Below are 54,374 nucleotides of genomic sequence, written 5' to 3'. Positions count from 1 at the left end.
AACATATTAAATTTTATATTATTTCATCCGTCAACTTGACAGGGCCTAGTACATTTAGTCGGGTGTTTTATTGATTATTCATACGTAAATCCTTCACCGAGTGCTTCGTGAACATCAATAATTGAGATAAATGCGTGCGGATCATGGTGATTGATTAACCGTTTCAGATGGGCAATCTCACTTGGGCTGACGACGCAATAGAGCATTAGTCGGTCTTGGTGGGCATAAGCGCCAGTAGCATGTAAGAAGGTGACACCACGCTCCATGTCAGTCAGAATGTCATCGGCAACTGCTTGGGCGTGATCGCTGATAACGAGTATTCCTTTGGCAGCATAGGCGCCTTCAAGTGTGAAGTTAACAATCCGCGAGAAAACGTAAGAAGCAATTAAGGTATACATCATATGTTCAATATCGAGGTAACTGAGTGACAGTGTTAAGACCACGACGTCAAAAAGAAGGAGTGAACGGCCCATCGGCATCCCTTTTTCTTTTTCGATAATGCGGGCAATGACGTCAGTTCCACCGGTTGTGCCGCCAAAGCGGTAGATAATCCCACTCCCAAAGCCGCCACATAAACCGGCTAGGATTGAAGCGATTAAAATGTCGTGGTTCAAGTCAATTGTGATGGGGACGCGCTGCCAAATCCATAAGAAAAGCGACATCATTGCGGTCCCATAAATGGTGTAAGCCAATGCGCGTTTGCCAAGGTAGCGGTAACCGAGAATAATTAACGGGATATTCAATAATACAGTCGTGTACGCCGGATCGATGTGCAACCAATAGCGTAAAATCAAGGTAATCCCGGTTAAGCCCCCTTCGGCAAGGTGATTTTGGATGTTGATCGTGACTAGGCCAAACGCATAGACTGCACAGCCCAAGGCAATCATCATCAAGTTACGGCTGGTAGTTTGCCATGTATGATGATTCGTCATTAAACCGCCCCCTTTACATAACTCAAATATAGCACGACGTAGGCTGTAAAAACAGTGCCAGCTATTTGGTGGTTGTAATGATTGTGGTATGATAAATAACATCAGAAACAGTTAATTATTAGATAAGAGGGATCATCCATGAGAGTAACGACCTTTGCGCCGGAATTTAAAGCCGCCCTACCAATCTTAAAACAAATTGAAGCAGCGGGTTTTGAAGCCTATTTTGTCGGTGGTAGTGTCCGCGATTATTTATTAGGCTTGCCAATTCACGATGTCGATATTGCAACGTCTGCGTATCCAGCAGAAGTGAAGCAGATTTTTAAACGAACGGTCGATACCGGGATTCAACACGGGACTGTAATGATTCTTGATCATGGGACTGGTTATGAAGTGACCACTTTTAGGACGGAAAGTGGCTACCAAGATTTTAGACGACCCGATTCTGTCACGTTTGTCCGATCGTTAGCCGCAGATCTACAACGGCGGGACTTTACGATTAATGCGCTTGCGATGCGCGCTGATGGTGAAATTATTGACTTATTCGATGGCCTGACCGATCTAAAAGCGCAACAAATCAGAGCGGTGGGCGAAGCTGATGAACGCTTCCACGAAGATGCACTCCGCATGATGCGTGCTGTTCGTTTTGAAAGTCAGCTCGGCTTTGCAGTCACCCCAGAAACACAGGCTGCGATTACCAAACATGCTGAATTACTAACAAAGATCGCGGTGGAACGAATCCATGTGGAATTTGTGAAGTTACTCCAAGGCATTCAGCGCCAAAATGGGTTACAAACTTTTTTAAAAACTGGGTTGTATCAATATTGTCCAGAGTTCGCGACTGAATCAGCAGGACTAGCCAAATTAGCGGCACTACCTGCGCAACAGATTCATGACGAAGATACGGATTGGCTACTAGTCAATGCATTATTGGGTAAAACTCCCGCCGCCGCTAGCAAATTATTGAAACGCTGGAAGAGTGCTAACGATGTGATCGATGCGGTTAAAGCAGGTTTGGGATTATTGCCAGCCATTCTAGACCAATCGGCCGATCAGTGGGCGCTTTATCAAGCGGGGCAACACGTATTAGACATCACGTTAGTCGTCGCCCAATTGATGACAAGCAAACCAATGGCAGTTGATCAGTGGCAAGCAAAGTATGCGGCACTGCAAATTAAGCAAAAGGCTGAACTAGCCATCAATGGACAAGTCTTAATACAAAATGGTTATCAACCCGGACCACAGCTGGGAAAGATCTTGGCGCAACTCGAAAAAACTGTGGTGTTAGACCAATTACCAAATGACCAAGCGCAATTATTGCAATGGGCTGCACAAAACTAAGCCATTCCCTCAGAAGGTGTGTTAAAATAGCCATGTAAGCACATTCAGAAAGGGTGATAATTGATGACACAACATGTTTTTAAGGAATTAAAATTTTATTTTAGAAATGGGGATGCTTGGACCGTCAACCATAAAGAATTAAATGATATTTGGATTAGCCGTGTTACCACCAGTTATGGCCGCATTAATGGCGGCCCAATGCAAGAGATTCACCCTTGCAAGAGTTTCAAAGCTGAAATTTTACCGGAAGCCGATCATGTTAAGTCCGAAGATATCAATACTGGTTCGCTTGAAATGGGGATGTTTGGGCGGGCAACAAAGTATCAAGACATCGAAAAACTCGATTTAATCTTTGAAGACGATCAAGATCGCGCACCAATGCAAATTTATTTCCCATTCAAGAACAAAGATAATAGTGGCTTAGATAATATTTATCAAAGTAGTCAAATCTCACAAAAAAATGGTCGTTTATACATCGTGATTGATGCTGAACACACAATTGCAGATATGTACCCTGAAATTTAAGTTAGCTCCTGACAATCTTAATCGTTGTCAGGAGTTTTTTTGCTTATTGACAGTTTACGATATTCTTTTTGTTATTTTGATTGTCAGTCGTCTGATTATTCGCTATGATTGATGGTAATGAAAGTAAAAAGGTGACTTATATTGCAAACATTGACAGCAACGCATTTAACAAAGACTTACGGTGAAAAAACGCTTTTTGAAGATATTTCATTTTTAATCCGCGAAGGGGACCGGATTGGCTTAGTCGGCATTAACGGGACTGGCAAAACAACGTTGCTCAACGCGATTACCGGTACGGATTCATATGACAGTGGTCAGATTGAAACGCCTAATCAATATACGATGAGTTATTTAGCGCAGAAACCAAGTTTTGATACGAATTTAAGTATTATGGCGGCCATTTTTGCCGGCGATAATCCGGTGTTCAAGACCATCCAAAATTATGAACGTGTCTTGGCGGCTTATACGCAAGATCCAACTAATCTAAAATTACAGACGCAATATGAACAGGCTGATGCGCAAATGACACAACGTGATGCTTGGTCGGTCGATACGGATATCAAAACCATATTGACACAACTACACTTAACGGATTTGGATCAACCAATCAATACATTATCGGGGGGCCAACAAAAACGGGTTGGTTTGGCACAAGCCTTAATCGAAAGCCCTGATTTATTGATTTTGGATGAACCGACCAATCATTTGGACTTTGATTCCATTGAATGGCTTGAAAAACGGTTAGCGCAATATCAAGGGGCCCTTTTAATTGTGACGCATGATCGGTACTTCTTGGATCGCGTTGCGAACCAGATTTTCGAACTCGATGGTGGGCAACTCTATTCATATGACGGTAACTATGAACAATTCTTAATTCAAAAAGCTGACCGTTTGGAACGTGAACAACAAGCTGCCCATAAGCAACAACAACGCTACAAGCAAGAATTAACGTGGATGCGGGCGGGGGCTAAGGCACGGACAACCAAACAACAAGCCCGGATCAATCGCTTCAATGATTTAAAGGCGAATTTAACCACTGGACCAGATGACTTAGAAGTCGATATTCAAATGGGGCAATCACGGTTAGGAAAAAAAGTACTCGAATTAAAGCATGCTAGTTTACGCCTTGGTGATCGGCAGATTCTGGATGATTTTAGTATTTTAGCCCAAGCTAACGATCGGATTGGGATTAGTGGCGTCAACGGTGCCGGCAAATCATCACTCTTAAACGTGCTGGCGCAACGGCTACCACTGGATAGTGGGGAGCTAATTGTCGGTGAAACCGTCAATCTTGGCTACTACACGCAACAAAATGAAGACCTCGACCCTAATAAACGAGTCATTGCCTACTTGCAAGAAGCCGGCGAAGAAGTCATTGGTAAAAATGGGGACCGGATCAGTGTCACACAATTGTTAGAACAATTCCTGTTTAGTCGTCAAATGCATGGCACATTGATTGGTAAACTTTCTGGTGGTGAGAAACGCCGCTTGTATTTGTTGAAGATTTTGATGCAACAACCAAACGTCTTATTACTGGATGAACCAACTAATGATTTAGATATTGGCACGTTGACGATTCTGGAAAATTACTTGGAAAACTTTAACGGTACAGTGATCACGGTTTCTCATGACCGTTACTTCCTCGATCAAGTCGCCGACAAGCTCTTGATTTTTGAAGGCGCGGGCAAGATTAGCACCGAAGTCGGGCTTTTCAGTGATTACTTAATGAAACAAAAAGCAACCCCAACTAAGTCAGCGCCTAAAGCAGCGACAGCAGCGGTTGAAGAGGCACCAGTCGCAAAGACCAAGCAGAAATTAACATACGCCGAACAAAAGGAATACGAACACATCGAAGCCGACATGGAACAATTGGACGAACAGATTGAAACCATCAAAGCAGAAATGAACGCAAACGGTGCCGACTATGGTAAATTAGCAGAGTGGCAGGCCCAAATGGATCAACTCAACCAACAACTAGACGAAAAAATGACCCGCTGGGAATACTTAAGTGAATACGCAAACTGAGTGCGTTCAAACTGGTTAGGTTATGAGCATTTACCTAGTTAGGCGAATTAGCGATGCAGACGATGATTTGACTAACTAGGTAAAGCGCAGGAACCTAGTTTGAAAAGCACGTTAAAGAAAAGAAATGCGTTCAAACCGGGTATGTTCTGAGGATTAGCCTAACAAGGCGAATGATTGCTGGAAGCAATCGTTTGACTTGTGGAGCTAAACGTAAGAACATGGTTTGAAAAGCACGTTAAAGAAAGGAATCCACACCCATGTCTGAGCAAACCTATTTGGATTTAGCACGTACTATTTTAGAAACAGGTCATTACAAAGAAGATCGCACCAATACAGGCACCTATAGTTTATTTGGTTATCAAATGCGGTTTGATTTAAATGAAGGGTTCCCTTTATTGACCACCAAAAAAGTGCCATTCGGTCTAATTAAAAGCGAGTTGTTGTGGTTTTTAAAGGGCGACTCCAACATTCGCTACTTACTACAACACAATAATCATATTTGGGATGAATGGGCGTTTGAACGCTACGTTCAAAGTGCCGATTATACAGGCCCGGATATGACAGATTTTGGTCATCGTGCCCAAACTGATACGGCCTTCAATACTGTTTATCGCGACCAAATGCAACAGTTTAACGAACGGATTTTAAACGATGAAGCCTTTGCCAAACAATATGGTGAACTGGGCGATATCTATGGTAAACAATGGCGTGCTTGGCAAACCCGTTCTGGGGACACAATCGATCAGATTAAAAATGTGATTGAACAAATTAAAACCAATCCCGATTCACGGCGCTTAATTGTTTCAGCTTGGAATCCAGAAGATGTGCCAAGTATGGCGTTGCCGCCTTGTCATACGATGTTCCAGTTCTACGTGAATGACGGACGGTTATCGTGCCAATTGTATCAACGTAGCGGGGACGTTTTCCTTGGAGTACCATTTAACATTGCGAGTTACGCATTGTTGACACATTTGATTGCGCATGAAACCGGCCTTGAAGTCGGTGAATTCATCCATACCTTAGGTGATGCGCATATTTATAGCAATCACGTTGAACAAGTGAAGACGCAGCTTGAACGCCCCATTCATACTGCACCACAACTATGGTTAAATCCAGATAAAACAAGCATCTTTGACTTTGATATCGCCGATATTAAACTTGAAAATTATGAAGCAGAACCCGCAATTAAAGCACCTGTCGCGGTTTAATGAGGAGGAGTGGCAATGTTAGCATTTTTATGGGCTGAAGATCAAAATGGGTTAATCGGTCAAAATGGGCATTTACCATGGTCACTACCAAACGATCTTGCCAATTTTAAACACGAAACGATTCATGAAGTGGTCGTAATGGGGCGTAAAACATATGATAGTTTACCTGCTCGCCCCTTACCGAGTCGGCAAAACGTCGTGATTACGCGGCAATCGGAACTAGCTGTGGCAGATGGCGTATTGGTGATGCACAATAAAGCGGAACTGCTTGAATATGAGCAGGTCAATCCGATGAAAAAGATTTTTATCATTGGCGGCGCCGATATTTTTGCAATGTTTGCTGATGATGTCGATTATCTGTACGTTACAAAAATTGCTGCATCGTTTGAAGGCGATATTTATATGCCAAAATTAGCGATGGATCAGTTCGAATTAATCAGTCAAACACCTGGTGTGCTGGACGAACGTAATCGCTATACGCATACATTTGAAATTTATCAAAGAATCACTAAATAAGCAGTAAAAAAGGAATGTTTACTATCATCAATTGGTAGTAAACATTCCTTTTTTAGTTATGGCAGATGAACCACTCGCGAAGGGTGGTTACAATTGTTTTGATGAGTGGGTGATCTTCGCGCAACGTTGACGAAAGATAAATAGTCCGTTCGATTGAGACACCAGCAATCTCTTTTAAGATAAAGTTGTCATTAGCTTGATAGGACCAGGAGATTTGGGGAAAAAAGGTGATGCCTAAGCCTTGATTGATAATTGAACGAAGCGTTGCGGGATCATCAGTGGTTGAGCTAATTTTAGGCTGAATGTGATTAGCTTCAAGGGCCAGATCAATGGTGTGGCGAAAAGCATTGCTGGAACTCAACATAATAATTGGTGTTTGTTGAATATCAGTCGCTTGCAAAACCGCTTTTTGGGCTAACGGGTGCGATTTAGGAACGGCAACTAAAATTGGTTCTCTAATAATCGGAACATTAACTAAATCAGGTTTTGAATCAGAAGTGATAAATAAAACGGAATCATTAATATTTTCAGGAAGCTGATGTTGGATAATCGTTAATTCAATATCAGGATGTTTTTCTGAAAATATGCGCATTAAGTTTGGTGCGGAAACAGATGCGACTTCTAAGCACAGAGTGATTGAAGTAATGATTTCCTGGTTTAAGGCATTGACCGCACGAAACCCGTCGTCAAGAATGGCTAGGGTTTTAGTAACGTAGGGATAGAAGGTGTGGGCGTATGGTGTCGCTTCAATATTACGACCTGTGTGATAAAAAAGTGTGACACCTAACTCGGATTCTAGATGTTTAATGGCGCGACTGAGTGCCGGTTGCGAAATATATAGTGCTCTAGCGGCCTGGGTTATATTGCGGGTTTCAAAGACTTTTTTGAAGTATTGTAAATAAGTTAAGTTCATTATTGACCACCTTAATTGATACCTTTTAGTTATTAATCAATCTGTTTTAAGTATTTTTTATTATAACAGAACTCCCTTAAGATTAAAGAGTAATCGGTCGTTACGAAAGGAGGAAAATCAATGAGTACAGCATTCTTATTCCCAGGACAAGGTAGTCAGGAAGTCGGAATGCTAAGGGCGGTTCCGACTCAATATATCGAGCGAATTAAAAAAATAACTGGTTATCAACTTGAAGATTTGCCCGAAAATTACGAGGACACTGTTTTTATCCAATTAGCATTATTGGTTAAAGGTTTATCTGCATTAGCTGCGGTTCAAAGAAATGAAATTAGGCCGGATTTAGTGGCTGGTCATTCATTAGGTGCTTTTTGCGCTGCAGTTGCTTGTAAAGCAATCACATTTGACGATGCAGTTAGGATTGTTTATCAACGTGCCGTTTTGATGAAGGCAGCTTATCCAACTGGCTATGCAATGGGAGTCATTGTTGGGTTAACCCGAACTGAAGTGGCGCAAGTTGTTCAAGATACTTTTGATGAGATGCACCCAGTATACCTATCAAACGAAAATTGTCCGTTGCAACACACAATATCGGGTGAGATTACGGGGCTTCAGAAAACATTGGCAGCGGCGAAATTGCGGCAAGCCCGTACGGCTAAGTTATTAAAAGTACCGGTACCATCACATTGTCGTTTAATGCAAGCGACAGTCGCAGCATTGACGCCTTTTATTAATCAAATAACGTTCCACCCAACAATTTGTCCATATCTAAAAAATACGGACGGTCGAATGACTCAAGATACTGAAGTAATTCGGCAAGATTTACTAGAAAATATTGCGCAACCTGTTCAATGGAATCAGATGATGGATGTTGCTAAAGAGATGGGAATGAATCTGACCCTTGAATTTCCACCTGGCAATACACTGACGAAGTTGATACATGCCAAGTTTGGTGAGCGGTCTATTCGCACAATTAATATTGACCAACATGGAGTTGATGACGCAACGTTTCTATATCAAAAATGGAGATGAACATTGATGGAAAAACCACAACGGAATTGGGACACAAAACGTGTTCAAAAAGCACAACGATTAGCCAAGATTAGTAATCTAATGACTGGCAAATATGTTGAAACAAATCAAATTATCACTGTATTAGAGGCACTAATTGCTCCTGGCGACAAAGTTGTTTTGGAAGGGGACAACCAAAAGCAAGCAAGTTTTTTATCACAAAGTTTAAATCTGGTTAATCCTAAAAAAGTGAATCACTTGCACATGATTATGTCGAGTATTTCGCGTCCAGAACATTTAGATATTTTTGAACGTAAAATTGCCTCAAAAATTGATTTTTCGTATGCTGGCGCCCAGAGCGTCCGTGTTTCACAAATGATTGAAGATGGCAAAATGAAATTAGGTGATATTCATACTTACCTTGAACTATATGGCCGTTTATTTATCGATTTAATCCCCAATGTCGTTTTAGTGGCCGCCGATAAAGCGGATAAAGCTGGGAACTTGTATACCGGTTTTAATACCGAAGAGACACCAACAATCGTTGAAGCAGCGGCTTTTAAAGATGGAATTGTTATCGTTCAGGTTAATGAAGTCGTTGATGAATTACCACGGATTGATATCCCCGCAGGTTGGGTTGATGTTGTGGTTCCTGCTGATAAACCTTATGAATTAGAAGCTCTTTTCACGCGAGATCCACAAAATATTACAGAACTACAAATCTTAATGGCGATGATGGCAATTAAGGGGATTTATGCTGAACATGGTGTTCAATCATTAAACCATGGGATTGGTTTTAATACCGCAGCGATTGAATTACTTTTACCAACGTATGGGGCATCATTAGGCCTTAAGGGTAAGATTGCTAGAAATTGGGTTTTGAACCCACATCCAACAATTATTCCGGCGATTGAATCGGGTTGGGTTGAAAGTATTCATAGCTTTGGCGGCGAAGTTGGTATGGAAAAATACATTGCTGCCCGTCCTGATATTTTCTTCGTAGGTCAAGATGGCACAATGCGCAGTAATCGGGTTTTGGGGCAAATTGCTGGCCAATATGCTGTTGATATGTTTATCGGTTCAACACTTCAATTAGATTATGATGGTAATTCTTCAACTGTAACGCGCGGACGGTTATCCGGGTTTGGTGGAGCACCTAATATGGGACATAATCCTGGTGGTCGGCGGCACTCAACCCCTGCTTGGCAATCATTGCGTGATCAAGATAATGCATTGGGTAAAGGCCAAAAACTAGTGGTACAAATGGTTGAAACATATGGTGCTAATAAGAAACCAATTTTTGTTGAAAATTTGGATGCTTTAGCGGTTCAAAAACAAGCGGGGCTTGCTAATGCACCGGTCATGATTTATAGCGAAGACACAACGCATATTGTTACTGAAGAAGGCATTGCTTATCTTTACAAGGCAACTAGCAAAGCCCAACGCCAAGCTGCCATTGCCGCGATTGGTGGTGTCACACCTTTAGGGATGACAAGTACTAAAGAATCATTAGATCAGTTACGGCATGCAGGGATTGTTAAGTTACCCGAAGATCTAGGGATTAAGCGGAGTGATGCTAAACGTTCATTATTAGCAGCTCAAACAATCGACGATTTAGTCGAGTGGTCAGATGGTTTATATGAACCACCAATGAAATTTAGAACTTGGTCATAGGAAAGGGAGATTTTTATGGAACAATTAGCTTATCAATATCAAACAAGTCAGCCAATTAGCAAAAGAGTCCATGTTGGCGTAGTTGGGTCCGGAGATTTAGAAATCTTAATGTTTCCAACTGATAAATCAGAATCAACTGTCAAAGTTCGTACCGGTAGTGACGGTTTTGATAAGGTATGGGGTAATGTTTTAACACGCTTTTTCGATCGTTATCCGATTTCGGCCGATATTGTAATTAATGACTTCGGGGCAACACCTGGTGTTGTTTACCTTCGATTAACCCAAGCAATGGAGGAACTAGCTGATGAAAAATAGTTTTGTAGAATTAAATGCGCGTGAACGGGTTAATGCTTTATTAGATACAGAAAATGGTCGCGAATTAGTTGGGCCATTTGATCAGATGATAGCGCCTAACCTAGTTGCTCAAGGTATCGTCCCAGAAAGTGATGATGGGATTGTCGTGTCATTAGGGACGATTGGACATAAAAAAGTGGTTGTGATTGCGATGGAAGGTAGCTTTCAAGGCGGTGGGATTGGTGAGGTCTCTGGTGCAAAGATTATTGCTGCGCTAAGTCATGCTTTAGAAGAAAATCAAAATGGACATGAAATTTTCCCAATTATTGTATTGGATACAGGAGGGGTTCGTTTACAAGAAGCGAACTATGGTCTGCTTTCCATCTCTGAAATCGGTAACTTAATTGTGGCACTCAAAAAATATGTGCCCGTAATTGGGGTCGTTCCCGGTCGTGTCGGTTCATTTGGGGGAATGTCCATCACTTCAGCTTTAATGAGTTATTTAATTACAACCAAAAAAGCACGCGTTGGCCTGAACGGTCCTGAAGTAATTGAGCAAGAGGCCGGTGTTCGTGAGTTTGATTCAAGTGATAAAGATTTAATTTGGAATACAATAGGTGCGCGTCAACGAGTTCAAGCTCAAATTATTGATGAGTTGGTGACTGATAGTGTTGAAAGTATTAAGTCGGCAGTTTTGGCGGCAATGCTTGAGCGGAAGGATAGCCATCGTAGTGAAAACGCTGACTTTTACTTATCCCTATTAGATTCGCTTGATCTTTCAAAACCAATGACAATTGAAAGCTATAATCAAGCACTCATCGAGCATCAAGCGCAATCAGTGGACTTACCAGTGATCACTGAACAAGCAACACCAGCAACAACGAGTGTTGGTTACGATTGGTTCCAAGCATTAACGGGGTTAAAGAATCCAAATTCAACAGTAAGTACTGTCTATTATGGAGATTCAAAGCGGTTTAATGAAGACGTGGTAGTGACTGCGATTGTGCCAGATCCTAAAAATCCAATGTATCGTGTTCGAGATGGTGAAGTCGGATTGGTGGAAGGCTTCCGCATGGCTCAGATTTTAAATCATATCTATGAAGCAGATCAGAATAAAGCCGTTAAGCGTCCAATTGTGGTCGTTATTGATGTTCCTAGTCAAGCTTACGGATATAACGAAGAATTAATTGGAATTCATGTTGCACTTGCCAATAGTGCTGCTGCCTACGCTAAGCTGAGACAAGCTGGACATCCAATTATCGGTGTGATTGTTGGGAATGCAATTTCTGGTGCGTTTTTAGCACATGGTCTGCAATCCAGCCGTTTAATTGCTTTAAATAGTCCTGCAATTTCGGTTCAAGCCATGTCTAAAGAAAGCGCCAGCCGGATTACGAAACGTTCAATTGCTGAAATTGAAGCTGCTGCTGAACAAGTTCCTTCAATTGCTTATGATATTCGTAATTACAATAAATTAGGGGCTCTCTACCGTTTCTTAGAAAAAATAACCGATCAATCGACATCCATTACCAATGTTAATGCTGTTATATCTGCAGTTAATGACGCAATTGAAGACGTTCGCCGTACAAACGATACAATGTTGACGGCCCGTTATACAAATGAGATTGCCGTTAAAATGGGTCGCGTTGAAACGAATAAAGTTCAGGCTAAAATGAATGAAGAATGGAATGCTTAAAGAATGAAATTTGCACATGATATTGTTCGCTTCAATCAAGCAGTTATTCAGCAACGGGAATTAGTACGGCAATTAGCGCTGTCAAAACAAGTTTTTGGTGTTATTCGGCGGGGATTACCTAGCCAACCAGATTTAGTACCGATTGGATTACGAGGTATTGCTCGTAATCAGCGGTTTGCTTTAGAAATTCCAACAACCGCGATACAAGCGATTATACATCCTTGGGAGATTACTAAGCGCGAATCTTTTAGAGCAGCTGAGATTGCTCAATTTCCTGTTTATGAACAATACCATGTGGCTCAAAAAATACTAGCTGGGTTCAAATGGGGCGTTGGTGGCAGTTTGGGATTTGAACTAACATCTGGGATTCAAGCCATTAAGCCAACAAGTGATTTTGATTTATTACTTTATGCTAATGCGCCAACGGAAATACCACTATCAGTTATTATTAAAAATCGTTTGTTCTTTGAACAATTTGATACACAAGTAATAACACTAAAGGGTGGGTTTGCGCTAAAAGAATATTTACGGACTCCGGATAAAAAAATTCTGCTAAAAACTGATACTGGTCCGATTTTAACCAAAGAAATTTGGTCATAATTGGGAGGAAAAAATGTTCGAAGATCAGAAAACAAAAACAAACGTTAGTGATTTTCAAAAAGTATCAGCTGTTACGGCAGTGATTTTACAAACCATATTAAGTTTCGCATTGTCTAATTGCCATGATCAGACAACTGCGGCTTTAATTGGGACATTGTATGTTTTTGTTAAATATACGGCGCCAATTTTTATTTTTTCGATTGTTTATAATATGGTCAAAACGAGTGAGAAGACATCTTATTTTGAATTTTTAAAAGATAAATTTTTCGAATTAGTAGTACCGTATTTATTATGGACAACGGTCTATTTGTTGGTTTTTCCTGGTGTACAGCAAGAAACACCATATAATAATCTTGGCACTTTTTTGTTGAAATTCATTACGGGTGATGGAGCACCACATCTATGGTATACCGTGATGATGCTGCAGATTCAACTATGTATGCCATTCTTTATTTGGTTGGGGTATCATGTTTTAAATAAACGTAAACTTGTGTGGCCTGTCCTGACAGGTGCAACGATTCTCTATATAGGTTGGTATCTCTTTTACAATACAGCAGTTTTAAATGGACCATTAGCTAATCGTTGGTATTTGTTAGACCGCTTTGTAGTAAGCTTTTTGATCTATGGAATCTATGGGGTTGCTGGATTTGTCTATCATGAAGCCCTTTTTAAACAGTTAAATCGGATTCGTTTTGCACTATTACCAATTAGTTTAGTGGTCGGTGGCTTATCAGTCCGTGCCTTGCTGGCATATCCTGGCGATATTAACTTTGGGCATGCGCCGTATCTAAATACATTACAAAGTTTATATAGTTTGAGTATTATTTTAATGGTCTTTACATTTGCCTCAAGAATGATTATTAACCAATCACCTAAGTTACGTTTGTTTAAGTGGTTATCGCTTTATGCTTATCGAACTTATTTAGCCAATGTATTTGTCTTTCAAGCTTTATTGTTAGTCTTTAAAACAACCTGGTTGAAACTACCAATGGGAGCAATGATTGTGGTTGCTTACTTAAGTACAACAACTGTAGCATTTATGCTAAGCTGGCTCCTCCATCTAGGTTGGTTAGGGATTAAGCAACAATTTAGTTAAGGAGTTTCGCTTTTGATAAAAAATAAGACCCAACAAGTAGTTACAAAGCAATTAGCAAGCCTAGTCGAACAAGCTTTGGTCGATGAAGTTAGCTTAAGTCCCAAACCAGGTTTAGTGGATGCACTTAATAATGGGGCCCATTCGGATATGGATCTGGCTTTATTTATCAAGTCTGCGCGGGCTTTAACGCCTTATTTTGAACAGATGGCACAAGCTGCTTGGCTGCAACCAATCAGTCAGACTTTACGCGAGACCATCGCACACATTGGTCGTAAAGCTGAGCAGGCGATGTTTAAAGAAACTAACGGGATTAATACTCATAAAGGTGCGATCTGGGTAATGGGGCTATTGACGACTGTCTATGCCCAACGAATCAGTACGGGACAATCAATCCAAACTGATGAACTTTTGAAGCTAGTTAGTCACTTAGCGCAATTTCCTGATTCTCGTTACCAAAATAAGCAACTAACACACGGTGAAGCGGTGAAGCAACGTTATCGGGTGAATGGGGCTTATGAAGAAGCAGTACTGGGTTATCCGCATATTTCTTTGGCACTTGAAACATATGTTAAATGGCAGACAGCGACATCTCAACAGTATCAATTACAAATGTTATTAACTTTAATGAGTAGTGTGACAGACACTTGTGTGTTACATCGTAGCGATCAAGGAACACTAATTGAAATGCAACGCCTAGCGATGTCCGCTGGTCAAACATCATTACCGAATGCTAGTTTTACAGATTTACAAAAGTATTGCCAACAAAAACATATTTCACCTGGTGGAAGCGCTGATTTGTTATCAGCTAGTCTATTAATAATTGCCGTTAATCGGCAATTTTACAGAGGTAAAAATTAGTGATCAAGCGCCGGTTTCTTTTAGCCAAAAACAAGCTAAAGAAATTGGCGCTTTTGCGTTGTTAGTATCACTAATTACGACATAATCTGGTTTATACAGTAACTTTTGGTGAAAAAAATGGGATTGTTTGATATACTGTTAATAGAAATAATCATAAAAATTGTGGACACTTATTTGTCCAGAATTCAAGATAGAAAGCGTGGCTGAATTAATAGTGGCTAATATTAAAATCGTAACAGACTCATCAATCCAACTAACCCCTGAAGAAATTAAAGAACATCACATTACAGTTATTCCGTTGACAATTATGATTGATAATACCGTGTATATTGATGGTGAAACAATTACCCGTGATCAGTTTATGACTGAAATGGCCAGTGCTAGCGCCTTACCGAAGACAAGCCAACCGGCAATTGGTAATTTTGTTGAAACGTATGAACAATTAGCTGCTGATGGGAGTCAAATTTTATCAATCCATATGCTCCGGGCAATCAGCGGGACTGTTGATACAGCACGTCAAGCTGGTGAAATGGCAAAGGCTGACGTGACGGTTATTGATAGTGACTTTACAGATCGGGCAATGGCTTTTCAAGTATTAAAGGCGGCGGAAGTTGTTGAAAATGGTGGAAACATGGCTGATGCTTTAGCAGCAATTCAAGATGTTCATGACCACACAAAATTGTATATGGGCGTAACTAACTTAACGAATCTCGTAAAAGGTGGTCGTTTAAGTCATGCTGCCGGTGTGATTTCAAACTTATTAAACATTAAAGTAGTTCTGCAAGTTGCTGATAGTGAATTGAAGGTTCTCCGTAAAGGTCGGGGGATGAAGACCATCACGAAATTTATTGACGAGATGGAAGTAGAGATGCGCGGTCTGAAAAATATTCGGGCCATTGGTATTTCACATGCAGATGGTTTAGAATTGAGTGAAAAAATTAAAGCACAATTACAAGCGGTTTTCCCGAATATCGAAATTTTGGTGCGGGCGACAGATCCAGTGATTGCGACCCACTCTGGGGCGGGAGCCTTTGCTGTGATGTACTATACTGAGAACTAAAGTATTACAATTAATGCATTAACACTAAGGCTGGTTGACATTAAATTGTCCCAGCCTTATCTATTATCTAGAGATAACCGAGGTGTCACGTTTGAAAAAAGCACGACAGATTTTAATTGACTTAGGCTTATTTATTGGGGTAATATTAGGCGTTTTTATAATTTGGCAGCTGTTTATGCCCCGACCGAATCAAATACAAAAAACGGTCATATCAACGCGTACCTCCCAAAAAAGGATCAACACCAAAAAACAAAAAACTTTGCAGTTAGTTGCCATTGGCGATTCCCTAACACATGGTGTCGGAGATGAAAGCCATAAGGAAGGCTACGTGTCCTTAATCGCTGATCAAATTAAGCAAGTGACGAATCACCCGGTTAAAACCACGAATTACGGTGTGACCGGAGATACCAGTGTTCAGATTGAAAAACGCGTCCGTAGTCAAAAGTCACTGCAAAAAAAACTGTCAAAAGCAAATATTGTAACGTTAACGGTTGGGGGTAACGACTTAATGACCGTTTTGCAGAATAATTTTTTTGAACTGAACCAGAGTCGGATCATAGCTGGACAAAAGAAATACCAAGCGCATTTGCTCACTTTAATGACCCAAATTAGAAAGTATAATCCGGAGGCACCAGTCTTTATTCTAGGCGTCTATAATCCGTTTTATGTCTATTTCCCGGAAATCACGGGAATGTCCAAGGCAGTGGCTGAGTGGAACAAAACGGCGCAAGCGGTAGCCGACGATTTTAAAACAGTGTATTATGTGGATAGTAATCGGATGATTACTCGTGGTGATGGACATTTTGTTAAACAGACCCAATCACTGGCTAAGATGGATAGCACTCAGTTGAAAAAAACATTAGCGGCGAATGAAAATTTAAATCCTTACATCAGCCCAGATGATCATTTTCATCCCAATCATCTAGGATACCAGCGAATTACAAAAGCCCTATGGTACGTGATGGATGCGCATAAACAAACTTGGGATTAGAGAAAGGATGGGTTTATGATAACCAGACAGGTACAACAAGCCACACCAAATTCAACAAACCGACTTAAACACAAGTTTAATTATTGGAAGTACAGCTTTATTGTTTTATTAGCCATTGTCATTGGAACTATCGGCTTTGTGGGTTACAATGTGGCAGTCCCGAGTACAACCCCAATTAAGACTGAAAAAATAATTAAAGCCGACAGCACCTTTGAAATTCAATTGCACAAACAGCAGATCAATAGTTTGGTGGCGTATTACTTACAAAATTATTTAGCAGATTCGAAAATTAAATATCAATTAACGTTGGATCAACAAGCGGTTTTATCAGGTCAATTTAAATTTTTAGGGTTTCCTGTTGAATTTAATCTCTTTTTTAAACCCTACGTGTTAGAAAATGGCGATGTGCAGTTACGCGCTAAACAATTGGCAGTCGGACAGCTAAAAGTCCCCATGTCATTTGTATTTAACTATATTAAGCGGCAATATAAATTCCCCAAATGGGTTATTCTAGATGCCCATCAAAATCGTATTACATTACGATTAAATGAATTTAAACTTGAAAATGGGTTGCAAGTAACGGCTAAGCATATTGATTTGAAGAATGACAAAATTGATTTAGATGTCTACATCCCGTTAAAAAATAAGAAATAAGGTGTTCTGATGAAGCAGAGTTTTTATCGTTACCTCATGACCCAACGTGATCCGAATAACTATGAGCCAGTCGCTCAATTTGCCAATAATGCTTTTTTTGATCAATCTTTTCCTAAGCAAAGTGGAGATTATGAGACGTTAACGCGGTATTTAGAACTTAATGGGAGTTACTTACCTAGTATGACGATATTTGATGAAGCCTTTGTTAACTATCAGGAAAGTGAACAAGCCTAATGATTCTTCCAAAGCAAAAATTGAGACGGGGATCGGCGATTATTGGTTATTGGATACTGGCCATTCTATTGGCTGGGACGCTAGCCATAGTAATACGGTCATTTGTTTTAGTACCCGCATCAGTTGCAGGTCAATCGATGGCCCCGAATTTAAAATCAGCTGACCAACTTTTATTACGAACAAGCGGTCCAATAAAACGCTTTGATATAGTGGTTTTTAAGCGATCTGATCACGTTACCTATGTGAAACGGGTGATTGGTTTGCCCGGGGAGACTGTAGCCTACCGCAATGACCGACTATATGTTAACGGGCGTTATGTAACTGAACCGTTTTTGAATCAGGTTAAGCGCAAGACAGGCATTTTAACATCTGATTTCGAGTTAAAAGCGTTAATGGGTGAATATCAGATTCCCGCTAATGAATACTTTGTATTAGGTGATAATCGCCAAATTAGTAAAGATAGTCGTTTATTTGGTACGATTCACCGGGATACAATTCTCGGCCGGGCAGTGGCGGTCTATTATCCATTACATGACATTCAGCGTTTGAAATAAAGGAGTTATTTATGACAATTCAATGGTACCCAGGCCATATGGCAAAGGCTCAAAAACAAATTAAAGAACGATTAAAAGCAGTTGATTTAATTCTCGAAATCGTCGATGCGCGCGTACCAGAATCATCAATCAATCCAATGATTGCAGAGCTCGGACAGAATAAACCAATCCTCTTAATCATGAATAAAGCAGATATGGCAGATGCCAAACGGACTCAACAATGGATTGAAACGTTTAAAAAACGGGGGATTACAGCAATCGCGCTTGATGCGCAACATAAATCAAAATTACCGCAAATCGAAAAAGTAGCACAAGAAATTTTGGCAGACAAACTTGCTAAAAAACGGGCAAAGGGGATTCTTAATCCGGTTATCCGTGCAATGTGTGTTGGGGTTCCTAACGTTGGTAAATCAACGATTTTGAATCGGTTGGTGCAAAAAAATATTGCAATTACGGGAAATAAACCGGGGGTCACCAAGAACCAGCAATGGTTAAAAGCTGGTCAATCATTGGAGCTTTTGGATACTCCAGGCGTTTTATGGCCTAAGTTTGAAGATCCAGCAGTGGGGAATAAGTTAGCCTTAACCGGCGCAATTTCTGATGCCATCTATCATGCTGACGATGTGGTGGTTTATGCGCTTGATTATTTCAAGGATTTTTATCCGCATCAATTGGAAAAAGAATACCATGTAACAGCGGCGGAACTTGAACTGGAAGTCCCTGATTTAATCATGGCCTTGACCAAACGATTGGGTTTCAAAGAAGACTACGATCGTTTCTGTACGAAATTCATTACGGATGCACGTAAAGGCAAGTTGGGGCGTTTCACACTCGATATCATTCCAGTGGAGGCGCAAGCATGACTACTCAAACATCAATTGCTGCAATTAAAGCGCGTTTATTAGCGCCGATTACGGCCGAGGAAATCGCTCTTTTGCGGGCCGATTCTCGAGTGGGGGTTCAAAAATTACTTGCTCAATATGAAAAGCGGGTGGCCAAATTAGCAATCCAAAAAGAAGCGTTTCGCAAACGGCGTCAGTTGGAAGAGCAACTATGGCCTGAATATCCACTAATTGCTGGGATTGATGAAGTGGGGCGTGGACCATTAGCTGGCCCAGTGGTGACGGCGGCCGTTATTTTACCACATAATTTTAATTTATGGCAGGTGAATGACTCTAAACAACTATCGTCTAAGCTCAAACAAGAACTATACCGTGGTATTATGGAGCAAGCCATCGGAGTGAGCATTGGAATTGCTGATGCTCCCCGGATTGACCGGGAGAACATTTACCATGCAACTGAATTAGCCATGGGAGAAGCGGTGAATGCTTTATCCCCGCAACCCGATTATCTATTGGTTGATGCGATGACCGTCCCAACTGATAAACCACAGGAAAAATTAATTAAAGGTGACGCACGGAGTATCAGTATCGCTGCGGCTAGTATCGTTGCGAAGGTAATCCGCGATCAATTAATGATTAATTATGCTCAACAATATCCTGGTTATGATTTTGCCAACAATATGGGTTATGGAACAGCAAAACATTTAACTGGCTTAGCTAAATTAGGGGTGACCCCGCTTCACCGTCGTAGTTTTGCACCCGTTCAAAAAACTTTATAAAAAATAAAACAGCTCCCTTACGGATATAATCGTAAAGGAGCTGTTTTATGTGTTGACTAAAAAGCAATTACTATTGAAAGTTCATCTGGCCAAAGGGTTCGGTCCAGCTAGTGAACTGCGGTTGGCCGCGTGGTTGGTGACAAGCCATAATTGGGCATTATCGGCACTGGAGATTGCCCAAATTGCGTGCTTGCCAGAACGTTATTGGACAACATTTCAAGCGAGCTTCGTAAGTCGTGATTTGCAAGTGAAATGTGCGCATCATGAGTGCCGTGTTCAATATGTGACAATCTTAGAAACCGCATATCCACAACGTTTATTGGAAACGTATTGTCCGCCAGTAGTGTTATTTTATCGGGGAAATCTACAATTGTTAAAGCGCCCGTGTGTAGCAATTGTGGGTGCTCGGCAAGCGACTCAGTATACAAAACAAGCGCTACAGCGTTTATTAGAACTATCACCCGCAACCACAATTATTAGTGGCTTGGCACAAGGCGCGGATGCGATGGCTCATGAAGTTACCATGCAAAAAGGATTACGACCAATTGGCGTGATTGGAACGGGCTTGAATTGTTATTATCCGCCACAGAACGAACGTCTTCAGCAGCAAGTTGCTGAAGAAGGAATATTGATATCCGAATATGGTTTGGACGTAACCGCTAAGAAGCACCACTTCCCAGCCAGAAATCGGATCATCGCCGGACTTTGTCATAGTTTAGTGGTCACAGAAGCCCGCCAAAAAAGTGGCAGCTTGATTACCGCTAATTTAGCATTGCAAGCCAATCGGAATGTGTATGCCTTACCGGGTCAGATTAATCATTCATTATCGGCAGGTTGTAATCAGTTAATCTTGTCTGGGGCAACGCCGCTTTTAAATCAACGGTTGTTAATGGATGAGTTACATTATTTTGATTGAGAGTTGAGGGTTGACAATCTTGTAAGATGCTGTTAATATTAAAGTCACAAGTTACTTATAAAGTAACAAATGAAATTCAAAAGGAGATTTTTAATATGAAATATGCAATTACCGCAGTCACAGGTCGTTTTGGACAAGTCGCAATGAAGACGTTGGCCGAGTTAGTGCCCGCAGAACAAATTATTGGTTTAGCACGGAATACTGACAAAGCAGCTAACATGGTGCCAGCCGGTGTCACAGTCCGCCCTGGTGATTATAATGACGTTGCCACGTTAACTGAATCAATGAAAGGGGTCGATCGGTTACTATTCATCTCATCACAACCTGGTGGCGATGTTCCTCGTGCCCAACAACACTTAAACGTCATTGAAGCGGCTAAAAATGCTGGGGTTAAATGGATTGCTTACACGAGTTTCCCACATGCTGATTCAGCAACAGGTGCTTTAGCAAGTGATCATATTCAAACTGAAAAAGCATTGGCAGCATCAGGCATTGACCATACGTTCTTACGCAATAACTGGTATCTTGAAAACGAAATGGATAGTATCAAAGGAGCCTTAGCGGGTCAACCATTCGTTTATGGTGCCGGTGAAGGACATGTCGGTTGGGCGCTTGAACATGACTATGCTGAAGCAGCGGCTAAGGTATTAGTCAGTGATCAACCAAAAGCGATTTACGAATTTGCTGGGGTCCCAGCAACCTATGCCGATTTAGCTCAAGCGATTAGTGAGTTGACTAATCAAGAATTTAAGGTAGTATCATTAGATACGGCTGATTATCGTCGAGGTCTTGAAGACAACGGCTTACCTGCTGAAGTTGCAGAAGTTGTCACTGCGATTCAAACAATGATTCAAGATGGTGATTTAGATGAAACCACTTCTGATTTACCTGATGTCTTAGGTCGACCATTACCTTCATTAAAAGCAGCGTTACAGACGATTATTAAATAAGCCTGAATTGATCTTAAAAAGGCGGTTGAACCATGAAATACTCTCATAAACTTAGTGATGCCATCCATATTTTAGCCTATGTTGATATGTTTCAAGATGGTGATTTATCCAGCCAAGCGATTGCCGGGAGCATTGAGTCTAATCCTAGTTTAGTGCGGCGACTAATGTCATTACTGGTGAAGGCGGACTTATTAGCGACTAAACCGGGCACGATTGCCCCTAAATTAGCGCGTCCAGCAGAACAGATTACGTTGTTAGTTGTTTTTCAGGCACTTGACACAGATCAACGATTGTTACACGTTGATGAAAAGACGAATCCAGATTGTCTGGTTGGTGGCAACATTCAAGCAACGCTTGATGCGGCCTATACTCAGGTACAAAGGGCTGCAGAAGCAGAAATGGCAACCATTACGCTGGCCCAGATTATCGCGGGGATTCGCGAACGAGCGATCCAAAAAAGTAGTGCACGGAACTAGTGCTTCAATTTAGTGACTATATAAATAGAAGAAATCGGGGTTTGACCAAGCGGTTAAATCCCGTTTTTTGGTTGTCAATTCCTTTATTTTTAGTAGAATTTGTGCAGTGGAAAACAATTTCTCTTTGGCATACCGCTAAACCTATGCTATGCTTTAAGCTGTTAATATTAGGCATACTATCATTTGACAATCATCAAGGTGATGGTTTATGCTGATGAACGTTTTCAAACAAAATGTTCTGTTGAAAGGGGTTTGTCCATGGCAGGCAAAAATTTAGTCATTGTAGAATCACCTGCAAAGGCCAAAACAATTGAAAAGTACCTTGGGCGCAACTATAAGGTTGTCGCTAGCAAGGGTCACATCCGCGATTTACCAAAGAGTCAAATGGGTGTCGATTTTGAAAATAATTATGAGCCTAAATATATCTCGATTCGCGGTAAAGGTGAAACGATTAAAGAATTAAAAAAGCAAGCTAAAAAAGTTGATCATATCTATCTTGCAGCCGATCCGGATCGCGAAGGGGAAGCCATCGCATGGCACGTTTCCCATATTTTAAAACTTGATCCAACTGAAAAAAACCGAGTTGTCTTTAACGAAATTACCAAAGACACCGTTAAAAGTGCTTTTAAAAATCCACGCAGTATCGATATGAAACTCGTTGATGCACAACAAGCACGGCGTGTGCTCGATCGAATCGTCGGATATTCAATTAGTCCACTACTCTGGCAAAAAGTTAAAAAGGGTTTGAGTGCTGGTCGGGTTCAATCCGTTGCGTTAAAACTGGTGATTGATCGTGAAAATGAGATTAAAGCATTTGTTCCAGAAGAATACTGGTCGTTAGATGCTGAATTCAAAAAAGGCCGGAGTAAGTTTAACGCCAGTTTCTATGGTGTGAAGGGTAAGAAACTACCATTAGGTGACAACGAAGCGGTCCAAGCGATTTTGAAGCAAATCGATAAGACCACTGATTTCACAATTGAAGATGTTAAGAAACGGGAACGCAAACGTTTTGCGGCCGCACCGTTTACAACGAGTTCCTTGCAACAAGAAGCTAACCGTAAACTGAATTTTAGAACTCGAAAAACAATGATGCAAGCACAACAATTATATGAAGGGATTAACCTCGGTGGCAAAGAAGGCACGGTCGGATTAATTACTTATATGCGGACCGATTCAACGCGGATTTCAACTGGTGCCAAACATGAAGCTTCACAATTTATCCATGATAATTATGGTGCAGAATATGCGGCATTAAAGGTCCATAAGACAAAGAATCCAGAAGGCGCACAAGATGCCCATGAAGCAATTCGCCCAACGTCAGTAATGCGGACGCCCAAGAGCTTGAAAGACGTCTTAACCAATGATCAATATAAGATTTATAACTTAATTTGGTCACGGTTTGTGGCAAGTCAGATGACACCAGCGATTTTTGATACGGTCGCGGTTAAGATTGCTCAAGGCGATGTCTTATTCAAAGCCAACGGTTCCCAAATGAAGTTTTCGGGTTTTACGAAACTTTATGTGTCATCACGGGACACTGAAGATTCTGCTAAGGACAATGTCTTACCAGAACTGGCAGTCGGGGATGCTGTGAAACTCATTAAGACCGATCCGGCCCAACATTTCACACAGCCACCAGCCCGTTATTCTGAAGCTAACTTAGTTAAGGCTTTGGAAGAAAACGGTGTGGGCCGTCCATCAACTTATTCACCAACGATTGAAACCATTCAACGTCGTTATTACGTGAAATTAAACGCGAAACGTTTTGAACCTACTGAATTAGGTGAAATCGTCAACGGTTTAATTGTTGAGTTTTTCCCGGACATTGTGAATATCGATTTTACGGCTGATTTGGAACATCGTTTGGATGAAGTTGAAACCGGTCAAGAGGACTGGGTCAAAGTGATTGATAACTTTTTCAAACCATTTGAAAAAGAAGTTGAAAAAGCGAGTGAACAAATTGAGAAAGTCCAAATTAAAGATGAACCGGCTGGTTTCGATTGTGATATCTGTGGTGCCCCAATGGTCGTCAAAATGGGCCGTTACGGTAAATTCTTCGCCTGCAGTCGCTTCCCAGATTGTCGCAATACCAAGGCAATTGTGAAGGAAATCGGTGTTATCTGTCCAAAATGTGGTAAGGGACAAGTCATCGAACGTAAATCGAAGAAAAATCGACTCTTCTATGGTTGTGATCGTTACCCCGACTGTGACTTTGTGACTTGGGATAAACCAGTTGGTAGAAACTGTCCGAAGTGTGAACATTACCTCGTTGAAAAGAAAATTAAAGGCGGCAAACAAGTAATTTGTCCAAACGGCGACTATGAAGAAACCGTTCAAAAATAATTAGAAAAGTGGCGACTAGCAAATGAGCACAGAACCTTTTGTAAACGTGATAGGTGCCGGATTAGCCGGTTCAGAAGCAGCTTGGCAAATTGCCCAACGCGGTGTGAATGTGCACCTCTATGAAATGCGTCCAGTCAAAATGACCCCAGCACACCATACAGAACAATTCGCAGAATTAGTTTGTACGAATTCGCTCCGTGCGAACCAAATTACCAATGCGGTTGGCTTAATTAAAGAAGAAATGCGGCATTTAGACTCGTTAATCATCAGCGCAGCTGACCAAAATGCCGTGCCGGCTGGTGGGGCATTAGCTGTTGATCGGACCCCTTTTTCACAAACCGTGACGGAGCGCTTAGCGAATCATGAACGTGTTACTGTCCATCATGAAGAATTAACCGATTTTCCAGAAGGCCCAACGATTGTCGCGACTGGCCCATTGACATCAGAAGGCTTAGCTGAAAAAATCAGTGCCTTAAACGGCAGTGATGGCTTGTACTTCTATGACGCTGCAGCGCCAATTTTGGATAAGAATAGTATTGATTTCGATAAAGTATACCTCAAATCGCGCTATGATAAAGGAGAAGCGGCTTACTTAAACTGCCCAATGACTGAAGAAGAATTCGAAAACTTCTACAAGGCATTAATCAGTGCCGATGTCGCCGAAATGCACGATTTTGAAGAAGAAAAATTCTTCGATGGTTGTATGCCAATCGAAGTGATGGCCAAACGTGGCATTAAGACGATGTTATTTGGGCCCTTGAAACCCGTTGGCTTAGAAGATCCCGACACGGGTAAGCAACCGTACGCGGTTGTTCAATTGCGCCAAGATAATGCGGCTGCTAGTTTGTATAACATCGTTGGTTTCCAAACGCATTTGAAGTGGGGCGAACAAAAACGTGTTTTCCGGATGATTCCTGGTTTAGAAAACGCTGAATTTGTGCGATATGGGGTTATGCATCGGAATACATTTATGAAATCACCAGACGTGTTATTACCAACATATCAATCAAAACAACGGCATGATTTATTCTTTGCTGGGCAAATGACTGGGGTGGAAGGCTACGTTGAAAGTGCTGCTTCTGGGTTAGTGGCCGGGATTAACGCCGCGAAACTTGCGTTGGACCAAACACCAGCTGCTTTCCCAACGGATACGGCAATGGGGTCAATGGCACACTATATCACGCATACCAGTGCCAAACATTTTCAACCAATGAATGCTAACTTTGGGATTTTCGAACCTTTGAAACAACGGATTCGCGATAAAAGAGAACGGAACCAAGCGCTTGCTGAGCGCGCACTTGAAAGTATCGACCAATTTAAGGTGACACTTTAATGCGAATCTTTTAAATCCCGCCAGGCTTGTGGTAAAGTAATATTAATCAAGCTTGGAGGGATTTTTTTGGCGTTAGAACAAGAATGGCTTAATCTTTTTTTACAGTATTTAGTGGTTGATCGGCATTACTCGGCTGAAACCCAAAAAGCTTATCAAGCTGATATTCAAATGTTTAGCGCTTTTTTAACCACTAACGGTGGGTTATCGTCGTTCAAACAGGTCACCCCACTGGATGTGCAGACTTATTTGAATGAAATGAATCAAAAAGAGTATAGTCGCGAAACCGTCGCGCGGCGGATTTCGAGCTTGCGGTCGTTTTATCGGTATTTGGTAAAAAATGAGTTTGTTCAAACCGATCCTTTTGAAGCCGTACAACTTAAAAAGCAACAGCATAAGCTACCCCGCTTTTTCTACGAAAAAGAAATGGATGCTTTGTTTGCCGCCATTGAAGGGGATCAACCGCTTGATCAACGAAACCGCGCCATCCTAGAATTACTATACGCGACGGGGATACGGGTGAGTGAGTGCGCACAGTTGACGGTAGCACAAATTGATTTCGGCTTACGCGTCATTCTTGTTCATGGTAAAGGGAACAAAGACCGCTATGTGCCATTCGGTCATCATGCCGAACGTGCCTTGCAAGCTTATTTAAAAGCAGGTCGTGTTCAATTGATGGCTAAAAAACAATTGGATCACGACGTTGTTTTTGTTAATCATCGCGGTACACCAATTACGAGTCGGGGAATTGAATATATTTTAGATCAGATTATCAAGAAAACGAGCTTAACAAGTGATATTCATCCGCATATGATTCGGCATACCTTTGCGACTCATTTATTGGACCATGGTGCTGATTTACGAACGGTTCAAGAATTATTAGGCCACAGTAGCTTATCAACCACGCAGATTTATACGCATGTCACCACCGCCCATTTACAAAAAGATTACCGCCAATTCTTTCCCCGCGCGTAAAACTCGGACTAAAGTTTGATTTTTTTCAATGAAAAATAGACTAATATTAGCACACAGTCTTAAAGACTGCTAAAATAATGAGTGTGTCATCAACGGTTAGTTTCTGAGTACTTGTGTAGCTAGACGCAAGAACATGGTTTGAAAAGCACGTTAACAGCTATCCAAGTTCACATATTTTTATATCGGGTGAACACATCCCCAAACAACGTTAGGAGTAATTCATATGACAACAATTTGTGCAGTTAAACATAATGGCAAAACAGCGATCGCTGGTGACGGTCAAGTCACAATGGGCGAAAAATTTGTTACGAAGGATTCTGCTAAGAAGGTCCGCCGGATTTATGGCAATAAGGTCGCAATCGGCTTTGCTGGTGGTGTTGCAGATGCTTTTACGTTACAAGAATGGTTTGAACAAAAATTAGAAAAATATTCCGGCGACTTACAACATGCGGCCGTTGCTTTAGCACAAGATTGGCGTAAAGACCCGACGCTTCAAAAATTAGAAGCGATGTTGATTGCAGTCAACGCAACTGATATTTTATTAATTTCAGGGAATGGTGAAGTGATCACCCCTGATACGCTATCTGAATCGGGTGATCAAGTGATTGCCGTTGGTTCAGGCGGCAACTTTGCCCAAGCAGCAGCCACTGCATTATTAAGTGCAGGAAAAGCTGATTTAACCGTGGAAAAAATTGTTGAAACAAGCGTTGATATTGCTGGTGGAATTGATGTTTATACCAACCACAACGTGATTGTCGAATCATTTTAGGAGGGCGCTCACAATGGATTTAATGAATAAAACACCTAAAACAATCGTTGCTGAACTTGATCAGTTTGTAATCGGACAAGATCAAGCTAAAAAGGCCGTGGCGGTCGCATTATATAACCGTTATCGGCGGATGCAACTTAGTACCAAAATGCAACAAGAAATCACGCCTAAAAATCTATTAATGATCGGACCAACGGGGGTCGGAAAAACAGAAATTGCTCGGCGGTTAGCGAAAGTTGTCGATGCCCCATTTATCAAGGTTGAAGCCACGAAATTTACCGAAGTTGGTTATGTTGGCCGCGACGTTGAATCAATGGTCCGTGATTTAGCCGATGTGGCTGTTCACATGGAAGAAACCGAACAGTTTAAAAACGTCCGTACTAAGGCTGCCCGTCAAGCAGATAAGCGTCTGGTTAAATTATTAGTGCCAGGTATCAAAAAGGAACAACGTAAGAACAATAACAACATGAATGATTTAATGAACATGTTTAATGCCCTTCAAAAAGGGGAAACACCTGCTGGGTTCGGGCAAGCTGAACCAGAAGAAGTGACGGATGATATTCGTAACGAACGGTTATCCGTCAAGGAACAGTTGGACAAGGGCTTGTTGGATGACCGGGAAATCGAAATTCAAGTTGATGAACCGAAAAAAGCTGCTCCAATGAACGACATGATGGGTCAAATGGGGATTGATTTAAACGATACTTTAGGGTCACTCATGCCAAAAAAGAAAATTACGCGGACCGTTACGGTTAAAGAAGCTCGTGAAGTCTTCATTCAAGAAGAGTCAGCCAAATTAGTTAATCACGCTGATATTTACCATGATGCGTTACAACGCGCTGAAAATACCGGGATTATTTTTATCGATGAAATTGATAAAATTGTTGCTGGTGGGAAAAAACAAGCCGGTGAAGTTTCTCGTGAAGGGGTTCAACGCGATATTTTACCAATCGTTGAAGGCTCCCAGGTTAATACCAAATATGGTATGTTAAAAACCGATCATATCTTATTTATCGGTTCAGGCGCCTTTGCAGAATCTAAACCAAGCGATTTAATTGCTGAATTACAAGGGCGTTTCCCAATTCGCGTTGAATTAGAAGATTTAACTGAAGAAGATTTTGTACGGATCCTGACGGAACCTAATAATGCGCTAGTTAAACAGTATATGGCCTTGATTGGTGCTGATGGAGTACATGTTACTTTTACAATGGAAGCCATCGGTAAGATTGCAGCGATTGCTTATCAAGTTAATCATGATACTGATAATATTGGCGCCCGGCGTTTGGCAACTATCTTAGAGAAATTATTAGAAGACATTCTTTTTGAAGGGCCCGATATGCAGATGGGCGATATTACGATTACGGAGCAATATGTCAATGATAAGATTGGTGAAATTGCGGCTGATAAAGATTTAACCCGCTTTATTTTATAATTTTTAAAAGGTGGTATTTTAAGATGATCCAAATTGCAAACGACTTTCTAACGGTAACCCTCAGTCCAAAAGGCGCTGAATTACAAAGTATCCAGAGTGCTGTTACTGGCCTTGAATATCTTTGGCAAGCAGACCTAGAAGTTTGGGGCCGCCATGCACCCGTTTTATTCCCATTCGTGGGCCGCTCAAAAGACGACCAATATACGTATAATGGGCAAACTTATCCAATGGGTCAACACGGTTTTGCCCGTGATCGTGAATTTATTGTGGCAGAACAATCGGATCACGCCGTCACTTTCTTATTGAAAGCGGATGATGCAAGTCGGAAAATCTACCCATTTGAATTTGAATTACGCGTGCGCTATCGTGTCCATGATATGCATTTGACGGTTGACTATGACGTCCGAAATGTCGCAGCAAGTGGGCCGATGTATTTCTCGATTGGTGGGCATCCAGGATTCAAGGTACCATTAACTGATGATACGCAATTTGAAGATTACTTCTTAGATTACCGCCCACAAAAATCACGGGTTAAAATTCCATTACAAGGTGCATTCATCAATTTGAATGAGCGAACATTGGCCCCTACCGATGTTGCAACGGACATCAATCATAATTTGTTCAAAAATGATGCATTAATTTACGAATTAAAAGGGCAAGCTAATGAATTTAGTATTCGCTCTGAAAAAACGGATCATGCGGTCACTATGAAACTGGCTGGTGCGCCGTTTATCGGGGTCTGGTCGCCATATCCAGTTCAAGGTAATCTGGTTTGTCTTGAACCTTGGTGGGGGATTGCCGATACGATCGATGCTAGTGGTGAACTCACAGAAAAATTTGGCGTCAACGAACTAGCTGCAGGGGAAAATTTTAACGCAAGTTATGAAATTACGATTCGTTAATGATTTATAGATACCCGTACTTACTGAAACAGGTGAGTGCGGGTATTTTAGTGGTTGCAAATTACTTGGGCCATTAAATTTGATGGTAAGCCTAATGTATCGTGTAAATGTTGTTGCTAGTTTTCCTATTTATTTCATGCTAAGATGTAGGTTATAAAATGATAGGTTAGGTAGGGTGAGTCATGACGGAAGAAAATAGGTATTATGGTGCAGATGTTATTATTGATAGTTTGGTTAACCATGACGTTGAGTATGTATTCGGAATTCCAGGTGCGAAGATTGACCGGGTTTTTGAGCGACTTGAACATCCGGTAAATCCTAAGACCCCGAAATTAATTTTAACGCGACACGAGCAAAATGCAGCATTTATGGCTGCCGGTGTTGGTCGAATTACTGGTAAGCCGGGCGTGGTAGTTGCGACTTCAGGGCCTGGTGCTAGCAATCTAGCAACGGGGGTCGTAACGGCCACCGCCGAAGGTGATCCAGTCTTAGCAATTGCCGGGCAGGTTAAGCGTGCGGATTTGTTGCGGTTAACCCACCAGAGTATGCGTAATGCTGCACTATTTGCACCCATTACCAAATTTAGTGCAGAAGTGCAAGAACCAGAAAACTTGTCAGAAGTAATTGCTAATGCCTATCAGGAGGCTGAATCAGCTAAGCAAGGCGCAAGTTTTGTCAGTGTGCCGCAGGACGTCACGGATGCTGAGGTACACTCTAAAGTGATTAAACCATTGGGTGCACCTAAATTAGGCCCGGCGAGTCCTGTGGAAACGACATTACTGGCTCAACGGATTAAAGCCGCAAAATTACCGGTACTTTTAGTGGGAATGCGGGCCTCTTCACCAGAAGTAACGACTGCTATTCGTAATTTAGTGGCTGAAACGAATATTCCAGTTGTGGAGACATTTCAAGCCGCCGGTGTTATTTCACGTGATTTAGAAACTAATTTTTATGGCCGCGTTGGTCTTTTTCGAAATCAACCTGGCGACCAAATATTGAAACGTAGTGATCTGGTGATTGCGGTGGGGTATGATCCAATTGAATATGAACCCCGCAACTGGAATGCTGAAAGTGATGCACACATTGTAGTGATTGATGATATGCGTGCAGAAATCGATCATAATTTCCAACCTGAAAAAGAGTTAGTCGGTGATATCGCCCAAACACTTGATTTTTTACTACCGTATATGAAAGGGTATCAATTAACGCGTGATGTCCGTGGTTATTTAGCTAAACTGCATGCTGAGCTTAACCAACGCGATGCAGCGCCGGTCATGACCACGGATAATCCACTTAGTCACCCACTAAACATCATTTCAGAATTACAAGCACGTGTGACAGATGCAATGACTGTGACAGTCGATGTCGGTAGTCATTATATCTGGATGGCGCGTCACTTTAGGAGTTACGAACCACGGCATTTACTTTTTAGCAATGGGATGCAAACTTTAGGGGTTGCTTTACCTTGGGCTATCAGTGCAGCATTAGTACGACCAAATACGCAGATTGTTTCCGTATCTGGTGATGGGGGGTTCCTATTCTCTGGACAAGAACTTGAAACCGCTGTTCGGTTAAATTTAAATATTGTTCATATCATTTGGAACGACGGCTATTATGACATGGTTAAATTTCAAGAAGAAATGAAATATGGTGAATCAGCGGCCGTTAAATTTGGTCCTGTTGATTTCGTACAATATGCGGAAAGCTTCGGAGCAACTGGGTTACGAGTTGAAAAAGCTGCTGATTTAGGAGCTGTTTTAGACCGGGCTTTTGCAATTAACGGACCGGTTGTTGTAGATGTACCAGTTGATTATAAGGATAACCAATTATTGGGTCAAGCGTTACTACCTGATCAACTTGTTTAGGCTAAGGAGCAAATAAAATGACATATGATATTCAGCGTGTTTATCAACATGGAACTTTAGCATTATTGATTCCAGGCTTGTTTACAGGAACTATGACCGTTGCGGAATTATTAACTCACGGTAATTTTGGAATTGGAACAGCCCACGGATTAGCTGGTGAGTTAGTTTTATTAGAAGGGCATGCCTATACTGTGAATGGTGATGGGCAAGTGAGTGAACTGACTCCCGATACGCTGGTGCCGTTTGCAACTGTTCATTGGCAGGATTCGAACTTATCACCAGAAGTAGTTCAGCAGCTGACCAAAGCGGACCTAGAGCGCCGGATTTTAGCACAAGCGCCGTTAAAAAATCTTTTTTTTGCAATTAAAATAACCGGAAAGTTCAAAGTAATGCATACCCGGGCCGTGCAAGCCCAAACGGAACCCTATCCCAATTTAACGACCGCAACGCGTGTTCAGCCAGAGTTTGAGCAAACAAACGTCAAAGGAACTTTGATTGGTTACTATGCACCAGCACTCTACCAAGGCGCAGCTGTTGCTGGTTATCATGTCCATTTTTTAAACGAATCACATGATTTTGGAGGCCATATCCTGGACTACACAATCGCGAGTGCACAGCTTATTGTTCAGCCTTTTACGACGTTTGAACAACATTTTCCGAGTGACAATCAAGCCTTTTTAGCGAGTGATTTTGATTTAAACCAAATTAATACAGATATTGAAGAAGCAGAACATTAAAATAAAAAAGCCTCATAAGCGGCTGTTGGTGACCGCTTGTGAGGCTTTTATTTGTAGGCGTGGTGATTAATCGGACCATATTTATGCCCAACATTGATTGGATTAGCAATTGCTTGGTGGACAAATTGCTTAGCAGTTCTAATCGCTGATTCAATTGATTGGCCCTTAGCGATTTCGGCACAGATACAAGCTGATAGTGAGTCTCCAGTACCGTTAACATGTGTTGTTTCGATATAGGGCTCTGATAACCAAAGTTCTTGGCCATCAGCAAGACAAACGTAGTCGGTTACAAATTCTTGGTTTGTCGTATGATGGCCTTTAATCATGACATTTTTGGCACCCATGTTTAGCAAAGCCTTACCGGCAGCTTGAAAATCGGCTGGTCCATTGAGCTCAATCCCTGTTAGTTTTTGGGCTTCATAGAAATTGGGAGTAAGAATCGTAGCCATTGGGATTAATGTCGATTTAAGCGTGTTAAAAGCATCATCTGCAAGTAATAATGCACCATGTTTGGTAATAATAACCGGATCTAAAACCAAAGGCCCGAAGTCGTGTTTTTTTAATTGATTGGCGACTGTCAGAATGGTTTCACGATTGGTTAACATGCCTGTTTTGCACGCTCGAACTTTAAAGTCAGCCGCAATCGCTTCAAATTCAGCATCGATGAAGTCAGGCGTCAATGCTTGACTGGCATGAATGCCAAATGAATTACCTGCGACACAAGCGGTTAAAACACTCATCCCGTATACCTCACGGGCAAAAAAAGTGTTTAAATCGGCTTGAGCACCGGCACTACCGTCTGAATCGGAACCAGCAATTGTCATGACTTGAGGAAAACTATTTAACATTGTCAACATCTCTTTTCAATAATAGCCGTAAGTTGATTACGGTCGTGAATTTGTACTAACTACTAGTATAGCCTTTTAGAGGTTATTTTTTCAATCGTGTTAGCATGATAAATACGCTTAAAAATCAATGATATAGGATTAATAAATACACAAAAAAGCACCGCTTATGCGGCGTTTTATAAGTTATGTTTTTGCCGGTAGTGATAATATAGGCCAAATGAGACTAGGTTTTCAGTGCCATTTTTAATCCGAATTAGGTTTTCACGATGGCGATAGATTAAAAAAAGTAACACAACGGTTGCGATGGTTCCTAGCAACCAGTCCTGCGTGTAAAATGAAAGGATGGCAATCATCAACGGACCAAGAATACTAGCCATGCTAACCATGCTAGTAATCAAAATGACACTAACAAAAATCGTACTGGCAATCAAGAAAAAAAGTGGATTATAGGCAAGCAAGATTCCAGCACTGGTTGCGACTGCCTTGCCACCCGTGAAGTGGAGAAAAATCGAATAGGCATGGCCAACGACAGCTGCCAGCCCAACGATTAATACGAAGGCGTGATTGGGAATGTGGAAAAGCATGGGGAGACTTGCTGCCAAAGTTCCTTTTAAAATATCAAGGAACAAGACAGCTGTGCCAGCGACTGGTCCGAGAACACGGTACGAGTTCGTTGTACCAATGTTATGACTCCCTGCATCGCGTGGGTCTTTATGACAGAAGACGCGACCGATAATAACACCTGATGGAAACGAGCCAATCAAGTACGCAAGAACAAAGATAAGACATAGTTTCATGATAAAAAACTCCTAGTTGTGGCATTTGTTTTCCCTATTTTAGCATTTTGACAAGGGAAAGGGAATATTGTATGTTAGAATAAGTTGCAGCGAACATACATTTGTATATATCATAAATTTTCAATTTTTGATTGTAAAATTAACTAAACTTGTTGATAATATAACTTATCTGTTCATTTTTAAACGAAGGAGTCATACTTGAATGCCAAAGCAAAAACAAGATTACAACGATAATTCAATTCAGGTCTTAGAAGGTCTAGAGGCCGTTCGAAAACGGCCAGGTATGTACATTGGCTCAACTGATGGTCGTGGATTGCACCATTTGGTGTATGAAATTGTTGACAACGCTGTCGATGAAGCTTTAGCTGGTTTTGGTTCCGAAATTAACGTCGTGATTGGCGCGGATAATAGTATTAGTGTCCGGGATCATGGGCGGGGGATGCCAACTGGTATGCACCAATCTGGGATTCCAACCATCGAAGTGATCCTAACTGTCCTCCATGCCGGGGGGAAATTTACCCAAAACAGCTATAAAACCTCCGGTGGTTTGCATGGGGTTGGTGCGAGTGTTGTTAATGCTTTATCTGAATGGTTAACGGTCCGTGTTGTGCGGGATGGAGTGGCCTATGAAGAACGTTTTGAAAATGGGGGACATCCAGTTGGAACCCTTAAAAAAGTTGGTAAGGTAAAAGAGTCAAATGGGACTTTAATTACATTTAAACCAGACAGTACGATTTTCCAAACTACAATTTATAACTATAATACGTTGGCAGAACGTTTGCGGGAATCAGCTTTTTTACTTAAAGATGTCAAGATTACGTTAACGGATTTACGTACAGATCCGGCGCATGAAGATATCTTTCATTACCCAGAAGGGATTCAATCGTTTGTTGATTATTTAAACGAAGATAAGGATACGATTGGGAATAAATTGTATTTTGAAGGGACCAAAGAAGATATCGAGGTCGAATTTGCAGGTCAATATAACGATGGTTATTCAGAAAACATTATGTCGTTTGTGAATAATGTCCGTACCGGTGATGGTGGCACCCATGAAGCTGGGATGAAAGCCGGACTAACTAAGGCTTTTAATGATTATGCACGTAAGGTTAATCTGCTTAAAGAACGTGATAAAAATATGGAAGGTTCTGACGTACGGGAAGGGTTAAGCGCCATCTTGTCGGTGCGGATTCCGGAAGAACTATTGCAATTTGAAGGTCAGACCAAAGGGAAATTAGGTTCACCACAAGCTAGGACAGCTGTTGATAGTTTGATTTACGAGCAAATGAGCTTTTTTTTACTGGAAAATGGGGAGTTTGCTCAGGCATTAGTGCGTAAATCATTAAAGGCAAGAGAAGCAAGAGAAGCTGCTCGTAAAGCACGGGAACAAAGTCGAAATGGCAAGAAAAAGAAAAAAGCTGATGGTTTATTATCAGGTAAGTTAACCCCAGCGCAATCTAAAAATGCGGCTAAAAATGAATTATACTTGGTCGAAGGGGACTCTGCTGGGGGCTCTGCTAAACAAGGCCGCGATCGGAAGTTCCAAGCGATTTTGCCATTGCGAGGGAAAGTCTTAAATACGCAAAAAGCCAAATTACAAGAAATTTTAAAAAATGAAGAAATCAACACGATGATTTATACGATTGGCGCTGGTGTCGGGGCTGAATTCAAGCTTGAAGACAGTAATTACGATAAGGTGATTATCATGACTGACGCGGATACCGATGGGGCCCATATTCAGATCTTGTTGTTGACCTTCTTTTATCGTTATATGCGACCGCTGATTGAAGCGGGTAAGGTTTATATTGCCTTGCCACCATTGTATAAATTACAAAAAGGGGCCGGGGCAAAAACTAAGATTGCTTATGCTTGGACCGATGATGAGCTAAAAGTGGTTGCCAACGAGATGGGGAAAGGCTACAGCCAACAACGGTTTAAAGGGTTAGGTGAAATGAATGCCGATCAACTTTGGGACACAACAATGGATCCCATTAGTCGGACATTAATTCGGGTCCGGATTGATGATGCAGCCTTAGCTGAACGTCGTGTGACCACGTTGATGGGTGATAAGGTTGAACCACGTCGAAAGTGGATTGAAGAAAATGTTAAGTTCACGATGGATGAAGACGGCAGTATCTTAGATACGACGAATGGTTCAACGCCGCATGAATGACTTCAGACGCTGAAGTAGCTATATTTTAACGATTAGACAAATAGAAAAGTGAGTGATTAAATTTGGCTGATGAAGCACAAAAAATTCAAGAGCTAACGCTGGAAGAAGTCATGGGTGACCGTTTCGGCCGTTATTCAAAATATATCATTCAAGAACGAGCATTACCAGATATTCGTGATGGATTAAAGCCTGTTCAACGCCGCATTTTATATGCAATGTCGATTGATGGCAATACCTATGACAAGGGGTTCCGAAAATCAGCGAAATCTGTCGGTAATGTCATGGGTAATTTCCATCCGCATGGGGATAGTTCGATTTATGAAGCGATGGTGCGGTTAAGTCAAGACTGGAAATTACGGGAACCATTGATTGAAATGCACGGGAACAATGGCTCAATGGATGGTGATCCACCCGCAGCTATGCGGTATACTGAAGCACGGTTAAGTAAGATTGCTAGTGAAATGTTAATGGATATCGATAAAAAGACGGTTGATTTTGTTTTAAATTTTGATGATACCGCCGAGGAACCAACCGTTTTACCAGCCAGATTCCCCAATTTATTGGTGAATGGTGCCACTGGGATTTCGGCTGGATATGCAACCGAAATCCCACCGCACAACTTAGGTGAAGTTACGGATGGGTTGATTTACTTACTCGATCATCCAGATGCTACCTTAGATCAGATGATGACCCTGATTAAGGGCCCTGATTTTCCAACAGGAGGGATTTTACAAGGGGTTGACGGAATAAAAAAAGCCTATGAAACTGGTCGTGGACGCGTAGTTGTCCGAGCTAAGACTAGTATTGAGCAATTACGTGGAAACCGCGAACAAATTGTGATTAGTGAAATTCCGTATGAAGTTAATAAGGCCATGATGGTTAAGAAGATTGATGAATTACGCGTTTTAAAGAAAGTCGATGGAATTGCTGAGGTCCGTGATGAAAGTGATCGGACAGGACTATCAGTGGTTGTCGAACTCAAAAAGCAAGCAGATAGCCAGGGTATTTTGAATTACCTTTTCAAAAATACTGATCTCCAGATCACCTATAACTTTAATATGGTGGCTATTTCACATATGCAGCCGAAACAGGTTGGTTTGCTAGAAATTCTGCATGCCTACTTAGAACATCAAGAAGAAGTCGTTATTCGACGAACTAAATATACTTTACAAAAAGCACTGGATCGTCAACATATTGTTGCGGGGCTTATCAAGGCGTTATCAATCTTGGATCAAGTTATTACCACAATACGTGGTAGCAAGAATAAAAAGAATGCTAAAGATAACTTAGTGGCAAGTTATGCCTTTACAGAAGCGCAGGCTGAAGCAATCGTTTCCTTACAGCTGTATCGTTTAACGAATACTGATGTAACTGCTTTAGAACAAGAATCTGCTGAACTTGATGCTGCAATTAAAAAATATCGTGCCATCCTAGACGATCCTAAAGCACTCGCACGGGTTATCAAGGCACAATTGAAGGCAATGATCAAAACGTATCGTAATGATCGAAAGACAATAATTGAAGCTCAAATTGAAACACTTGAAATTGATACGAGCGTGACTGTTATTGATGAAACAGTGATGGTAGCAGTTAGCCATGATGGTTATTTGAAGCGGAGTAGCTTACGATCCTATCAAGCTTCTGATGAGACTGATGCTGGTTTAAAAGATGGTGATTTTGCAATTTTACAAAAACCACTACAAACCCTTGATCAACTAATGATGTTTACTAACTATGGGCATTTAATTCAACGACCCGTCCATGAAATTGCTGATTTGAAGTGGAAGGAAATGGGTGAACATATCTCACAATCGATTGGCTTAGCGGCTGACGAAGCAATTATTGCAGCATTTGCATTCACGCCAGGCGATCAGGCGGGTTATTTTGTGATTGGCACTGATGATGGCTATATTAAGCAAACGGCTTTTACAGATCTCTTGCCCAGTCGGACATATCGTTCGAAAGCCCAAGATTTTATCAAACTACATGCTAAAGCCCATGTGACAAATGTGAACTGGGTTCCAAGTGATGATGGTTTAGTAGTCTTTAGTGCCAGTTATAAAGGCTATGGATTGAGTTTTGCGTTATCTGAAGTCTCTATATCAGGGGCCAAGGCCAGTGGTGTAAAACTAATGGATCTAAAAGAGGGGGATCATGTTACAAACTTTATACTTTATGACTCGCAAGATAAGCATGCCGCGGTGGCAATTATGACACAACGTGGTGCCTTTAAACGAATGCTATTAAGCGAGGTAGGAATCACTAGCCGAGCACGTCGTGGGGTATTGATTCTACGTGAATTGAAGAAAGAACCACATCGGGTTGTCGCAATGGTTGGTGTTAAACAAAAGATGTTATTGTTAATTCATACTAACCAGCAGCAAGTAATTACATTAAATCCTTACCAACATGCGACAGGGGATCGTTATTCTAATGGTAGTTTTGTGATGGATATCGATGAAGTTGGGCAACCCCAATTTATTCAGTCAACGGTTCATGAAAATCAATAAGTTAACAGAAAAGACAAGTTATCCTAGCGGTAACTTGTCTTTTCTGTTATATATAAATATGAATTTTTCTATAATTGTTATATAACAGAAAGATAAGTTTTGCACAATCTAAGTGACTGTAAATATTAATTTACTAAACAACGTAAAAGCTGATATAACAAACTTCTTTAAGCATTAAAGGTTTATAAATAATCAAAAAGAAAGGGTTTGCATTAATCTTGTGATGTGTTATACTAATTTTGAAAAGTGTGATACAACATATAACTAACGGAGGTAATCCAGATGGCAAAAACCGAGAAGATTAATTTGGCGGACTATTGGGACGGTTTTAACAAGGGCGATTGGCAAGCGGAAATCGATATTCGGGATTTCATTCAAAAAAACTTTACAGCCTATGATGGAGATGAAAGTTTCTTAGCTGGGCCAACTGAAGCAACAACCATATTAAACGATCAGTTAATGGACTTGAAAAAACAAGAACGTGAAGCTGGTGGTGTTTTAGCAGCAGATAATGATAACCCTGCGACAGTTACATCACATGGCCCGGGTTACTTAAACAAGGATCTTGAAAAGATTGTCGGATTGCAAACAGATGCACCGCTTAAACGAGCGTTTATGCCATTTGGTGGGATTCGGATGGCCGAAGATGCCTTGGAAGCATACGGCTTTAAGACTGATCCAGAACAACACAAGATTTTTAACGAATACCGCAAGACACATAATCAAGGTGTTTTTGATGCCTATACACCAGACATGCGTAAAGCACGCCATTACAAAATTATTACAGGTCTTCCAGATGCCTATGCACGTGGTCGGATTATTCCTGACTTACCACGGATTGCAGTCTACGGGATTGATCGGTTAGCCGAAGAAAAAGTCCGTGACTTTAACGGTGTTGGCGACGGTGAAATGACAGACGATGTAATTCGTCTTCGTGAAGAAATCAATGAACAATATCGTGCTTTACAAGATATGAAGAAAATGGCTGCTAGCTATGGCTTTGATATTTCAAGACCTGCTAAGAATGCCCAAGAAGCAATTCAATGGATTTACTTCGGTTACTTAGCCGCTATCAAGACACAAAACGGGGCTGCAATGTCAGTTGGCCGGATTGATACAACGATGGATATCTTTATCCAACGTGATTTAGAGCGGGGCTTAATTACAGAAGCTGAAGCGCAAGAAATGGTTGACCATTTTGTCATGAAGTTACGGATGGTTCGTTTCATTCGGACAGAAGATTATAATTCATTATTCTCAGGTGATCCAATCTGGGCAACGTTATCAATGTGTGGGATTGGTATGGATGGTCGTCATCATGTAACTAAGACCGCCTTCCGTGTCTTGAAGACATTGGAAAATATGGGTGCTGCTCCAGAACCTAATATCACCTTACTTTGGTCAGATCGCTTACCAGAAGGCTTCAAGCGCTATGCAACAGAAGTTTCAATTAAGAGTTCAACGATTCAATACGAAAACGATGACTTAATGCGTAATGAATGGGGTAGTGACTATTATGGGATTGCATGCTGTGTTTCGGCACAACCAATTGCAGACGGCGTTCAATATTTCGGTGCGCGTGCTAACTTGGCTAAGACCATCCTTTACGCAATTAACGGCGGGATCGATGAATTAGGCAAAGCTCAAGTCGGTCCAGCTTATCAACCAGTTACTAGCGAAATTATTGATTATCAAGAGTTTATGAGCAAATATGATAAGATGTTAGATTGGTTGGCTGATGTTTATGTCAATGCTTTGAATACCATCCACTACATGCATGACAAGTATTACTATGAATCAGCACAATTAGCATTGAAGAATAGTCGCCTAGACCGGACCTTTGCAACAGGAATTTCCGGGTTATCACATGCGGTTGATTCAATCTCAGCAATTAAATACGGCCAAGTTAAAGTTATCCGCGATGAAGATGGCATGGCAGTTGATTTTGAAGCGCAAAATCCTGATTATCCGCGTTATGGGAATAATGATGACCGTGCTGATGATATTGCTAAATGGTTAGTAAAGACTTTTTACACGAAGATGAATACGCATCATTTATATCGTGGCTCAAAATTATCAACATCTGTTTTAACAATCACATCAAATGTTGTGTATGGTAAGAATACTGGGACAACACCAAATGGTCGTCAAGCTGGCGAACCATTCTCACCAGGTGCTAACCCAGCATACGGGGCAGAAAAAAATGGCGCATTAGCTTCATTATTGTCGACGGCTAAAATTCCTTACCGTTATGCGACAGATGGAATTTCAAATACTTTCGGCGTAACCCCCAACACATTGGGGCACGATGATGAAGCACGCAAAGATGCTTTGGTTAATATGGTAGATGGTTACATGATCAATCAGGGGATGCATTTGAATATCAATGTCTTTAATAAGCAAACTTTGATGGACGCACAGCAACATCCAGAAGAATATCCAACGTTAACAGTTCGAGTTTCGGGGTATTGTGTGTACTTTTCTGATTTAACCAAGGAACAGCAAGATGACGTTATTGCAAGAACGTTTTTTGATGAAATGTAAATAACTAATGAAAGTAGATAGTGATATCTGCTTTTTGGTAAGACCGTTAATCTAATTTAAAGGTTTTACCAGAAAGTATTGATTTTCTTAAACTAAGAGGTGAAAGTGAAATGACAATTAAATTTACAACCCGTTTATCGACTGAAAATATTGTATCTAAGTCCTCTGAAACAGCTACAACACCAGTTGGTTACGTCCATTCATTTGAAACGTTTGGGTCAGTCGATGGCCCTGGTATTCGATTTGTGGCCTTTTTACAAGGCTGCCGCATGCGTTGTGAATTTTGTCATAATCCAGATACGTGGAATATCGGCAGCGGTGAAGCTTATACTGCAGACGAATTAATTGCCAAGGCGCTTCCGTACAAAGCTTTTTGGGGAAAGGATGGCGGTATTACTTGTAGTGGTGGCGAGTCTTTAATTCAAATTGATTTTTTGATTGATTTATTTAAGAAATGTCAGGCTCAAGGGATAAATACTTGTTTGGATACTTGTGGGCAACCTTTTACGTATAAAGAACCTTTCTTTAGTAAGTTTAAGAAATTGATGAAATATACCGATTTATCGATGGTTGATATTAAACACATTGATTCTGGCGAGCATAAACGGTTGACTGGGTTTTCGAATGAACACATCTTAGAAATGATTGAATATATGTCAAATCATGGTCATCATATGTGGATTCGACATGTTTTGATTCCGGAACGGACTGATTATGATACTTATTTAACCCGTTTGGGCGACTATGTCCAGACCTTAGACAATGTGGATCGTGTTGAAGTGCTACCATATCATACGATGGGAATTGTTAAATACGAAAAAATGGGCATCAAATATCCATTGGCAGGCATTGAACCGCCAACACATGATCGTATTGTGAATGCAGAACGGCTATTGCATACAGCAGACTATCCTAAAAGTAACGCTAACATAAGAAAATTTTAAGTCTTTAATAAGAAAGAGTAGCGAAAGGGTTGCTCTTTTTTTATATCTTTATTATTATAATGATAGGTCTAAACTAAAGAATGGAGATTTGAAAATGAAAACCAGACAAGAAAATATCTTCTCCTCTAAGACATTGACCTATTTCCTGCAGTTAGCAGAAACAATGAATTATACCCAAGCAGCCCAATTGCTTGGTATTACGCAGCCTGCCTTAACTCAACAAATTAAAAAATTAGAACGCACAGTTGGGGCACCTTTATTTTACTCAGTCGGTAAGAAATTACATATTTCTGATGCTGGTCGTACGATGTTGGAAGCCACACATCAGATTTATGACTTATTAAATACAGCTACAGATGAGATTCAAAGTTCAACTAGTGCTACACGTGGGAAGATTAACATTGGTATCTTGGCATCAATGGAAATCAGTGTTATTCAATCTTTCTTAATTCAATACTATAAGCAATTTCCAGATATCGAAGTCAGCATGCATTTATTGACGCGTAAAGAAATTTGGGATCGCCTTGAAAATAACAAAATAGATATCGCCATCATGTATCTGCCGGATGATAGCATCAAAAATTGGAAACCGTATAAGTCACGTAAAATTGCGGATGAACGACTCCTTTTCATCAGTCAAGATCCTGCTTTAAAGACGCGTAAAAAAATTCGCTTTAAAGATACCTTAGATAATAAGTGGGTTACTTATCCAGATGAATATTATTTGAACCAATTCATTAACGAGGCGTACAAGAATCAGTTAGTTGACCACCCAGTAAGTGCAGCGCAATTTACATCACCGTTTGAAATTATTCGCTTTGCCGAAGCAACGGGATTGAATACTGCATTACCAAAAAGCTTCTATGAAGCCCATAATTTGGGTCTCAAGGGCAATGCAGTTCAATTTGATCCAGCGATTCAATTTGAACTAGCGTTTGTTTTTCGTAATGAAAAAGAAAACATTCCACGAATTGATAGCTTTTTCCGAGAATTTGATCATTACTTAGAAGAAAAAGATTATTTAACGCGGATTAGAGAACAAAACCGGAAAATTATCTAGTATTTCTGGTATAATTAGGCTGTTAATTCTAAAAGGGAAGGTCTGTATAACTATGAGTAAAGAATTAGTATTCGGTCACCAAAATCCAGATACAGACGCAATTGTTGCGGCAATGGCGTTTGCTTATCTTCAACGACAACTAGGTAATGACGTTGAGGCTGTTGCACTAGGCGAACCAAATGAAGAAACGAGCTTTGCATTGCGTCATTTTGCGGCAACGACACCGCGGATTATCAAAAAAGCGGGTAGTGAAGTTGACAGTGTTATGTTAGTCGACCATAACGAAAGCCAGCAAAGTGTTGCTGATATCAAAGATTTAACGGTCACCCATGTGGTTGATCATCACCGGATTGCTAATTTTGAAACAGTTAGTCCATTATTCTATCGTGCTGAACCAGTCGGTTGTACTAGCACAATTTTGTTATCAATATTTAACGAAAACAAAATTGAAATTCCTGCTCAATTAGCGGGGTTAATGATGAGTGCCATCATTTCAGATACATTGTTGATGAAATCACCGACAACGACTGAAAAAGATCGGATTGCCATTAAGACATTAGCTGAAATTGCTGATATCGATTTCGAATCATATGGGCTTGAAATGTTAAAGGCTGGTACTAATTTGGATGATAAGAGCGAAGCCGAATTAATCGAAGCTGATGCTAAAACATTCGATATGGCTGGCAAAAAAGTACGTATCGATCAAGTTAATACAGTTGATATTGAAGCTGTCTTTGAACGTCAAGCGGCCTTTGAAACTGCGATTAAAGCTGATAATCAAGCTAATGGTTACGACCTATTTGTCTTATTAGTGACAGATATCCTCAATAGTAACTCAGAAGCACTGGTCATTGGCGAACCAGTTGAAGCCTTTGAAAAAGCTTTCAATGTTAAATTAAATCAACATCGTGCACAATTGAGTGGCGTTGTTTCACGTAAAAAACAAGTGGTACCACAATTAACAGCAGCGTTTTAATGAAGCCTCATGCTAGAGTCCTTAGGGGCTCTTTTTTTTACTTTCACAAATGATAATCATTCTAATCTAGAGATAGACGTGTTATACTTGGAAGGAATTCATCAGGAGGAGGCTCAGTGATAATGAAGAAGCATATCATTAAATTCATATTAACTATCAGCGTTGGGATTGCTGCGCTGTGCTTAGCATTTCTAATGCAAAAGCCACTGTGGGCACAGATCTTAGTCAGTATTGTGGGAAGTTTAGTAGCACTATCAATGTTTATCGAGATGGTTAAAACGCTAAAATCAGGTCAATATGGGGTTGATCTGTTGGCAATTACCGCCATCATTGCAACGTTAGCAGTTGGTGAATATTGGGCAGCCATAATGGTCCTCGTGATGTTAACCGGTGGTGATTCATTGGAAGACTATGCAACGCATAAAGCTAGCCGGGAATTAAAATCCTTACTTAATAACTCACCACAAACAGCACACCGTCTGGTTAATAAAACAGTTGAAGATGTCGCAGTTGATGCGCTACTGGTAGGTGATCGGGTGGTTGTTAACCCTGGCGAACTTGTGCCAGTTGATGGACATATTATTGCCGGTTGTGCTTTATTTGATGAGTCATCATTAACTGGCGAGGCACGTCCTGTTGCAAAGACAGTGCATGATGAGCTCATGTCAGGTTCGGTTAATGGGGATAACTCGATTACAATGCAGGTCGATCAACGCGCTGTTGATAGCCAGTATCAAGCAATTGTACGATTAGTAGAGACTTCCACGGCACAACCGGCACATTTTGTACGATTGGCTGATCGATATGCTGTTCCATTTACATTAGTAGCGTATCTAATTGCTGGGATTGCATGGTGGTGTTCTAAAGACCCAGTCCGGTTTGCTGAAGTACTTGTAGTTGCTTCACCGTGTCCACTGATCCTAGCAGCGCCAATTGCTCTAATTTCAGGAATGAGTCGTGCCAGTCGAAATGGGATAATTGTGAAGACGGGAACGACCATTGAAAAACTTGCGTTAGCAAAATCGGTGGCGTTTGATAAAACCGGCACAATTACCAATGGGCAATTATCAGTTGATCAAGTGCTACCAGTGTCAGGGATTGAACCAACCTGGTTGTTACAACTGGCAGCCAGTGCTGAACAACAATCATCACACATTTTGGCTAGATCGCTTGTTAAGGCTAGTGAAGTAGAAGCCTTACAATCAATTGAAACGCTTAAAGAAGTTACTGGTGCTGGTGTGATTGCAACTTTGACATCTGGACAAACGGTTCGTGTTGGTCAGTACCAATTTGTAACTACGCAAACTAACCAAATTATTCAAGAGCAAACTGCCGTTTATGTATCGATTGATGGGCGATATGCTGGACAGATTACCTTTATGGATCATTTACGGTCAGAAGCACCTACAACCATGGAAAAGCTCCATCAGCTTGGAATTACAAACCTAATGATGCTCACAGGCGACCAGGCTACAACTGCAGCTCAGATTGCTAAGCAAGTTGGGATTGATGAGGTGCATGCGGGGTGTTTACCAGTCGACAAGATTTATTTAATTGAAAAAATACCATTAGCACAGCGGCCAGTTATAATGGTCGGAGATGGGGTCAATGATGCGCCGTCACTTGCCAGTGCTGACGTTGGAATCGCAATGGGAGCACATGGTGCAACTGCGGCCAGTGAATCGGCAGATGTGGTTATCTTAAAAGATGATTTAGACCGAGTTAGTCGGGCGGTTTTAATTGCCCGTGATACGATGCGAATAGCCCAACAGGCTGTTTTAATTGGTATTGCGATTTGTATTGGCCTAATGTTAATTGCTAGTACTGGGATTATGCCAGCGTTAGTTGGGGCATTATTTCAGGAAGTTGTAGATACAATTTCGATTCTTTATGCACTCCGCGCACGCGCGGACCATTAAATAACAAAAAAGCGCCGCAATCATACTTCATCAGAGTGTGATTACGGCGCTTTTTTGCTATTTTTCAGGTTGAATATTTAAAGCCATGTCTTTTGGTAAGTATAATTTGGGAACCATGGCTAAACCAATACATAGTACTGCGCCAGTAAGTATAAAACTAGTGAGAAAGCTACCACCATTGACAGCAAGGGAATAAAGCCATGCATTCATGCCCTTGGGAGCGTATGAACCCCAATAAACGGCGCCGGCTAGAAAGTGACAGAAATATTTCGTAAAGGTGCCAATCAAACCTGCGATCCAGAGTAAAATAATAGTTTTAACCCGTGTGTGATGTTGAATACTAGTTTGTAAGTGATGTTGTAAAATACCGGCTAAACCAACAACCATAAAGGCAATAGTAAACTCCAACAGTCCTTGCCAGACGTTTAGAACACTCCCATTTCCTAATCCACGGAGAATTAAGTCTAATATACCCCAGATGAGACCGGAAACCATCCCAGGAAATGCGCCGCGGCGTAAACTGTAAATTACGAGCGGAATAATACCAAAAGAAACCTCGATTGCTGAAGGACCTACTGTGTGCGGGATATACTCAAGCGCCATGGCAAACGCTGCAATGATCGCCCCTTCAATTTGAATCAATAATCGCTGATGTTGCATAAAAATAACCCCTTTTCTTGTTCAACCAACACAAAAAAGGAGTTGTTATTTCAACTCCATCACAATTCCTACGCTTGTCTTAACAAACAGGTTCGAAGGGTCTGATTAAAATCACTCTCAGCCAATGGCTCCCCTTTGCGATGGTTAACATTTAATTTTAGTAACGCTTTCATTATAACCAATATCTTTAAGAAGTCAAGCAAACAAATTTGTGTGTAACCGGGCTGAATTAATAAAATATGTATTATTCAAGCTGGTCCATCGCAGATCGCTGTTCGTCGGCTATTACATGGGTATATAGATGGGTCGCCTGTGTCGTTGTTTGTCCTAGTTGGGTGGCGACAATTGTTTCACTATGGGTGGCTGCCATTAAATCGGTAGCTAATGTATGCCGAAATTTATGAGGTGTCAATCGTATGCCAAAAGCTTCAGAATACTTAGCGACTAATTTTTCAATCGCGTAGTTGCTCATGCGTTTAGCAATTCCGCGGTAACGGCTGACAAAGAGTGCTTGTTCATCGTCTGATTTTAAATAACGATTTTTTCGAATTTGACAGTAATCAGTTAAAAAAGGTCGTCCCCAAGGGGCAATAGGGACGGTATCCTGTTGACCGCCTTTACGAATAACGGAAATTGTAAGCTGATCGAGATTTAAATCGGTGATATTTGCTTGCGTGAGTTCGGACAAACGAACGCCAGTTGTTAGTGCTAAAACACAAATTGCGATGTCACGTTCGCGATTTTGTTTATACGATGATAATTGGCGCTTAGAAAGTAAGTTAGGGTAGTCATTTTGCATGAAGGTGATGAAGTCATGTTTCTTTGTTCCAGTTAGCAATTGGTGACTGATCCGGCGTGAGCGGGTGGCCATCGTTTCCGAGGCTTTTAAGAGCTTCACTTTTTTCATCACATTTCGATAAAAGAAGGGCTCACCATTAGCCTGCTCAGCTTCAATCGTTAAGAAGTACCACAGTGCATTTAATGCGTTAATCGAGCGATTAACGGCCTGAAAAGAGAGTTTATGGTTATTTTGTTTACGTTTATTCATTAAAAAGATTTTGTAAAGTTCGATATCTTCGAGTTTCATCTGTTCAAGGGCGACTAAAGGGACTTGGTCGATAGTAGGGACGTGCACAATTTGCTGATCAACTAACCAGGTAAAAAAGCGATCATATTCTTGTAAATACTGATAGAGTGTTGCAGAAGAGTAAGCGTTTGCCTGGCGGTTAATATAGAATTTGCGAATGTAGCCGGGTAAGTTAACAAGTTTTTTTTCACATAATTCTAAATATCGTTGCTGATCCATTTATGAAGGCTCCTTTAATTAATCTTTTCTGAATAGTTTAACAAAGATAAACAATAAATACCATAAGTGTTGTTAAAATTATGGTTTTAACAACACTTATCACGGTGAACCGCGCCAATTTAGCTTCTAATACAGGGTTGATTATTGGATAAATGTTTGTATATCCATTGATGTATCAGTGTTTATGGACTGTTTAATTCTGTTGTGATGTGTATTCAACCTGGTTTTATCGGAAATCCATTAAGTTTAATCGTTTAAAATCAGGCTTTAAAAGTATTACAAGTTTATTATTGTCTGACTTGGATTTAGTTAATGTGGACCGAAATGAAGCGTTGCTTAGCAAATTGTACAGTTATATAGTATTGTAACTGGTTAGTTAAAGTAACCGTCATTAAAGCGACCAAGTTAAAAGTGCTTAAAAAGACAGCTTGGCTTAGATTATCGAAATTATACGAAATGGCATATCTTCGTATAATATATATTATGTAAACTAGAATCTATTTAAAAATAGCTCTACTCTATTATGGGACCCATTGACCATTAAAAACCGATCAAGATATTCGACCGGTTTTTTAGTTAGTTATTTAGTATGATAAAAAATACCAAACGCATTTAAACCAACATGACTCATAATGACTGGACTAGGCAAAGCAATGTTGGATGGGACACGCGGATGGTCTTGTTGAAAGCTCTTTTGAATTTTATTAATTGAATCTGGTGCTAAGCCAACATGTGAAATATCAATCTCAATGATGTTTTGGTCAGTAATATTGGTTTTAATTTGTTCGATTTCCTTAACAAATGTTTTGTTGCCACGACCTTTAGCGATAATTTCTAATTGTGTATCGGTGAGACGAGCGACAACCTTTAGTTTAATCAATTTCGTTAATAAGCCAGTAAGACGGCTAATACGGCCACCTCGTTGTAGTGCATCTAGCGAATCCAGAAAAATATAGGTTTCCGAATGTTGTCGAATATCTGCCAAATGCGCTAAAATGACGTCTAGTGGTTGACCAGCTGCGGCATCTGCTGCGGCTGCGGTAACTTGATAGGCTAAACTACGATCAATCGCCTTACTATCAAGGACATGGACATCACTGGTTGATTGCTGTGCTGCTATATGAGCTCCCTCCACTGTACCACTTAATAATCCTGTACAGTGAATTGACAGGAGTGTACTGCCGTCAGCACCAAGTTCGTCATAAAGTGTGACTAAACTACCAACAGTCGGTTGGCTAGTTGTTGGAAATTCGTCACGGGCACTTACTAAACGCTCTAAAAATTCTGATCGAGTGATGGTTTGGCCATCGATGAAGGATTGACTACCGTGTTGAATCATTAAAGGTGCTATGTGAATTTTGTATTGTGCTATTTCGGTTGGTGTCAATGAAATAGATGAGTCGGTTATAATTTTAATCGCCATAAACTTGAACGCTCCTTTAAGTTAAATGTTTAGGTAAATTGAAAAAAACATTAAGGTGGTCCCGAGCATCACCAAAAAATGCCAGATTAAATGTAGACCGGGAATCTTAGGAAAACTGTAAATTAATGCACCGATAGTAAAAACGACGCCCCCGCTGACTAATAGCCAAAATCCAAGTGGTGTTAAACGTACATAGAGTGTTTTACCGGTGAATAAGCATAACCAACCCATAACAACATAAATCGTTGTCTCGAGTTTTTGGTAACGGCCATGGCTCAGGATATGAGTAACAATTCCGGCAATTGCAAGGATCCAAATTGCAATTAATAGACTAATCCCGGCGGTGTGTCCAATGAAAATTAAGCAGTATGGTGTATAGGTCCCTGCAATCAGTAAGAAAATGTTGCTATGATCAAGGATTTGAAAGACCCGTTTAGCGGGAGTAAAGGCTAAACAATGAAATAAAGTTGAAGCAAGATATAACAGTAGTAATGTCCCTCCATAGACGGCTAAACTAATGACAGCGACCGAGGATAACGCTTTTTGGCTACTTTTGGTGAGCAGCATGATAACTAGTATTAAACTACCTAAGAACCCAATCCCATGGGTCACGGCATTCCAAATTTCATAAATTAAGCTTTGGTGGCGTTTTGTAGATAATTGCATCATCTTCGCTCCTTTTTTCTATTTGCTGAGTATTATAACGTCAATGTAGATTGTAAGTCAATAAATAATAGAATTGAATTCTATATAAGTGACAAATAGACGTTCTTATGGCATAATAAGATTATTATCAACAGATTGGTGGCGTTATTGAGAATGCAATCACGAGAATTTGAGGAATGGTTAGCTGAGTTTCAGCAGCTACGGCTACCATTATGGTCAGAATTTCCAGATTTAGAACTCTACATGGATCAGGTTATCAGTGAGATAAATCAATGGTTGAATCCCCTGTTAGATGTTAAAATTACCAAAACAATGATTAATAGCTATGTCAAAATGGCGATCATTGAACGACCGGATAAGAAACGTTACCGGCGTGATCATTTGGCTGAATTGATTGTTGTTAGTATTATGAAACTTGTATTCCCGTTGGAAGTTATTAAACAAGGCATTTCACAGGCATTAGCCAATGAGGTAGCCAGCCGTGCTTATGATCAGTTTGTCGCGTTATTTAATACCGAAATTGCTAATATTAATGCTCAACTGACGGTTAATGAATTTAATTTAAAAGAAGAACCGCTGCATATTGTACAAAAAGTCGCCGTTAAATCTGTGATTTATAAACTAATTGGGACTAAATTAGTCACTTTAGAAGACTCGGATTCCATCTGATAATTCAAAAAAACCTGTCGAGAAATTCGACAGGTTTTTAATTATACTTTATCAAAATCTTTAATCCAAGCAAGCGCAATTGCTTTTTCACCAAGATGGGTCCCAATTACTGGACCAAAGTAGCTAATATCAATTGGTAAGTCTGGATAATTAGCTTGGAGTTTGTCCCGCCAAGCAACTGCAGCAGGTTCATCGTTAGCGTGAATAATCAACGCGCGCAATGGGTAATCAACTTGCTGGGCTGCTTCTGCGAAAATTTGTTCAGCACGCGCATAAGCTTTTTTCAATGAACGAACTTTCTCGAAAGCTGTAATTTTATTAGTCTCAGCATCGAAAGTCAGTAACGGTTTAATTTTAAGCATACTACCGATAAAAGCAGACGCATTTGATAGCCGACCGCCGCGCACTAAGTTCTGTAAATCATTTACGATAAAACATTCATCAATGGTATTCCGTAAATTATCAAGCCGGGCAATAATTTGCGCCACAGTCATCTCCGGATTTTTAGCCATTTTAGCTGCCTCCATAGCGAGATAACCCATTAACATTACGGTAATTCCTGAGTCGTATGGCACCACTTGAATATTGTCAATTGTGCTAGCTGCATTTTTTAACGTGGTAACAAACCCTGAAATCGTGCTAGCAAGATGGATACTGATGACGGCATCGTATCCTTCATTGCCAAGGTTTTCGTATAGTTTTAGCATTTCACCAAGTGGTGGTTGTGAAGTGCTAGGAAATGTTTCAGATGTTTTTAACTTTTGATAAAACTCTTCAGTGGTTATATCAACACCCTCATCGTAGACCTGGCCATCAAGGATAACCGGGATTGGGACAACAAAGAGATGATGGTCTTTCACTTGCTGTTCCGTGAGATATGCGGTACTATCAGTGACTACAGCAATTTTCATGGTGACACCTACTTTTTTATTATTCGGTAATAACTATATCATAAATAATCAGTTTATTCCCTAAAAATATCGTTTTTCCTAAAAATGTATAGGGCATCTTATTTTTATAATCGGTGAAAGCTTTGGTAGTAGTAATTTAATAAGATTTTTAAAAATTGCTGTTCTTCAGCGCTCCAGTTTTGCTGGATTCGATTTTCCAGATTGATTTGTAATTATTGTAAGGTGTTTAAAACGGTTTGGCCAGCCGCGTTTAATACATAAAGATGCTGCTCAGCCCCTTTCATTTTTTAGTAGCCCTTCTTGGGCCATTGTGTTCAACTGACGGCTTAAAGTTGAGGCATCTAGTTTAGTGAGTGTAATTAGTTTTGCGTGTGAAATTCTTTGTTGTTGGGGCTCGCTAACCAATAAAATATTGATCTGAGCTACTTTTAAATTCAGTTGGTGGGCCCAACTTTTCTTTTGTTCCTAAAACATTAAATTCAGTTGATTAAACGTTGCTAGAGTTGACCACATGCGAAAGCCCCCTGTTTAATTGTATAATACAATCATCAAATTGGCGCGAGTAACGCGAGTAAACTGTTAAATGTTTTGAGCTTCATATCTAAAACAGTTACAATGAGAAAGATAATTCAATTATAGAGAGTGTGAATAATAATGACTTTTGATGGTTTAATGACCCATGCTGTTGTAAGCGAACTAAATACGACATTAGCAGACGGTAAAATTACAAAAATCCAACAACCCTACCCCAATGAAGTTATTTTGACAATTCGGGCTAATCGTAAAACCTACCCCCTGCTTCTATCAGCGCACCCGTCGTATGCACGGGTTCAAGTGACCCACGTACCATACGCTAACCCTGCGACGCCACCAAACTTTGCCATGTCTTTGCGTAAATATTTAGATGGCGCAATTTTAGAAAAAATTGAACAAGTTGAAAGTGATCGTATTTTAAAATTTACATTTAAATCACGTAATGAACTAGGTGATTTACAACAATTATGCTTAATCGTTGAATTGATGGGACGGCATAGTAATGTTATTTTAGTTAACCAAGAGACTAATAAAATTTTAGATTTAATTCGCCATGTCGGTGTCGCGCAAAATCGATATCGTTTCTTGATGCCTGGCGCAGATTATGTTAATCCACCAGCAGCATCCGGTATTGATGGCTTTACGAGTGATTTAAAGACGCTTGATTGGTTGAGTTATTATAGTGAATCTGCTGAGATGCAAGTGAAATGGTTGCAACAACAATTTCAGGGAATGAGTCGTGAAAGTGCGATTGAACTGCAAACACGGTTAATCGATCATGATCACTATTTAACGATTGTGACCCATTTTTTTGAGCAATTTGATCAGGTTAATCCGACACTGACGATTAGTGACAAGAAATCATGGTTCACAGCCTTTGTTTATCAGAGCCTAGCAGGTACACTGAGCCATTTTGATACATTAAGTGAACTGTTAGACCAGTACTATTTGCATAAGGCACAGCGCGACCGTGTGCGGCAACAAGGTGGTGCACTAATCCATTTTATTCGTAACGAGATTCAAAAAGATGAAAAGAAATTAAAGAAACTTCAGAAGACGTTAAAAGCGGCCGATAGTGCTGATGATTATCGTATTCGGGGAGAAATTTTGACGACGTATCTTCGCGAAGTGGAACGTGGGATGACTGAGGTCACCTTACCTAATTTCTATGCCGATAATCAACCCCTTAAAATTACTTTGTCAAACCAGATTAGTCCTTCAAAAAATGCGCAGAAATATTTCGCAAAATATCAAAAATTACGTAATTCGATTGCCTATGTGAATGATCAACTTGCGAAAACAGAAGCGGAACTCACCTATTTTAAGACAATTATGGCCCAAATTGAAATTGCGGCGCCTAAAGACTTGGAAGATATCAAGGCTGAATTACAGGCTGAAGGTTATTTAAAAGTTAAAAAAAACGGTGCTAAAAAGCAAAAGCGCTATAAGGTTAGTGAGCCTGAAGTTTTTTATGCAACCGATGGGACACGAATCTTTGTTGGTAAAAATAATTATCAAAATGACCAGTTAACTTTGAAAAAAGCGCATAAAACTGATATTTGGTTACATGTCAAGCATATTCCAGGATCACATGTCATTATTGACAGTGCCGATCCATCTGCAGAAACGATTCAAGAAGCGGGCAACTTGGCGGCGTATTTCTCTAAAGCGCGGTTGTCAGCTGCCGTACCAGTTGACTACATTCAGGTCAAAAAGATTAAAAAGCCAAATGGTGCTAAACCGGGGTTTGTCGTCTACGAAGGCCAGCAAACCCTGTATACAACACCAGACGAACAACTCGTTCAAAGATTACGAAAAAAACCAACGCTCGCTTAATTACTGGATGAAAATAATTACTTAAATAACCCCCACGATTGACTTAAATACCAATGTAATAATCCCTTTATGGTTGTCAGATGAAATAATATAATTTCATTTGATAATT

The 54,374-nt window shown here is 40.7% G+C and carries 48 protein-coding genes and 1 riboswitch; of the genes, 39 read left to right on the top strand and 9 right to left on the bottom strand.

Annotated features, from left to right (window positions below):
• Positions 1 to 74: 74 nt before the first annotated feature.
• Entirely contained in the window at positions 75 to 932 is an 858-nt protein-coding gene (locus tag FC90_RS06765; RefSeq protein ID WP_057908517.1) for a YitT family protein, read from the bottom strand.
• Positions 933 to 1,070: 138 nt separating this feature from the next.
• On the opposite strand from FC90_RS06765, the gene FC90_RS06760 reads away from it, so the two are divergent.
• The 5 genes from FC90_RS06760 to FC90_RS06740 all read left to right on the top strand — a co-directional run bounded on the left by FC90_RS06760 (position 1,071) and on the right by FC90_RS06740 (position 6,544).
• Positions 1,071 to 2,270, top strand: coding sequence for a CCA tRNA nucleotidyltransferase (locus tag FC90_RS06760; RefSeq protein WP_057908516.1), 1,200 nt, complete (start codon positions 1,071 to 1,073; stop codon positions 2,268 to 2,270).
• Between the two features lie 63 nt (positions 2,271 to 2,333).
• The gene (locus FC90_RS06755; protein ID WP_057908515.1) at positions 2,334 to 2,795 is read left to right on the top strand and encodes a hypothetical protein; all 462 of its coding nucleotides are present in this window, start codon (positions 2,334 to 2,336) and stop codon (positions 2,793 to 2,795) included.
• Positions 2,796 to 2,936: 141 nt separating this feature from the next.
• Positions 2,937 to 4,820, top strand: a complete 1,884-nt coding sequence (locus FC90_RS06750) for an ABC-F family ATP-binding cassette domain-containing protein (RefSeq protein ID WP_057908514.1) — start codon at positions 2,937 to 2,939, stop codon at positions 4,818 to 4,820.
• Positions 4,821 to 5,077: 257 nt separating this feature from the next.
• Positions 5,078 to 6,028 carry a thymidylate synthase gene (locus FC90_RS06745; RefSeq protein WP_057908513.1) on the top strand — a complete coding sequence of 317 codons (951 nt, stop codon included), beginning with the start codon at positions 5,078 to 5,080 and terminating at the stop codon, positions 6,026 to 6,028.
• A gap of 15 nt (positions 6,029 to 6,043) precedes the next feature.
• Positions 6,044 to 6,544: a dihydrofolate reductase gene (locus FC90_RS06740; protein WP_057908512.1), complete on the top strand. Its 501-nt coding sequence runs from the start codon at positions 6,044 to 6,046 to the stop codon at positions 6,542 to 6,544.
• Between the two features lie 52 nt (positions 6,545 to 6,596).
• Here the strand turns inward: FC90_RS06740 and FC90_RS06735 are convergent, their stop codons facing one another.
• Positions 6,597 to 7,457: a LysR family transcriptional regulator gene (locus FC90_RS06735; protein ID WP_057908511.1), complete on the bottom strand. Its 861-nt coding sequence runs from the start codon at positions 7,455 to 7,457 to the stop codon at positions 6,597 to 6,599.
• A 120-nt stretch (positions 7,458 to 7,577) separates the two neighbouring features.
• On the opposite strand from FC90_RS06735, the gene FC90_RS06730 reads away from it, so the two are divergent.
• The 25 genes from FC90_RS06730 to budA all read left to right on the top strand — a co-directional run bounded on the left by FC90_RS06730 (position 7,578) and on the right by budA (position 32,489).
• Positions 7,578 to 8,486: an ACP S-malonyltransferase gene (locus tag FC90_RS06730; RefSeq protein ID WP_057908510.1), complete on the top strand. Its 909-nt coding sequence runs from the start codon at positions 7,578 to 7,580 to the stop codon at positions 8,484 to 8,486.
• 6 nt (positions 8,487 to 8,492) lie between these two features.
• Positions 8,493 to 10,139 carry a malonate decarboxylase subunit alpha gene (gene mdcA / locus FC90_RS06725; RefSeq protein WP_057908509.1) on the top strand — a complete coding sequence of 549 codons (1,647 nt, stop codon included), beginning with the start codon at positions 8,493 to 8,495 and terminating at the stop codon, positions 10,137 to 10,139.
• A gap of 15 nt (positions 10,140 to 10,154) precedes the next feature.
• Entirely contained in the window at positions 10,155 to 10,454 is a 300-nt protein-coding gene (locus FC90_RS06720; RefSeq protein WP_057908508.1) for a malonate decarboxylase subunit delta, read from the top strand.
• Positions 10,444 to 12,126, top strand: coding sequence for a biotin-independent malonate decarboxylase subunit beta (mdcD, locus tag FC90_RS06715; protein ID WP_057908507.1), 1,683 nt, complete (start codon positions 10,444 to 10,446; stop codon positions 12,124 to 12,126). The genes FC90_RS06720 and mdcD overlap by 11 nt, the downstream gene beginning before the upstream one ends.
• Before the next feature lie 3 nt (positions 12,127 to 12,129).
• The gene (locus tag FC90_RS06710) at positions 12,130 to 12,726 is read left to right on the top strand and encodes a malonate decarboxylase holo-ACP synthase (protein ID WP_057908506.1); all 597 of its coding nucleotides are present in this window, start codon (positions 12,130 to 12,132) and stop codon (positions 12,724 to 12,726) included.
• 13 nt (positions 12,727 to 12,739) lie between these two features.
• Positions 12,740 to 13,822: an acyltransferase family protein gene (locus FC90_RS06705; RefSeq protein ID WP_057908505.1), complete on the top strand. Its 1,083-nt coding sequence runs from the start codon at positions 12,740 to 12,742 to the stop codon at positions 13,820 to 13,822.
• A 12-nt stretch (positions 13,823 to 13,834) separates the two neighbouring features.
• The gene (locus FC90_RS06700; RefSeq protein WP_057908504.1) at positions 13,835 to 14,680 is read left to right on the top strand and encodes a triphosphoribosyl-dephospho-CoA synthase MdcB; all 846 of its coding nucleotides are present in this window, start codon (positions 13,835 to 13,837) and stop codon (positions 14,678 to 14,680) included.
• Between the two features lie 214 nt (positions 14,681 to 14,894).
• Complete coding sequence (locus tag FC90_RS06695; RefSeq protein ID WP_057908520.1) at positions 14,895 to 15,740, top strand: DegV family protein; 846 nt, start codon at positions 14,895 to 14,897, stop codon at positions 15,738 to 15,740.
• A gap of 91 nt (positions 15,741 to 15,831) precedes the next feature.
• The gene (locus tag FC90_RS06690) at positions 15,832 to 16,731 is read left to right on the top strand and encodes an SGNH/GDSL hydrolase family protein (RefSeq protein ID WP_057908503.1); all 900 of its coding nucleotides are present in this window, start codon (positions 15,832 to 15,834) and stop codon (positions 16,729 to 16,731) included.
• Between the two features lie 15 nt (positions 16,732 to 16,746).
• Positions 16,747 to 17,385: a YpmS family protein gene (locus tag FC90_RS06685; RefSeq protein WP_057908502.1), complete on the top strand. Its 639-nt coding sequence runs from the start codon at positions 16,747 to 16,749 to the stop codon at positions 17,383 to 17,385.
• A gap of 9 nt (positions 17,386 to 17,394) precedes the next feature.
• Complete coding sequence (locus FC90_RS06680; protein WP_057908501.1) at positions 17,395 to 17,619, top strand: YozE family protein; 225 nt, start codon at positions 17,395 to 17,397, stop codon at positions 17,617 to 17,619.
• Complete coding sequence (gene lepB / locus FC90_RS06675; RefSeq protein ID WP_057908500.1) at positions 17,619 to 18,173, top strand: signal peptidase I; 555 nt, start codon at positions 17,619 to 17,621, stop codon at positions 18,171 to 18,173. Before FC90_RS06680 ends, lepB begins: the two co-directional genes overlap by 1 nt.
• A gap of 11 nt (positions 18,174 to 18,184) precedes the next feature.
• Positions 18,185 to 19,036 (top strand): ribosome biogenesis GTPase YlqF, encoded by an 852-nt coding sequence (ylqF, locus tag FC90_RS06670; RefSeq protein ID WP_057908499.1) that lies wholly within the window; start codon positions 18,185 to 18,187, stop codon positions 19,034 to 19,036.
• The gene (locus FC90_RS06665; protein WP_057908498.1) at positions 19,033 to 19,794 is read left to right on the top strand and encodes a ribonuclease HII; all 762 of its coding nucleotides are present in this window, start codon (positions 19,033 to 19,035) and stop codon (positions 19,792 to 19,794) included. Before ylqF ends, FC90_RS06665 begins: the two co-directional genes overlap by 4 nt.
• Before the next feature lie 49 nt (positions 19,795 to 19,843).
• A complete protein-coding gene (dprA, locus tag FC90_RS06660) occupies positions 19,844 to 20,710 on the top strand; it encodes a DNA-processing protein DprA (RefSeq protein ID WP_057908497.1) in 867 nt (288 codons plus the stop codon).
• Positions 20,711 to 20,805: 95 nt separating this feature from the next.
• The gene (locus FC90_RS06655) at positions 20,806 to 21,660 is read left to right on the top strand and encodes an SDR family oxidoreductase (RefSeq protein ID WP_057908496.1); all 855 of its coding nucleotides are present in this window, start codon (positions 20,806 to 20,808) and stop codon (positions 21,658 to 21,660) included.
• A gap of 32 nt (positions 21,661 to 21,692) precedes the next feature.
• Complete coding sequence (locus FC90_RS06650; RefSeq protein WP_057908495.1) at positions 21,693 to 22,136, top strand: Rrf2 family transcriptional regulator; 444 nt, start codon at positions 21,693 to 21,695, stop codon at positions 22,134 to 22,136.
• Between the two features lie 258 nt (positions 22,137 to 22,394).
• Positions 22,395 to 24,479 carry a type I DNA topoisomerase gene (gene topA, locus FC90_RS06645; protein WP_057908494.1) on the top strand — a complete coding sequence of 695 codons (2,085 nt, stop codon included), beginning with the start codon at positions 22,395 to 22,397 and terminating at the stop codon, positions 24,477 to 24,479.
• 22 nt (positions 24,480 to 24,501) lie between these two features.
• Complete coding sequence (gene trmFO / locus FC90_RS06640) at positions 24,502 to 25,812, top strand: FADH(2)-oxidizing methylenetetrahydrofolate--tRNA-(uracil(54)-C(5))-methyltransferase TrmFO (protein WP_057908493.1); 1,311 nt, start codon at positions 24,502 to 24,504, stop codon at positions 25,810 to 25,812.
• 66 nt (positions 25,813 to 25,878) lie between these two features.
• On the top strand, positions 25,879 to 26,784 hold the full coding sequence (gene xerC, locus FC90_RS06635) for a tyrosine recombinase XerC (protein WP_057908492.1): 906 nt from the start codon (positions 25,879 to 25,881) through the stop codon (positions 26,782 to 26,784).
• A gap of 223 nt (positions 26,785 to 27,007) precedes the next feature.
• Complete coding sequence (gene hslV / locus FC90_RS06630; protein ID WP_057908491.1) at positions 27,008 to 27,553, top strand: ATP-dependent protease subunit HslV; 546 nt, start codon at positions 27,008 to 27,010, stop codon at positions 27,551 to 27,553.
• A gap of 13 nt (positions 27,554 to 27,566) precedes the next feature.
• Positions 27,567 to 28,985 (top strand): ATP-dependent protease ATPase subunit HslU, encoded by a 1,419-nt coding sequence (gene hslU / locus FC90_RS06625; protein WP_057908490.1) that lies wholly within the window; start codon positions 27,567 to 27,569, stop codon positions 28,983 to 28,985.
• A gap of 23 nt (positions 28,986 to 29,008) precedes the next feature.
• A complete protein-coding gene (locus FC90_RS06620; RefSeq protein ID WP_057908489.1) occupies positions 29,009 to 29,887 on the top strand; it encodes an aldose 1-epimerase family protein in 879 nt (292 codons plus the stop codon).
• Between the two features lie 182 nt (positions 29,888 to 30,069).
• Positions 30,070 to 31,752: an acetolactate synthase AlsS gene (gene alsS, locus FC90_RS06615; protein WP_057908488.1), complete on the top strand. Its 1,683-nt coding sequence runs from the start codon at positions 30,070 to 30,072 to the stop codon at positions 31,750 to 31,752.
• 17 nt (positions 31,753 to 31,769) lie between these two features.
• Positions 31,770 to 32,489 (top strand): acetolactate decarboxylase, encoded by a 720-nt coding sequence (gene budA, locus FC90_RS06610; RefSeq protein WP_057908487.1) that lies wholly within the window; start codon positions 31,770 to 31,772, stop codon positions 32,487 to 32,489.
• Positions 32,490 to 32,536: 47 nt separating this feature from the next.
• Here the strand turns inward: budA and thiD are convergent, their stop codons facing one another.
• The gene (gene thiD / locus FC90_RS06605) at positions 32,537 to 33,337 is read right to left on the bottom strand and encodes a bifunctional hydroxymethylpyrimidine kinase/phosphomethylpyrimidine kinase (RefSeq protein WP_057908486.1); all 801 of its coding nucleotides are present in this window, start codon (positions 33,335 to 33,337) and stop codon (positions 32,537 to 32,539) included.
• Positions 33,338 to 33,513: 176 nt separating this feature from the next.
• Positions 33,514 to 34,134 (bottom strand): glycerol-3-phosphate 1-O-acyltransferase PlsY, encoded by a 621-nt coding sequence (plsY, locus tag FC90_RS06600; RefSeq protein ID WP_057908485.1) that lies wholly within the window; start codon positions 34,132 to 34,134, stop codon positions 33,514 to 33,516.
• A gap of 202 nt (positions 34,135 to 34,336) precedes the next feature.
• On the opposite strand from plsY, the gene parE reads away from it, so the two are divergent.
• The 7 genes from parE (at position 34,337) to FC90_RS06565 (ending at position 46,260) form a co-directional block, all read left to right on the top strand.
• Positions 34,337 to 36,307 (top strand): DNA topoisomerase IV subunit B, encoded by a 1,971-nt coding sequence (gene parE, locus FC90_RS06595; RefSeq protein ID WP_057908484.1) that lies wholly within the window; start codon positions 34,337 to 34,339, stop codon positions 36,305 to 36,307.
• Between the two features lie 62 nt (positions 36,308 to 36,369).
• On the top strand, positions 36,370 to 38,817 hold the full coding sequence (gene parC, locus FC90_RS06590; RefSeq protein ID WP_083482024.1) for a DNA topoisomerase IV subunit A: 2,448 nt from the start codon (positions 36,370 to 36,372) through the stop codon (positions 38,815 to 38,817).
• Between the two features lie 282 nt (positions 38,818 to 39,099).
• Positions 39,100 to 41,361: a formate C-acetyltransferase gene (gene pflB / locus FC90_RS06585; RefSeq protein ID WP_057908483.1), complete on the top strand. Its 2,262-nt coding sequence runs from the start codon at positions 39,100 to 39,102 to the stop codon at positions 41,359 to 41,361.
• Between the two features lie 110 nt (positions 41,362 to 41,471).
• A complete protein-coding gene (gene pflA, locus FC90_RS06580; protein WP_151886745.1) occupies positions 41,472 to 42,305 on the top strand; it encodes a pyruvate formate-lyase-activating protein in 834 nt (277 codons plus the stop codon).
• Positions 42,306 to 42,399: 94 nt separating this feature from the next.
• Positions 42,400 to 43,365, top strand: a complete 966-nt coding sequence (locus FC90_RS06575; RefSeq protein WP_057908482.1) for a LysR family transcriptional regulator — start codon at positions 42,400 to 42,402, stop codon at positions 43,363 to 43,365.
• Between the two features lie 52 nt (positions 43,366 to 43,417).
• The gene (locus FC90_RS06570) at positions 43,418 to 44,341 is read left to right on the top strand and encodes a manganese-dependent inorganic pyrophosphatase (RefSeq protein WP_057908481.1); all 924 of its coding nucleotides are present in this window, start codon (positions 43,418 to 43,420) and stop codon (positions 44,339 to 44,341) included.
• 122 nt (positions 44,342 to 44,463) lie between these two features.
• The gene (locus tag FC90_RS06565) at positions 44,464 to 46,260 is read left to right on the top strand and encodes a heavy metal translocating P-type ATPase (protein WP_057908480.1); all 1,797 of its coding nucleotides are present in this window, start codon (positions 44,464 to 44,466) and stop codon (positions 46,258 to 46,260) included.
• A 57-nt stretch (positions 46,261 to 46,317) separates the two neighbouring features.
• Here FC90_RS06565 and thiT read toward each other — a convergent pair whose 3' ends face one another.
• The 4 genes from thiT to trhA all read right to left on the bottom strand — a co-directional run bounded on the left by thiT (position 46,318) and on the right by trhA (position 50,315).
• Positions 46,318 to 46,920, bottom strand: coding sequence for an energy-coupled thiamine transporter ThiT (gene thiT / locus FC90_RS06560; RefSeq protein WP_057908479.1), 603 nt, complete (start codon positions 46,918 to 46,920; stop codon positions 46,318 to 46,320).
• Between the two features lie 48 nt (positions 46,921 to 46,968).
• A riboswitch (TPP riboswitch) is annotated at positions 46,969 to 47,065 on the bottom strand.
• A gap of 99 nt (positions 47,066 to 47,164) precedes the next feature.
• Positions 47,165 to 48,226, bottom strand: a complete 1,062-nt coding sequence (gene xerS, locus FC90_RS06555; RefSeq protein ID WP_057908478.1) for a tyrosine recombinase XerS — start codon at positions 48,224 to 48,226, stop codon at positions 47,165 to 47,167.
• A 580-nt stretch (positions 48,227 to 48,806) separates the two neighbouring features.
• Complete coding sequence (locus tag FC90_RS06550; protein WP_057908477.1) at positions 48,807 to 49,649, bottom strand: DegV family protein; 843 nt, start codon at positions 49,647 to 49,649, stop codon at positions 48,807 to 48,809.
• Between the two features lie 21 nt (positions 49,650 to 49,670).
• Positions 49,671 to 50,315 (bottom strand): PAQR family membrane homeostasis protein TrhA, encoded by a 645-nt coding sequence (trhA, locus tag FC90_RS06545; RefSeq protein WP_057908476.1) that lies wholly within the window; start codon positions 50,313 to 50,315, stop codon positions 49,671 to 49,673.
• A gap of 153 nt (positions 50,316 to 50,468) precedes the next feature.
• Between trhA and FC90_RS06540 the strand changes: the two genes are divergently transcribed.
• The gene (locus FC90_RS06540) at positions 50,469 to 50,984 is read left to right on the top strand and encodes a DUF1836 domain-containing protein (protein ID WP_057908475.1); all 516 of its coding nucleotides are present in this window, start codon (positions 50,469 to 50,471) and stop codon (positions 50,982 to 50,984) included.
• A 41-nt stretch (positions 50,985 to 51,025) separates the two neighbouring features.
• Here FC90_RS06540 and FC90_RS06535 read toward each other — a convergent pair whose 3' ends face one another.
• Positions 51,026 to 51,895 carry a DegV family protein gene (locus FC90_RS06535; RefSeq protein WP_057908474.1) on the bottom strand — a complete coding sequence of 290 codons (870 nt, stop codon included), beginning with the start codon at positions 51,893 to 51,895 and terminating at the stop codon, positions 51,026 to 51,028.
• A gap of 654 nt (positions 51,896 to 52,549) precedes the next feature.
• On the opposite strand from FC90_RS06535, the gene FC90_RS06530 reads away from it, so the two are divergent.
• Positions 52,550 to 54,265, top strand: a complete 1,716-nt coding sequence (locus FC90_RS06530; protein ID WP_057908473.1) for an NFACT RNA binding domain-containing protein — start codon at positions 52,550 to 52,552, stop codon at positions 54,263 to 54,265.
• Positions 54,266 to 54,374: the final 109 nt, after the last annotated feature.

It is taken from the genome of Latilactobacillus graminis DSM 20719, assembly GCF_001436415.1.
Taxonomy (GTDB): Bacteria; Bacillota; Bacilli; order Lactobacillales; family Lactobacillaceae; genus Latilactobacillus; species Latilactobacillus graminis.
This window is presented reverse-complemented; position numbering and strand designations above follow the sequence as displayed.

Bases quoted from the DNA above. Each gene is read 5' to 3' on its own strand.
- xerS (WP_057908478.1), bottom strand. From the start codon at position 48,226: ATGGATCAGCAACGATATTTAGAATTATGTGAAAAAAAACTTGTTAAC.
- FC90_RS06735 (WP_057908511.1), bottom strand. From the start codon at position 7,457: ATGAACTTAACTTATTTACAATACTTCAAAAAAGTCTTTGAAACCCGC.
- hslV (WP_057908491.1), top strand. From the start codon at position 27,008: ATGACAACAATTTGTGCAGTTAAACATAATGGCAAAACAGCGATCGCT.
- FC90_RS06540 (WP_057908475.1), top strand. From the start codon at position 50,469: ATGCAATCACGAGAATTTGAGGAATGGTTAGCTGAGTTTCAGCAGCTA.
- trmFO (WP_057908493.1), top strand. From the start codon at position 24,502: ATGAGCACAGAACCTTTTGTAAACGTGATAGGTGCCGGATTAGCCGGT.
- thiD (WP_057908486.1), bottom strand. From the start codon at position 33,337: ATGTTAAATAGTTTTCCTCAAGTCATGACAATTGCTGGTTCCGATTCA.
- FC90_RS06680 (WP_057908501.1), top strand. From the start codon at position 17,395: ATGAAGCAGAGTTTTTATCGTTACCTCATGACCCAACGTGATCCGAAT.
- FC90_RS06550 (WP_057908477.1), bottom strand. From the start codon at position 49,649: ATGGCGATTAAAATTATAACCGACTCATCTATTTCATTGACACCAACC.
- parE (WP_057908484.1), top strand. From the start codon at position 34,337: ATGCCAAAGCAAAAACAAGATTACAACGATAATTCAATTCAGGTCTTA.
- FC90_RS06565 (WP_057908480.1), top strand. From the start codon at position 44,464: ATGAAGAAGCATATCATTAAATTCATATTAACTATCAGCGTTGGGATT.
- mdcD (WP_057908507.1), top strand. From the start codon at position 10,444: ATGAAAAATAGTTTTGTAGAATTAAATGCGCGTGAACGGGTTAATGCT.
- FC90_RS06570 (WP_057908481.1), top strand. From the start codon at position 43,418: ATGAGTAAAGAATTAGTATTCGGTCACCAAAATCCAGATACAGACGCA.
- FC90_RS06730 (WP_057908510.1), top strand. From the start codon at position 7,578: ATGAGTACAGCATTCTTATTCCCAGGACAAGGTAGTCAGGAAGTCGGA.
- FC90_RS06705 (WP_057908505.1), top strand. From the start codon at position 12,740: ATGTTCGAAGATCAGAAAACAAAAACAAACGTTAGTGATTTTCAAAAA.
- FC90_RS06575 (WP_057908482.1), top strand. From the start codon at position 42,400: ATGAAAACCAGACAAGAAAATATCTTCTCCTCTAAGACATTGACCTAT.
- ylqF (WP_057908499.1), top strand. From the start codon at position 18,185: ATGACAATTCAATGGTACCCAGGCCATATGGCAAAGGCTCAAAAACAA.
- FC90_RS06535 (WP_057908474.1), bottom strand. From the start codon at position 51,895: ATGAAAATTGCTGTAGTCACTGATAGTACCGCATATCTCACGGAACAG.
- FC90_RS06650 (WP_057908495.1), top strand. From the start codon at position 21,693: ATGAAATACTCTCATAAACTTAGTGATGCCATCCATATTTTAGCCTAT.
- lepB (WP_057908500.1), top strand. From the start codon at position 17,619: ATGATTCTTCCAAAGCAAAAATTGAGACGGGGATCGGCGATTATTGGT.
- plsY (WP_057908485.1), bottom strand. From the start codon at position 34,134: ATGAAACTATGTCTTATCTTTGTTCTTGCGTACTTGATTGGCTCGTTT.
- FC90_RS06760 (WP_057908516.1), top strand. From the start codon at position 1,071: ATGAGAGTAACGACCTTTGCGCCGGAATTTAAAGCCGCCCTACCAATC.
- FC90_RS06720 (WP_057908508.1), top strand. From the start codon at position 10,155: ATGGAACAATTAGCTTATCAATATCAAACAAGTCAGCCAATTAGCAAA.
- FC90_RS06530 (WP_057908473.1), top strand. From the start codon at position 52,550: ATGACTTTTGATGGTTTAATGACCCATGCTGTTGTAAGCGAACTAAAT.
- FC90_RS06665 (WP_057908498.1), top strand. From the start codon at position 19,033: ATGACTACTCAAACATCAATTGCTGCAATTAAAGCGCGTTTATTAGCG.
- FC90_RS06745 (WP_057908513.1), top strand. From the start codon at position 5,078: ATGTCTGAGCAAACCTATTTGGATTTAGCACGTACTATTTTAGAAACA.
- FC90_RS06710 (WP_057908506.1), top strand. From the start codon at position 12,130: ATGAAATTTGCACATGATATTGTTCGCTTCAATCAAGCAGTTATTCAG.
- trhA (WP_057908476.1), bottom strand. From the start codon at position 50,315: ATGCAATTATCTACAAAACGCCACCAAAGCTTAATTTATGAAATTTGG.
- pflB (WP_057908483.1), top strand. From the start codon at position 39,100: ATGGCAAAAACCGAGAAGATTAATTTGGCGGACTATTGGGACGGTTTT.
- FC90_RS06755 (WP_057908515.1), top strand. From the start codon at position 2,334: ATGACACAACATGTTTTTAAGGAATTAAAATTTTATTTTAGAAATGGG.
- FC90_RS06740 (WP_057908512.1), top strand. From the start codon at position 6,044: ATGTTAGCATTTTTATGGGCTGAAGATCAAAATGGGTTAATCGGTCAA.
- thiT (WP_057908479.1), bottom strand. From the start codon at position 46,920: ATGCAACATCAGCGATTATTGATTCAAATTGAAGGGGCGATCATTGCA.
- FC90_RS06655 (WP_057908496.1), top strand. From the start codon at position 20,806: ATGAAATATGCAATTACCGCAGTCACAGGTCGTTTTGGACAAGTCGCA.
- FC90_RS06685 (WP_057908502.1), top strand. From the start codon at position 16,747: ATGATAACCAGACAGGTACAACAAGCCACACCAAATTCAACAAACCGA.
- hslU (WP_057908490.1), top strand. From the start codon at position 27,567: ATGGATTTAATGAATAAAACACCTAAAACAATCGTTGCTGAACTTGAT.
- pflA (WP_151886745.1), top strand. From the start codon at position 41,472: ATGACAATTAAATTTACAACCCGTTTATCGACTGAAAATATTGTATCT.
- budA (WP_057908487.1), top strand. From the start codon at position 31,770: ATGACATATGATATTCAGCGTGTTTATCAACATGGAACTTTAGCATTA.
- FC90_RS06620 (WP_057908489.1), top strand. From the start codon at position 29,009: ATGATCCAAATTGCAAACGACTTTCTAACGGTAACCCTCAGTCCAAAA.
- topA (WP_057908494.1), top strand. From the start codon at position 22,395: ATGGCAGGCAAAAATTTAGTCATTGTAGAATCACCTGCAAAGGCCAAA.
- mdcA (WP_057908509.1), top strand. From the start codon at position 8,493: ATGGAAAAACCACAACGGAATTGGGACACAAAACGTGTTCAAAAAGCA.
- alsS (WP_057908488.1), top strand. From the start codon at position 30,070: ATGACGGAAGAAAATAGGTATTATGGTGCAGATGTTATTATTGATAGT.
- FC90_RS06765 (WP_057908517.1), bottom strand. From the start codon at position 932: ATGACGAATCATCATACATGGCAAACTACCAGCCGTAACTTGATGATG.